Raw genomic sequence first — 54,585 nt, forward strand, 5'->3', positions numbered from 1 at the left:
TCCGGGGTCGCGGCGTGGCGCCCGGCGCGTGAGCGGGTCGTGATGGCCACGACGAACGGCGCGGTCGCGTTCCTCGCGGAAGCGCTCGCCGTCGAGCTCGCGCCGATCCGGGTCAACGCCGTCTCCCCGGGCATCGTCGACTCCGGCGCGTGGGACCGCCTCGGCGACGGGAAGGACGAATTCCTCCGCCGGACCGCGGAAGCGAATCCGGCGCGCCGGGTGGGCCGGCCGGCGGATGTCGCGGCGGCGACCCTGCAGGCGCTGGCGAATCCGTTCGTGACGGGCACGGTGCTGCACGTGGACGGTGGCGGCAGGCTCGCTTAAGAACGCTGGGTGAGCAAGCCTTTACAGCGGCCTGAACCATTCCTATGATCGGCCGTCCGGACGCAGTTGCCCGCGTCCGGTCGGCCCAGGTGGAGGGTTTGATGGCACGCAGGGCTCCGCGCGGCGAAGCGGTCACGGTCGCCGAGTTGCTGGTCCGGTCCGCAGCGGACGGTCGTCACCACGAGCCCCCGCGGCACCGGGAGAAACCGCAGGCGCTGCGGTCCTTGGCCCGGTTGCGGGTGTTGTCCGTGGTCGCCGGCGCGCTGGCGCTGACCGGCGGCGTCGCGACGGCGGTGTCGATGCCGGTCGAGCGCGGCGCGGGAGCGTCGTGGCCACCGGCCGGGCTGGAACCACCGGCGGCCGCGCTGGTGCCGTTCCCGGCGGACGTCGTCGTGCCGCCCGCCGCGCCGGCTCCGAAATCCGTTCCCGCGACTGGTCATCCCGACGAAGTCACGCCGGTCGTGGTCCAGCCGGTTTCGAATTCCGTCAGTGCGCCGGCCCGTCGCGGGAATCTGGCGAAGGCGGTCAAGGTCGTCGGAAAGGTGAAGCCGCAGAAGCTTTTGAAGGCGGCGGCTCCGTCTCCGTCTCCGTCGAAGAAGGCGGCGCCGGTCCGGCACGAGATCCCGGACTTTTCGGCGTGGTGGCGCGGGTGGGCCGAGCACCAGCCGTCGTCCCACGGCCGGCACGACGGGTGCGGCCGCCACCGCCGGTGACGTCAGAGCGGGATTTGGTACTGCATGAAGCCCTTGTCGACCGCGACCTGGTCGTAGAGCCGCCGCGCGGTCGTGTTCGAGGTCTGCGTGTGCCAGTAGACGCGCACGCAGCCTCGCGCCCGAGCCCAGTCGGCGACGGCTTCGATCAGCGCCCGGCCGGCCCCGCGACCACGGGCTTTGTCGTCGGTGAAGAGGTCCTGCAGGTAGCAGACGTCGGCGGAGGTGGTGCTCGGGTGCGTGAAGAAGTGGACGATGCCGACGAGTTCGCCGTCGAGCCGAGCGCCGAGCGCGTGCATCCGTTCGCCGCTTTCGAACTCGCGCCAGGCGCGGTCGACGACTTCGGGTGCGAGCGTCCGGCCGTAGAACGTGTTGTAGCCGGCGAACAGGTTTTCCCAGGCCGGCCGGTCTTCAGCGGTGAGTACCCCAGTGGTGATCATGCCTTCGAGGTTGACACGCCCGGACACAACTGGCCAGTAAGGTGACGAACCCGAATCCGATTCATAGAATCTGCAGCCATCAGCTCCCGATCGCCCAATCCAGCGGAGGTTCCCGATGGCCCGCACGGCAAACCGTGCCAGTGGCAAGCCAGTGACGGTGGGCGAGCTGATGCTCCGCCCGGACGTCCACGGCAGACGCCGGCCCGAGGACCTGGAGGTGCTCGAGCTGGCGTACCGGATGCGCCGCCGGGTGGGCCCGGAGCCGGTGACCGCGCGGACGCCCCGGTCCCGGGCGTTGGCGGTGGTCACGAGCCTTTGGCGGCGTAAGTCGCGGTAGATCGGTCGCGCTGAGCTGCGCTGTTTCTTCGCAGGTCACCCTCGTCGAGGGTGGCCTTTTTCGTGCCCGCTGGCTGCACGCGACTGCGCGATAGGTGCGCTGGCCTTCACGGCGGCGGAGGTCGCCAGGACGGTTCGGCTGCACCGAACGGGCTGCAGAGGATTGGCGGGCTCACCTTGAGCAGGTGGATCCGCGGAAGTATTCGGGAGCCGGCCGGGCGGCGGTGACGGCCGAGGTTCGACGGCTGCCGGCGTTGGCGGGTGGGCATCGAGGATTCATGCCCGGCTTGTGCGGCGCTGCGAGACTGGTGGGGCTCTTCGTGAGTCGGCGATTCGCGGAGGTATTGCGTCGGCGGTGGATTGCGGTGACGGGGCGAGATCTCGCACATGCCTACGGGGCAGTCGGTTTGGCTGAGCTGGCGGCGGTTCCGGTCGGCGGGCAAGCGGCACGGGAAGTCGGTCGTGCTTGGGGTGATTGCGGTGCTCGCTCGCGTTGAGGTGGCTGGTTGTGGTTGAGGTGGTGCTTGCCTGCGGGGGTGGTGTGGGGTGGTCGGTTGTAGTTGAGGTGGCTGCGGGCTTGCTGGCGGATTGTGGCGAGGGTGGCTCTTTTTGGTTGAGGGCGGCAGTACCAGTCGATGGACCGTGTTGGGTCACTGCCTAGGGACGAGGTGGTGGCAGTTTCTGTCGGCTGAAGCAGGCAATCGATTGGGGTGCGGCACGGTTGGTGGGATCTGCCGGTGGCGAGTGAGGACGTGGGTATGGGCCCGTAGCCGTCCGGCTGCGGGCCTGTCCCATGTGTTCGGTTGTGTCACGCTGCGAAGGGCAGCGGTTGGTGCAGGTTGTTGCGCCTGGGTTTTCGTTCCTTGTCCAGGAATGCTGGTGGCAGGAACTCGGGTAGGCCGTCGGCGGCGATGCGGACTTCCCAGCCGGAGCGGTGCAGGAGTCGGTGGTGGTGGGCGCACATCAGGACCAGGTTGTTCAGGTCTGTTGGGCCGCCTTCGGACCAGTGGTGGATGTGGTGGCCCTGGCAATGCCGGGGCGGGCGGTGACAGCCGGGGAACGCACAGCCCCGGTCGCGCAGGTAGAGCGCGCGTCGCAGGCCTGCGGAGATCAGGCGGCGGAGGCGGCCCAGGTTCAACGGCTCACTTTTGTCGCCGAGGACGGCGGGGATGAGCATGGCGTCGCAGGCGTGCAGCCGAGCCTCTGCCGCCGACATGGTGCCGGTGTCGCCGAGGGTGGCCTCGCCGAGACCGGTCTTGAGGTCGTTGAGGTGGACTGCGACCATCACGTGGGCTCGTTCGCCGGCCTGCATCGGCAGGGTCGGAGAGTTGAGGGCCAGGTCGATCGTGTCGGAGAAGGCGTCGCCGTAGCGTTCCTGCGGGGAGCGCAGGTCGGCGCCTTCGCCGGTGGTGGTGCGGCGTTCGGCTAACGCGTCGAGCAGGGCGCTGGCTCGGGTGCCGGTCTCGTCGTCGAAACGGCCGTGCAGCTCCCATACCCCGGTTCTTTTGCGGCGGAGGGACAGTTCACGGCGAGGGACTGCGGGTTCGGTGGTGTCCGGTTCGGGGCCGTCGGGGTCGAGGTGGGCGAGAATGCGGGCCCCCAAGGCCGCGACTTGCTTGTGGCCCGCGTCGGCGGCCAGAGCCAGCAGGTGCTGCTCGGCGTCCTCGCGGTGCTCGGGCGGGATCTGGGTCAGGGCGCCGACGATGGTGTCGATCATGGGGTTGCTCAGGCGGCCTTCCGCGGCAGTAGCAGCAGTCAAGGGAGCGACGGCAGGGGTGGCGTCGAGGTGGTGTCCGGGGTGGAGGGCGCGGGCGCGTTTGACCATCGTCTCGGCCGCGGACTTGGGGATGTCGGCGAGGTGCTCGAGCAGGCGTGCGGTGGAGCGGTAGCCGAAGAGTTCCATCACCCCGCGGGTCTCGATTTCGGCCAGCAGCGCACCGATCTCGGCCTCGGCGGAGCGCACGACGGTGAGCAGGGTGGAGATGCGATCGGCCAGCGCCGTCGCATCCGTTTTCCACACCGCTTCCGTTGCCATACAACAAGGTTAGCCGAACTCGAACGCATGATCACCACACGATCAGGTGGTACCGAGAACTCCGGCAGGGGCACCGTAGCGTGGGGAATCGGCGCTGGTGACCACCATCAGAAGGTGACCACGAGGAGCGCCGATTCCCCACGCCCCGGCGAAGCCGTCAGCTTGAAAGCCGCCCCGAGGGGTAGCGTGCAAGAGACACCCCCAATGCACCATAATGCTCGGAACACCGCCAAACAGCGCATGGGAATGCGCGAAGGAGCACCCGAATGGCCCGGCACGAAAGACTCACCACCCTCCTGGACATGCTGGGCCAGCGAGAAAAGATCGACGTCGAGGACGTAGCAGCCGAACTGGACGTCTCGGCAGCCACGATCCGCCGGGATCTCGACCACTTGGCCGAACAACAACTCCTCACCCGCACCCGCGGCGGCGCGGTGGCGAACGATCTCGCCTACGACCTTCCCCTCCGCTACAAAACCGCCCGCCACGTCCCGGAAAAGCAGCGGATCAGCACCGCGGCGGCCGCGGAGGTCACGAAGGGCATGGTGGTCGGCCTGAACGGTGGAACCACCACCGCCGGCGTCGCCCGGGCGCTGGCCATGCGGGCGGAACTCAACAGCAGTCCCGGGCTCACCGTCGTCACCAACGCCCTCAACATCGCGCACGAGCTCGCCGTGCGGCCGAACGTCAAGATCGTCGTCACCGGTGGCGTTGCGCGGCCGCAGTCGTTCGAACTGAGCGGGCCCCTTGCCACGCGCGTGCTCAGTGAGCTCACCATCGATCTGCTGTTCCTCGGTGTCGACGCCTTCGATGCGAACGCCGGTGCGTTCGCCCACCACGAAGGCGAGGCCAGCATCAACCGGCTCATGGTGGAACGCGCCGAGCGCGTGGTCGCCGTTGCGGACGGGTCCAAGCTGGGGCGACGCGCCTTTGCCCGGATCTGCGAGACCACGCAGGTGCACGCGCTCGTCACCGATACCGACGCCGACCCCGAAGCCGTGCGGGCCTTCGAAGCCGTCGGGGTCGACGTGCGAACCGTCTAACGCGCGAACGCCAGCGCTGCGGCCAGTGCCCGGTGGCCGGCCGCGCTCGGGTGGACGTCGCAGCCGCCCGTCGGGAGCTTGATCAGCAACCCGGCCGCGCACGGGTCGCCGCCCGTGTGCAGGGACGCCAGGAGGAACGCTGTGAAGCCGTCCGCGATCTTGCCGTGGTAGCGGCGGGTCACCTGGGCCAGCGCCGCGTCGAGGGCCTTGACCTGCGCCACCTGCGTCGGGTCGCGGTAGTCGAGGGAGTAGTACGACACCAGCACGACGTCGCCGCGGTACTGGGCGCGCACCGCCGAGAGGATCGACGCGAGGTTGCGGCTCACCTGGTTCAGGGCGGCGGTGAACGAGGCGCCCGTGCAGTGGTCCGGGGTCGTGTCCTGGCACAGGAACATGTCGTTCGCGCCGATCGTCAGCGTCACGAGCCGCGTGTCGCGATGCGACCGCAAGTACTGCACGGCGTAAGCGATCTGGGCGCCCGCATACGAAACGTGCAGGGGATACGCCAAGCGGTAGCCGTTCTCGCAGCCGTTGCTCGGCGCGGTGACCACCAGCAGGCTGCCCGTCGTCTCACCCGGACAGGACGCGTTCGCCAGCCGCAATCCCCGCAGCGCCGCGTATTTCTCCGCGTAGCCGCTGAAGTCGGCCGCGTTCGAGTAGTCCGCGTTGGGCCGGTAACCGAACGCGACGGAATCGCCGAGCGCGAGGTACCCGCCGTGGCGGGACGTCGCTTGCGCCGGCGCCGTCAGGAGTGCACTCGCGGCGATGACCGCCGCGGCCATGACGAAGAATCGACGAAGCATCCTCGGCTCCCTTCCCCGCACCGTTGCGTGGCCGGAACGATTGTCCTCGTTCCGGCCGCGCGACGGAAGCGTCAGAAGCCGACCGTCGACGGCGGCTTCGGCCCGGCCATCCGGGCTTCGGGCGTCCCCGGCTCGACGGCCGCGCAGTGCGTTCCGCGCGCCGGGAGCTTGCCGGTGATCAGGTAGTCGTCGGTCGCCTCGATCACGCACCGGCTGTTCTTGGAGTACGCGCCGTGGCCCCAGCCGTCGTAGGTGAGCAGCGTGCTGCCGCTCTGCCGGGCCGCGGCCCGCGACCACGCGTACGGCGTCGCCGGGTCGTACTTGCTGCTCAGCATCAGCAGCGGCGGTGCGCCGTGGACCTGCAGCGGGTGCTGCGGGTTGCTGGTCCTGTTCGGCCAGCCGATGCAGCCGGTGACCGCCGCCCAGCCCAGGGAGTTGACCTTGACGTCCGGGGCGAGCGCCGCCGCGGTCCGGCGGTACGCCTCGAGCTCGGCGTAGTTGTGCACCGGCAGCTTCCAGTCGTCGCAGAACACGCTCTGGAACACGGTGTTGACCGGGATGTCGTCCTTCAGCCGCACCGACGCGGGGCGCGGGGTGCCGTCCGCCAGCGACTTCAGGACCGTCGCGAGCCTGTCCCAGCTCGGGCCGTAGAAGGAGCCCTGGAACATCCCCGCGAGCGAAAGCGGCGTGATGACTTCGCCGCTCTGCGGATCGTTCAGTTCCCCGCGCGCGGCTTTGTCCTGCAGGTCGCGCGTCAGCTTCGAGACGTCGCGGCCGTGCAACGCGCAGCTCGGCGTCCGGCCGCACCACGCGACGAATTCGCCGAACTCCGCCTGCACCGACTGCGTTTCGCTGTTCAGGAACTCGAACGCGGTGTACTGCGAGTGGTCCATGTTGCTGTCCAGCACGAGCGCGCGGACCTTGTCCGGGAACAGCTCGGCGTACTGCTGTCCCATCAGCGTGCCGTACGAAACCCCGTAGTACGTCAGCTTCTCGTCGCCGAGCGCGGCGCGGATCGCGTCCATGTCCCGCGCGACGCTCTCGGTGTCCCCGAACTGCCCCAGCGGCCCGGAAAGCTTGTTGCAGCTCTCGCCGAGCTTCCGGTTGTAGGCCGCGAGCTGCTCGAACTCGGCTTGGTTGCGCGGAACCTGCGGGTGGTCGGCGATGACCTCGTCGAGCCCGCACTTGATCTGCGTGCTGTCGCCGACGCCGCGCGGGTCGAAGCCGACGGTGTCGAACCGCTTGGTGATCTCCGGCGAGAGCGACCAGCCGGCCTCGACCTCGCCCGCGCCCGGGCCGCCGGGACCGCCCGGGTCCATCAGGATCGACCCGATGCGCGCCTGCGGGTCGGTGGCCTTGCGCCGGGCCAGCGCGATGCTCGCGGTGCCCCGGTCCGGGTGGGCCCAGTCGATCGGCACGGTCACCGTGCCGCAGTCGACGCCCGGCGCGTCACCGCACGGCTTCCAGTCGATCGCCGCGGTGGCCGCCGATGCCGGCGTCGCCGCCAGCAGGCTCCCCAGTACTGCCGCCGCTGTCAGCAGCTTCGCTACCCCCGCCATGCCAGCCCTTCCCCTTACCGACAGTGGTTGTTCGGCTCCAGGAAATCACCATTCGGGGGTTCGCGCCAGGTTCCCAGGTGGATCAGGCCGAGGTGTCCACTGTGGACGCACGTTCCGCGTGCCGGAGCCACGCCGTCGCGGCGGTGCCCAACGCGCACACGGCACCGAGGACACCGAAGGCCCAGCCGAACCCGGTCGCCGGATCGACGGTGAGGCCGCGCGACAGCACGATCACGCACAACGCGCCCCCGGCCGCGCCGCCCACGCGCATGACGATGTTGACCAACGCCGTCGCGTGCCCGAGCTCGCCGGCCCGGACCGACGCGTACGCCGCCGTCGACGCGGGCATGATCGACAGCCCGAGTCCCGCGCCGCGGACCACGAGCAGCGCCTGGATGAGCCACATCGGCGCGTCCGGGCCGAGCCACGGTAGCGGGACGGTGGCCGCGAGCACCACCACCGACCCGGTGAGCGAGACGGTGCCGCCGCCGTAGCGATCGGTCAGCCGGCCGGCGACGAGCACGAACGCCGTCGTGGCCAGGCCCATCGGCGCGAGCAGCACGCCGGCTTCGGCGGGTCCGGCGCCGAGCCGGACCTGGAACCACAGCGGCAGCACCAGGACCGCGCCGAACATCCCGGCGCCGGCGAGCAGGACCGACGCCAGCGCCGAGCCCAGGACGGGCCGGGCGGCCAGGCGCAGGTCCAGCACCGGGTGCCGGACGCGCAATGAGCGCCAGACGAAGACCGCGAGCGCGAGCGCGCCGACGGCCGCGAACAGCGCGTTCTGCTCGGTGAGCGTGTAGACGAGCAGCGGCAGGCCGAGCGTGATCAGGGCCAGGCCGGGCCAGTCCACCGGCGGCGGCTGCCCGCGGTCGCCGCGCGGGACGTACCGCAGCGCCAGGGCGAACGCGACCAGGCCGATCGGCAGGTTGAGCCAGAACAGGACCGGCCACGAGAAGTGCGCGAGCAGGAACCCGCCGACGCTCGGCCCGACGACCGGCGCCAGCCCGACGACCAGGCCGAGCGTGCCCATGGTGCGGCCGAGCCGCTCCGGGCCGACGGCCAGGCCGATCACGGTCTGCCCGGCCGTCACCATGACGCCGGTGGCCATGCCCTGCAGCGCGCGGACGGCGATCAAGGTGACGGCGTCCGGGGCGAGGGCGCAGGCGATCGACGTGAGCAGGAACGCCCCCAGTGCCCAGAGCCAGAGCCTTCCGGCGCCGAGTTTCTTGACGAGCCACGGGGTCAGCGGGAGCGCGGCGGAAAGGCCGAGCAGGAAGGCCGTCGCGACCCACTGGATCTCGATGAGGCTGACCCCCAGGCGCAGCCTCATCGATTCCAGCCCGACCGCGACGATCGACCCGTCCATGTTGCCGAGGAACCCGCCGAGCGCCATGACGCCGGAGGCGATCCAGACGGTGCGGGGGATGGGTGGGGCAGTGGTCATGGTGGCGACGGTAGAAGTTCGAGGAAGGTTGAAGTCAAGGACGACGTCAGCGGTTGCCCCGCGCGTACACCTCGGCGGCGTTCGCCTGCGTGACGAGCTGCGTCGGCAGCATCTGCGTCTTGGCCGGCTTCGCGCAGTCGACGAGGATGCTCTTCGCCGACGCCACCGCTTCGCGGCCTCCCGTCGGGTAGACGAACGTCGCCGCGAGGCGGCCCGCTTCGACCGCCTTGATGCCGCCGGACGGGATCGGCAGCCCGTCGATGCCGATGAACTTCACCTTCTTGTCCAGGCCCGCGGCCTTCGCGGCGAGGTACGCGCCTTCGGCCATCGGGTCGTTCTGGGCGTAGACGGCCTTGATCTCCGGGTGCGCCTTGAAGATCGCGTCCGCCTGCTGCTGCCCCTTCTCACGCAGCCAGTCACCGTCCACAGTGGTCACGATGTCGATGCCGCGGCCCTCGATGCCCTTCGCGAAGCCGTCCTGGCGCTCCTTGGCCGGGGTGGACCCGGCGAGCCCGCGGATCTCGGCGATCTTCCCACCCTGGGGCAGGACCTGGTCCGCCAGGTACTGCCCGGCCTGCCGACCGATGTCGACGTTGTCGGCGCCGATCCACTGCGTGTACGCGTCGCCGTCGACCTTGCGGTCCAGCACCAGCACCGGGATGCCCTTGTCGTAGGCCTTCTTGACGACCGCGGTCAGCGGCGTGGCCTCGTTCGGGCTGATGATCAGCAGGTCGATCCGCTGCGTCAGGAAGTTCTCGACGTCGGCGACCTGCTTCGCGTTGTCCTGCTGGGCGTCGGCGAAGTTCACGGTGAACTGCGAGACTTCTCGGGCCGCGCGGGCGATGTCGTCGTCCATCTGCTTGCGGTAGGGCTCGCTGAGGTTGGCCTGGCTGACGCCGATCGTGTACTTCCCGGCGGCTCCCTTGCAGGCGGCCGCGGACGTCGTCGCGCCCTGCCCCGAGTTCTCGTGCGTGGTGCCGCAGGCGGCCAGGAGCAGGACGAGCGCGGGTAGCGCGAAGTGCTTGCCGGACATCTCTTTTTCCCCTCTACGGTGTCGGACGCAGCCGCTGCAGACCCGCGGCGACCACGATGACCAGGCCCTTGATCAGGAGTTGCACGTTGGGGTCGACGCTGTTGAGCGCCAGGATGTTGTTGAGCACGCCCAGCAGCAGCGCGCCGGCCACGGTGCCGGACACCGAGCCGCGGCCGCCCGAGAGCGCCGTGCCGCCGATCACGACCGCGGCGATCGCGTCGAGCTCGTAGCCGCTGCCGTCGTTGGGGCTGCCCTGGTTCAGCTGGCCGGCGTGGATGATCCCGGCCAGCGCGGCGAGCAGCCCGCTCAGCCCGTAGACCAGCACCTTCACCCGGGTGACGGCGACGCCGGAAAGGCGCGCGGCCTTCTCGTTGCCGCCGATCGCGTAGACGTGTCGCGCGAACGCGCTGGTGCGCAGGAAGACGATGGCGGCGACGGCGACCACGGCGAAGATCACCGCGGGGATGGGCACCAGCCCGTTGAACGTCCGCTCGCCGAGCAGCGAGAACGCGACGGGTGCCTCGCCGGGGCCGTCGCCGTACGCGATCGCGACGCCCTGGCCGCCCGACCAGATCCGCGCCAGCCCGCGCGCGACTTGCAGCCCGGCGAGGGTGACGATGAACGCCTGGATGCCGAACACCGCCGACGCGATCCCTTGCAGCAGGCCGAAAGCCAGCCCGGCGGCGAGCACGATCAGCACCGCCGGGAGCACGCCGAAGCCGTCGTTCACCAGTAGTACCGCCGAACCGACGGCGGCCAGGCCGAGCACCGCGCCGACCGACAGGTCGATCCCGCCGACCAGGATCACGAATGTCATACCCACGGCGATGATGCCGATCTCGGCGATCGCGCGGACGACGTTGAAGAGGTTCTCGCCGCTGAGGAACACCAGGTCGCCGTCGTGGCTCGGCGAGAACACGATCGCCGCGGCCAGCACCAGGACCAGGCCGAAGAGGCTCTGGAAGCGGAACAGCGCGGTCACGACGTCGCGCCGCGGCAGGAACTCGGTGGTGGTCATCGTGTTTCCCCCATCGCCGCGGCGAGCAGCTCGGCTTCGCCGGCGTCGTGCGTGTCCAGTTCGGCGGCGCCGCGGCCGTCGTGCAGGACGACGACCCGGTCGCACAGCCCGACCAGCTCGGCGGGCTCGGACGACGCGAGCAGGACACCGATGCCTCGAGCGGCCGCGGCGGCCAGCAGCTGGTAGATCTCCGCCTTCGCCCCGACGTCGACGCCGCGGGTCGGCTCGTCGAGCAGGAGCAGTTTCGGTTCGGTGAGCAACGCGCGGCCCAGCACGACTTTCTGCTGGTTGCCGCCCGAGAGCGTGCCGACCGGGTCGGCGATGGCCCCCTTCACCTTCAGGTCGCCGAGGACCCTCGCGACGGTGTCGTTCTCGCGCCGCCGGGTCAGGAACCCGGCCGTGGCCAGTCTGTCCACAACGGACAGAGCGGTGTTGGCCCGGACGGAATGGGGGAGCGCGAGGCCGGCGATCCGGCGGTCCTCCGGGACCAGTGCCAACCCGAGCCGGACGGCGTGCCGCGGGCTCCTCGGCCGGATTTCCCGGCCACCGAGGGAGACGCGGCCGTGCCAGCGGCCGGGTGTCCCGGCCCCGAACAGCGTCTCCAGCAGTTCCGTGCGGCCCGAGCCGAGCAGCCCGCCGAGGCCGACGATCTCGCCGGCGTGGACGGTCAGCGTGATCCCGGCGGGTTCCCGGCGGCCGGGCCGGTGTCGCCGCGGACGCAGTGCGAAGTCGTCGAGGCGCAGCAGCTCTTCGCCGGTTTCGCCGTGCTTGACGCGGAAGAACGCCTGGACCGGCCGGCCGATCATCGCTTCGGTGACCCGCTCGACGGTCAGGTCGCGGGCGGTGAACTCGGCGGCGACCCGGCCGTTGCGCAGCACGGTCGCGCGGTCGGCGAGCCGGCCGATCTCCTCGAGCCGGTGGGAGATGTAGACGATGCCGGCGCCCGCGTCGCGCAGCTCGTCGATCACCTTGACCATCCGCTCCACCTCGGCGCCGGTGAGCGCGGACGTCGGCTCGTCCATGACCAGCACACGCGCGTCGAGCGCGAGGGCCTTGGCGATGGCGACGAGCTGCTGTTCGCCGGTGCGCAGCTCGCCGACGGCGCGCTTCGGGTCGAGCGCGATCCCGGTGCGGGCCAGCAATTCGCGCGTCTCGCGGTGCATCCGCTGCCGCGCGACCGCGCCGAGCTTCGTGTGCGGCTCGCGGCCGAGGAAGATGTTGGCGGCGACGGAAAGGCCGGGGACGAGGTCGAGCTCCTGGGGGATCAGCGCGATGCCGCGGCGCTGCGCGTCGGCCGGGCCGCCGAACACGACGGGCTCGCCGTCGACCTCGATCGTGCCGCGGTACCCGGTGATGTCCCCGGAGAGGATGCGCACGAGCGTCGACTTGCCGGCGCCGTTTTCCCCGAGCAGGGCGTGGACTTCGCCGCGGCGGACGGTGAAGTCCACGCCGTCGCAGGCGAGCGCGCCGCCGTAGGCCTTGCTGATGCCGGTGAGCGCGACCAGCGGGGGACCCGCCTCTTCCATGACACCCCTCGCGTCGGCGGAAGATGGGAGTAATCGATTACTCGACGCTAAGGGCGATGTCGGGGTGTGTCAAGCGTCACTTCGGGCGGACTAACGGGCGGAACTGCCCCGGACGATGAGCTGCGCGGCCATCGTCGTGGTGGTCGTCGCGCGGGAACCGTCGCCGATGCGGTCGAGCAGCAGTCGCGCGGCCAGCTGGCCCATCGCGTGGGCCGGCTGGGCGACGACGGTGAGCGCCGGCGAAATCAGCGTCGCCCACGGCGCGTCGTCGAACGACACGATCCCGACGTCGCGGCCGGACCGCAGGCCGAGGTCCGCCAGCGCCTGCAGCACGCCGACGGACATCGTGCTGCTGGACACCAGGAGCGCGTCCGGCGGGTCGGGCCGGGTCAGCAGCTGGGTCGCGGCTTCCCGGCCGCCGGTTTCGCGGAATTCGCAGCGGCGCACCAGTTTCGCCGAGTACTTCCGGCCTGCCGCGCGGAGTCCGTCGCGGTAACCGTCGAGCCGGTCGTCGGCCGTGGTGACGCCCGGCGGGCCGGCGATGCAGCCGATCCGCTCGTAGCCGTTTTCGGCCAGGTGCGCCACGGCTTCCCGGGCCGCGACGCGGGAATCGAGGAGCACGGCGTCGCAGTCCGCCGAGTCGAGGCGCCGGTCGACGGTCACGATCGGCGTCCGGTGCGTGGTCAGCGGCCGGACGTCGCTGTCGCCGGTGGTCGGCGACATGATCACGCCCGCGAGCCGCTCCTGCGCCGCGACCTCGACGTACCGGCGTTCCTTGGCCGTGTTCTCGTCGGAGTTGCACAGCATCACCGAATACCCGGCGGCCTGCGCCGCGTCCTCGACGCCGCGCGCGATCGCCGTGAAGAACGGGTTTTCGACGTCGGAGATGATCAGCGCCAGTACCGCGGTCTCGCGGCGGCGCAAGCTGCGTGCGAGGCCGTTCGGCGTGTAGCCGAGCTCTTCGACGGCCCGGGCGACGCGCTCGGCCAGCACCGGGTCCACAGTGGACTTGCCGTTGAGCGCCCTGGACACGGTCGCGGTCGAGACGCCGGCCAGCGCCGCCACGTCGGAGATGGTCGCCACCGCGTCCTCGCCTCGTTCGTTGACAGTCCCCCCGCCACACCATAGCGTGGTGGTAATCGATTTCCCGAGGGGTGAATCCGTGGCGGGGCTGCTGCTCGGCGTGGACATCGGCACGGCCAGTTCGAAGGGCGTGCTGGTGGACCCCGGCGGCGCGGTGCTCGCCCGGTCCGTCCGCGAGCACGCCGTCTCGACGCCCCGGCCGGGCTGGTTCGAGCACGACGCCGAAGAGGTGTGGTGGGCGGACTTCACCGCGATCGTCGCCGAGCTGGTGCGCGCCGCCGGCGGACGGCCGCTCGCCGGGCTCGGGGTCAGCGGCATCGGGCCGTGCCTGCTCCCGGCTTCCGCCGCGGGCGAGCCGCTGCGGCCGGCGATCCTCTACGGCGTCGACACCCGGGCGGGCGCCGAGATCGCGGAGCTGAACGCCGAACTGGGCGCTTCCGAAATCCTCGCGCGCGGGGGTTCGCCGCTGACGAGCCAGGCGGTCGGGCCGAAGGTGCGCTGGCTGGCGCGGCACGAGCCGGACGTCTACACGCGCACGCGAAAGCTGCTGATGGCGAGCTCCTTCCTGGTGCACCGGCTGACCGGCCGGTACGTCCTGGACCACCACTCGGCGAGCCAGTGCACGCCGATGTACGACCTCGTGGCCGGCCAGTGGGCCGAGGACTGGGCCTCGCTCGTCGCGCCGGGGCTGGCTCTGCCGGAACTGCTGTGGCCGACGGAGGTCGCGGGCGAGGTCACCGCGGCCGCCGCCTCGCTGACCGGGTTGCCCGAGGGGCTGCCGGTGACGGCGGGGACGGTCGACGCGTGGGCCGAGGCCGCGAGCGTCGGCGTCCGGGAGCCGGGCGATGTCATGGTGATGTACGGGACGACGATGTTCCTGATCCAGGTGCTCACCGAACCGCGCCCGCACCCCGGCCTGTGGGGCACGCGTGGGGTGACGCCGGGCAGTTTCACGCTCGCGGCGGGCATGGCGACCTCCGGCGCGGTGACCGACTGGCTGCGCAAACTGACCGGCGGGTCCTATGCGGACTTGGTCGCGGAGGCGGCTTCGGTGCCGGTGGGCAGCCGCGGGTTGCTGGTGTTGCCGTACTTCGCGGGCGAGCGGACGCCGTTGTTCGACCCGGACGCGCGAGGCGTTCTGGCGGGACTCACGACGTCGCACGGCCGGGCCGAGCTCTACCGCGCCGCCCTGGAGGGGATCGCGTACGGCGTGCGGCACAACCTCGAGGCGATGGCGGCCGCGGGCGGCGCGGCGGGACGGCTGGTCGCGGTCGGCGGCGGGACGAAGGGCGGGTTGTGGACGCGGATCGTCTCGGACGTGACCGGGTTGCCGCAGCAGATCCCGGCGGAGACGATCGGGGCTTGCCTCGGTGACGCGCTGCTCGCGGCGGAGGCGGTGGGGATAAAACCGGTGCGCGGCAACCCGATCGCCGCGACGGTGGCGCCGGATCCGGAGAATGCCGCGCGGTACGAGGAGTTTTACCGGCATTACCGGGCGTTGTACGAGGCCACGGCGGCGACGGCGCACTTCTTGGCGGAGCAGCAGCGCGCGGCGACGCCCTGATTTGCCCCTCGGCTCCAGCCGTGTTATGCATGAGTAATGCATGAGTCCCGGCTGGCGAACCTGCTCGGCGCGACGGTCCTCACGCTGTTCGATCGCCTGACCGCCGCGGCGGCGGCCGCGGCCGGGGTCAGTCTCAGCGGGACTGCCGCTCTCGTCGTGCTCGCCGAGTTTCCCGGCCTCGGCGGCACCGATCTCGGGCAGCGGATCGGGCTGAGCCAGCCCGCCACCGCGCGGATGCTGGACCAGCTCGAAGCCCGGGGCCTCGTCGAACGCCAAGGTAAGCGAGGCCGCGGGGTCGCCGTCGTGCTCACCGAAGACGGGCGGGAAGCCGCGAAGCGAGCCCTCGGCGCCCGGCAAGAAGTCCTGGTCCGAGCCCTGCGGTCCGTCGCCGGCCGGGAAGCCCTCGAACCCGTGCTGGAGCAGCTGTTGCGCGGCCTGCACGCGGAAGTGCGCGCGGGCGACCTCATGTGCCGCCTGTGCGACCGCCCCGGCTGCGTCGCCCAGCGCAAGGTCTGCCCCGTGGGAGAAGCCGAACGGAGGTCCTGATGGGGAACGTCCTCGCGCTCGTCTCGGCCCTGTGCTTCGGGGTCACGCACTTCGTCAGCGGGCTGGCGTCCCGGCGGGCGCCCAGGATGACCGTCTCACTGTACGCGCAGGTCGCGGGCACCGTCGTGACCGTCCCGCTCGCCTTCGGCAGCGACCCCGGGGTCGCCGCGCTCGGCTGGGGTGCGTTGCGACGTCGCCGCCGTGGTGCTTCCGGTCCTCTTCGGACTGCTCCTGCTGGGGCAACGGCTTTCGCCCGTTGCGCTCATCGGCGTCTGCTGCGCGATCCCCGCATTGGGCCTGATTTCCCGCAGTACGGGGGAAAAGCGGACGGCTGCCGGTATCCCGGACGCCTTCGTCGCCGGGCTCGGGTTCGCCGTGCAGTTCGTCGCGCTGTCGCGGATCCCCGCCGAAGCGGGGTTCTGGCCGGTGGTCGTCAGCCGCGCGGTGTCCGTGGTGGCCATCGCGGGCCTGGTCACGGCCACGCGGGCGCCGTGGCGGCTGCCCGCCCGGCTGCTCGCGCCCGCCGCGTTCGCCGGCGTGTGCGGCAGCGCCGCGATCGTCCTGTACCTGCTCGCCGCGCAGCACCAGCTGCTCGCGGTCGCCACCGTGCTGGCCGCGCTCTACCCCGCCGTCCCGGTGCTGCTCGCGCTGGTCTTCCTGCGGGAACGGCTCAGCCGCGCGCAGGTGGCCGGCCTGCTCGGGGCCGGCGCGGCGATCGCGCTCGTGTCACTGGGCTGAGCGGCGGCGGTCCGCGACCTGCTCGCGGTAGTGCTCCAACGCCGCCACGGACTGCGTGACCTGCTCGAAGCTCGGCAACGCGTGCACGTTTGCCACCAGCGTCATGTCCTTGCGCGGGATGTCCATGAAGCACACGTCGACGCCGAACTCGGCCGCGTGCTCGGCCACCTGCATCCGCCACGTGGGCAGGTCGTTCTCGTCGCCGAGCCATTCGTGCAGGTAGACACACCACTTGCCGCGGCTGAGCTCGCCCGCGATGGCGTCCTGCCCGACCAGGTACGGCTCGGTCACGCGGTCGTCCATGACCGTCCCCGGGTACACCAAGGCACTGCTTCCCTCCTGTCCGGCGGCGACCCCTACCTCCGGAAAGCGCTATCTCGGCTTCGGCCTCCCCACCACGGCCGAGCAGCGCGAGTCCCGGGAGCCGCTGTCGGCCCGACCGGGACGGCGCCAACATACCGGCGGATTTGGCGCACAGCAACCATTTCGCGCGTGCGCGGCGCACCCGTGACGGCGAGCGTGCACAGCTCGCGTGCGGATGCACGTGCCGATCATCGGTGACCGGCACGTGCCATCTGCACAATGCAAATTGCGCTTCGAGCGCTACCGGGCGAGCGAGGTCCGGAGGAGGTTCGGTGATCCCCCGAAGTAGGCGCCGTCGGTGACGTACACCGCGTCGCCCCGGACGGCGACCGCCGTCGGGTTGGTGAGTCCGTCCGAAGTGGACAAGAGGGTCCGCACCCCGTCGTGGCCGATCGTGACCACGCGGTTCTCCTGGTTGATCGCGGCGACGACCGTGCCGCCGTGGAACGCGAAGTCGTCGACCGGGCCGAGGCCCGACGCGACGACCCGGCCCGGTGCCCCGGTGAGCGGGAACCGGACCAGCGTCCCCCGGTCCAGATTGGACACCCAGACCGCGCCGGCGTGGACCTTGATCCCGTTGGCGCCGAAGCCGGACACCGGTGCGAGCAGCTCACCGGTGGCGAAGGCGGTGACGCGTCCCCGGGAGACCCGCCAGACCGTCGAGCCGAACGAATCGGCGACGAACAGGTCGCCGGTGGCCGGGTCGCGCGCGACGCCGTTCTGGAACCCGGCCGGCGGCAGCGAAGCCACCTTGACCGGGGTGCCGCCGGGCCGGACCCGGTAGAGGCCGGTCGCCGCGGTGCCGGTCGAGACGGCGAAGTACAGGTCGCCACCGGGAGCGCGGACGATGCCGCCGACGAACAGTTTCCGGTGGACGACCGGGACGTCACCGTCGTCCGGCACCGGGACGCGCGCGATGACGCTCACCCGGCCGCCGGGGGTGACCCGGCCGATCTCGCCGGTCCAGGCGAAGGTGAGGTCGGCGGAGCCGTCGGGCTCCAAGGCGATGTTCTCCGGCTGCTGCCCGGTGGCGGCGTCGAGGGGGATGATCCGCGACGCCGCTGTCGCGGGTGTGGCCGGCAGGGCGAAGACGGCGGCCGCGGCCAGCACGGCACCGATCTGCTTGATGCGCAAAGGAAACTCCGTTTTCGTGAAGGGAACGGCGAAAAGAGCCCCAGATCGCCGTGCCTTCGACGGTAGGCCCGGTGCGCCCCCGGCCACCAATAGCTCGGGCTGGGGTGGCCATCGGAAAACCGATCACAGCTCGCGGGCGCACCGCGGTCGCGACGCCCGTGCCGCGGGCCGGCCTAAGCGGCGGGCCCGAACCGGCGGCGGTAAGCGCTCGGGCTCAACCCGGTGTGCCGGCGCAGTTGCAGGCGCAGGTTGGCCGCCGTGCCGAAGCCGCTTGCCGACGCCACCCGGTCCAGGCGCAGCTCGCCGCGTTCGATCAGGCGGCAGGCCAGCGACACCCTCTCCGTCGTCAGCCACGCCAGCGGCGTTGTCCCCAGCTCCGCGCGGAACTTGCGGTGCAGGGTCGCCGGGCTGGCCGCCGCGCGGGTGGCCAAGTCCGCGACCGTCAGGGGCTGGTCCAGGCGCCCCAGTGCCCACGCGAGGACCGGGGCCAGCGACGTCTCCGGGACCGCCGGCACCGGCCGCGCGATGAATTGCTGCTGGCCGCCGTCGCGGTGGCCGGTGAAGACCAGGCGGCGGCTCACCGCGTTGACGACCTCGGCGCCGTGGTCGCGCTGGATGAGGTGCAGGCCCAGGTCGAGGGACGCCGCGCTGCCCGCCGCCGTCAGGACGTTGCCCTCGTCGACGAACAGCACGTCCGGCTCCCAGCGCACCGCGGGGAACCGCGCGGCGAACTCGGCCGCCCACTGCCAGTGCGTGGTCGCCCGCTTGCCGTCGAGCACGCCGGCTTCGGCGAGTGCGAACGCGCCCGTGCAGAAGCTGACCAGCCGGGCCCCGCGCGCGGCGGCCCGGCGGATCGCCGCGATGACCGCCGGGTCCGTCGGCACCCCGGTGTCCGGCCGGGCCGGCGCGATCAGCGTGTCCGCCGTGTCGGCCGCCTCGATCCCGGCGACGCCGGTGAGCGTGAACATGCCGAGGTTCATCCGCACGTCCGGCGTCGCGGCGCAGAGCGTGAAGTCGTACCAGGGCCGGTCCAGCTCCGGGCGCCGCAGCCCGAACAGCTCGGTCGCGACGCCCATTTCGAACGGATTGGACTCCGCCGTCACGATCGCGACGACCCGGTGCGAGAATTCTTGCGGCATGTGCGATTCCTAGCACTCCCGCCGGCGGAACACCAGGTCGAGCATGGCCGCATGAACCCGATCGACCTGAACGAAGTCCTGGCGACCTTCGACGCCGCCTGGAGCCCGCGGATCGTCACCCGCGTCAACGACTACGACATCCGGCTCGCCCGGTTCGACGGCGAGCACGTCTGGCACGTGCACACCGACACCGACGAGTTCTTCCTGGTCCTCGACGGCGAGATCGAGATCGGCGTGCGCGACCCGGGCGAGCGCGTCGTCACCCTCGGACGCGGCCAGGTCTTCGTGGTGCCGAAGGGGACGTTCCACAAGCCGTCGTCGAAGACCGGCGCGAGCGTGCTCCTGGTCGAGCCGGCGGGCACCCTCACGGTCGGCGACGCGCACGACGAAGTGCCCGAGCACGTCGACGTCACCACCGGGCACCTGGTCTAACGTCGGGGAAATGCTGACTGTCGTACCGGTCGACGAGGTGTCCTGGGCGGACCTGGAGGCGATCTTCGGCGACCGCGGGGATCCGGCCCGCTGCCGGTGCCAGTACTTCAAGGACACCGCCGCCGAGTGGCGGGCAGGCACCCCGGCGGACCGCGCAGACCGGTTCCGCGCGCAGACCGCGGACCACGCCACCGGGCTCGTCGCCTTCCTCGACGGCGAGCCCGCCGGCTGGTGCGCGGTCGAGCCGCGCACCGCCTACCGCCGCCTCCGCACCAGCCGGCTGGTCTGGGACGGCCGCGACGAAGACAAGGAAGACGACGGCGTCTGGGCCGTGACGTGCTTCGTCACCCGCAAGGGCTTTCGCCGTCGCGGAGTCAGCGCCGCGCTGGCGAAAGCGGCCGCGGGCTTCGCCCGCGAGCGCGGTGCCCGCGCGGTCGAGGGCTACCCGATCGCCGTCGCGCCGGGGCAGCAGGTCGCCTGGCCCGGCGAACTGTTCGTCGGGACCGTTGGCGTCTTCGCCGACGCCGGCTTCACCGAGGTCAGCCGGCCGACCGCGCGCCGGGTGGTCATGCGGCTGACCTGCTGAGTCCTTCTGGAAAACGCGGTACGCTCGGCCGCATGAAACGGACCTCGTTCGCGCAGTGGCCGTGCTCGATCGCGCGCACCATGGACCTGCTCGGCGACTGGTGGACCCCGCTCGTGCTGCGGGACGCCTTCTACGGCGTCCGCCGCTTCGACGAGTTCCAGCAGGCGCTCGGCATCGCGCGCAACACCCTCGCCGACCGGCTCAAGCGGCTGGTCGAGGAGGGGTTGCTGGAGAAAGTCGCCTACCAGAGCGAGCCGGTGCGCTACGACTACGTCCTCACCGAAAAGGGCCGCGACTTCTACCCCGTCCTGCTCGCCATGACGCGGTGGGGCGACAAGTGGCTCGCCGCCGAAGCCGGCCCGCCGATCACCGTGCACCACCTCGCCTGCGGGCACGACACGCACGCCGAAATCGTCTGCGCGGAGTGCCGGGAGCCGATGACGCCGGACGACACGCGCATGCGCCGCGGCCCCGGGTTCCCGTCGCGGCTGGCGCGGCGCCCGGACGTCGAAGCCCGCTTCGCGCGGCAAGAGTGACGTTGACAGGGTAGGTCTATCTACGCAACTATCGTGGTCAACGGCCGATCGAGGGGAGTGCGACCACGATGGAGTGGACCGGCGCGCGGTACGCGGACAAGCCGACGGCCGAGGTCTCGACCTGGATCGACGCCGCCCCCGAGGACGTCTGGCCGGTCGTTTCGGACATCTCGCTGATGCCCGAGCTGAGCCCGGAGCTCCAGTCCGTCGAGTGGTGCGAAGAAGGCCGCAAGTTCCTGGGCCGGAGCAAGCACGACGCGTTCGGCGAGTGGGAGACGACGTCGTACGTCGTCGAATGCGAGCCCCCGCGCGTGTTCGCCTGGGCCGTCGCGGACCCGGCCGAGCCGAGCGCGATCTGGAAGTTCACCCTCGAGCCCGACAACGGCGGCACGCGGCTGCACCAGTGGATGCAGATGGGCCCGGGGCGCTCCGGGCTGTCGTTCGCCATCGACCGGATGCCCGAGAAGGAGCAGAAGATCGTCTTCGTGCGGCTGCGCGAGTTCGAAGCCGCGATGACCGGCAACCTCGCCGCGATCAAGGAGCGGATCGAGGGCCGATGAAGACCGCGACGACCGTCGAGTTCTCCAAGGACACGCGCACGACGCTGGACTTCGTGCTGGAGGCGGAGAAGCTCGGTCTCGACGTCTGCTGGGTCGCCGAAGCCTGGGGCTCCGACGCGCCGTCCGCGCTCGGCTACCTGGCCGCCCGCACCGACCGGATCCGGCTCGGCTCCGGGATCGTCCAGCTCGGCACGCGCACGCCGGTCGCGATCGCGCAGGCGGCGCTGACGCTGGCCGACCTGTCCGGCGGCCGGTTCGCCCTGGGACTCGGCCCGTCCGGGCCGCAGGTGATCGAGGGCCTGCACGGCGTCCCGTTCGGGAAACCGCTGACCCGCATGCGAGAGACGGTCGAGATCATCCGTCAGGCGTTCGCCGGGGAGAAGATTTCGTTCTCCGGCAAGGCCTTCGAGATCCCGCTGCCCGGCGAGGCCCGGCCGATGCGGCTGTCCACCGCGCCGAACCCGGACATCCCGATCTACCTCGCGACGCTGTCACCGAAGCTCCTCGAACTGACCGGCGAGGTCGCGGACGGCTGGCTCGGCACCAGCTTCGTCCCCGAAGGCGCCGGCGCGTACTTCACCCACCTCGACGCCGGGCTCGCGAAGTCGGGTCGCACGCGCAAGGACATCGACGTCTGCCAGGGTGCCGAAGTCGCCTTCGCCGCCAACGAGGACGAGCTGCGCGTGCTGGTCGGCAGCCGCAAGAAGGAACTGGCCTTCAGCCTCGGCGGGATGGGCTCGGCCACCACGAACTTCTACAACAACGCCTACAGCCGCCAAGGCCGGGCCGACGTCGCCGCCGAGGTCCGCGAGCGCTGGCTGGCCGGCGACCGCGACGGCGCGACCGCGCTCGTCACCGACGAAATGGTGCTCGGCACCACGCTGATCGGCACCGAAGAAATGGTCCGGGAGCGGCTGCGCGTCTGGCGCGACGCCGGGATCGACACCGTCCGGCTGTACCCGGCCGGCGAAACGCTCGACGCGCGTCTCACGACGCTCGGCCGCGCATTGGAGCTGATATGACCGGCGAGTGGCACCGCACCGCGTGCAGCCTCTGCTACCTCAACTGCGGGCTGGAGGTGCAGCTCGACGGGCGGAAGATCACCCGCGTCCGCGGCGACAAGGCGCACCCGCGCTCGGGCGGCTACCTGTGCCAGAAGGCGCAGCGCCTGACCTGGTACGGCGACCACGACGACCGGCTGACGACGCCGTTGCGCCGGCGTCCCGACGGCACCCACGAGCCCATCGACTGGGACACCGCGCTCACCGAGATCGCCGGGAAGCTGCGCGAAATCCGGGACGCCGACACCGAGGCCGGCCGGCCCGGCTCCTTCGCGTACGTCGGCGGCGGCGGGCAGGGCAACCACTCCGGGGGCGCGTACGGCGCGTCGCTGCTGAAGTGGATGAACTCGACGCGCCACTTCAACGCGCTGTCGCAGGAGAAGACCGGCGACTTCTGGGTGAACGGGCAGCTGTACGGCTCGACGCTCGTGCACACCGCCGAGGACGTCGAGCACTGCGACCTGCTGCTCGTGCTCGGCTGCAACCCCTGGCAGGCGCACGGGTTCAGCAACGCCCGGCACGCGCTCAACACGATCAAGAACGATCCCGCGCGCCGGATGATCGTCATCGACCCGCGGCGCACGGAGACGGCGGAGATCGCCGACCTGCACCTGCCGCTGCGCCCCGGTACCGACGCCTACCTGCTGGGCGCGATCCTGGCGCTGCTGATCGAGCGCGGGGGCGTGGATTCCGCATTCCTCGCGGAGCGGACCGAAGGCTTCGACGAGGTCGCGGCGGTGCTCGCGAAGATCCCGGTGGACGAGTGGATCGCGCACGCCGAAGTGTCCCGTGTGGACGTCGAGAAGGCCGTCGACCTGATCCTGGCGGCCCGTGCCATGACCGTGCGCGTCGAGCTGGGCATCCAGCAGGGCCGGCACTCGACGCTCAACAGCTACCTCGAGAAACTGCTGTACCTGGTCACCGGGCACTTCGGCCGGCGCGGGACCAACAACCTGCACTCGTGGCTGCTGCCGCTGTGGGGTTCGGGCGGCGGTAAGCGGTCCGAGGTCACCGGGTTCGAGTACATCGGCGGCCTGCTGCCGGCGAACACCCTGGCCGAGGAGATCCGCACCGACCACCCGAACCGCGTCCGCGCGCTGTGGGTCGAGTCGTCGAACCCGGCCAACACCTACGCGGGCACGCGGGAGGTCGAACGCGCGATCCGCGAGACCGAGCTGTCGGTCGTCGTCGACGTCGCGTACACCGAGACGGCGGCGCTGGCCGACTACGTGCTGCCGGCGGCGTCCCAGCACGAGAAGTGGGAGTTCACGCTCTTCACCTTCGAATGGCCGACGAACTACTTCCAGCTGCGCCCGCCGCTGCTGGACCCGTTGCCCGGCACGCTGGTCGAAGCCGAGATCTACACGCGGCTGTTCGACGCGCTGGGCGTGCTGCCGCCGTCCGACGTCCTCGCGTCGCTGGCCGCCGGGCCGCGTTCGGAGCTGCAGGCGGGGATCGGGGCGCTGGTCCAGGCGATGCCCGAGCGGGCCGCGATCCTGCCGGTACTGCTCTACCGGACGCTGGGCGCGTCGCTGCCCGACGGCGCGGCGTCGATCGCGCCGTTGTGGGCCGGTTGCCACCGCGCGGCGAAGACGATGACTGTGCCGGTGCAGCGGGCTTTGGGCAGCTCCGCTTCCGGTCCGGAACTCGGCGAGGAGCTGTTCGCGCGCGTGCTGGCCGGCCCGACGCCGTTTTCGACGCACGAGCAGGACGAGGTGTGGAGCCTGATGCGCCGGTCGCGCGTCCGGCTGGCGGTACCGGAGCTGCTGGACTGGCTTTCGTCGCTGGACCCGGCTTCGGAACGGCCGGATCCTTCCTTCCCGTATTCGCTGATCAACGGCCAGCGCCGGGCGCACAACGCGAACCAGATCCTGCGCGACCCGCGCTGGCGCCGCACGGATCCGGACGGCGCGCTGCGGGCGCGTCCCGAAGAGCTGGCGTCCATCGGTGCTTCGGCGGGCGACTGGGTGGCGGTCGTGACGCCGGCCGGCCGGGTGGTCGTCCGCGCCGAAGCCGATCCGGCGCTGCGGCCGGGGCAATTGTCGTTGCCGCACGGCTACGGCATGGCGCACCCGGACGCCGACGGCCGGCGCGTGGTCAGCGGCCCGCGCATCAACCTGCTGACCGACGCGCTCGACCGCGATCCGATCGCGGGGACGCCGCACCACAAGGACGTCCCGGCCCGGCTGGAGCCGGCGACGGAGGCGGAGCGCGAGCGGGCGGAGGCCGACAGCGTGCGCGTTCGTGCGACTGTCGCGAGTGGACGATCCGGAGGTTTCCCCGGTTTATAGTGGGACCCCTCAACCGAAGGGTGCCCATGCGCAAGATCGTTTCGAACCTGTTCATCTCGCTCGACGGCGTGGTCGAGGCGCCCGACCAGTGGTCGCTCCGGTACTGGACCGACGAAATCGGCCAGGCGGTCGGCGGTGGGATGGCCGCGGCCGACGCGATGCTGCTCGGGCGCGTCACCTACGAAGGGTTCGCCGAGGCGTGGCCCGGCCGGACCGTCGAGGACGACGAAGGTGCCGAGTTCATGAACAACGTGCGCAAATACGTGCTTTCGTCCACTTTGTCCGAAGTGAGCTGGAACAACTCGACGTTGCTGACCGGCGACCCGGCCACGGCCATCCGCGCGCTGAAGACCGAGCCCGGCGGCGACATCATGACCAGCGGCAGCACGACCGCCGTGCGCTGGCTGCTGTCCGAAGGCTTGGTCGACGAGCTGAACCTGCTGCTGTACCCGATCGTCGTGGGCCGCGGGAAGCGGCTGTTCCCCGAGGAGGGGCCGACGTTCCCGCTGGTGCTGAAGAAGTCGGCGACGTTCGCCAACGGCGTCGTCCAGCTGACCTACGTCCCGGCGTGAAGCCGTTCCGCGTCGAGGTTCCCGAGGCCGACCTCGAAGACCTGCGCGCGCGGTTGCGCCGGACGCGCTGGCCCGAGGCCGGGCCGGACGACTGGAGCCAGGGCACGCCGCCGGCCTACCTGCGTTCTCTGTGCGATTACTGGGCTTCCGGCTACGACTGGCGTGCGCTGGAAGCCCGGGTGAACCGGTTTCCGCAGTACCGCACGGAAATCGACGGCCTGGGTATCCACTTCCTGCACGTGCGGTCGCCCGAGCCGGCCGCGTTGCCGCTGATCCTGACGCACGGCTGGCCCGGGTCGTTCCTCGAGTTCCTCAAGGTGATTCCCCTGCTGACGCCGGAGTTCCACCTGGTGATCCCGTCGCTGCCGGGGTACGGCTTCAGCGACAAGCCGTCGTCGCCGGGCTGGGGGATCGAACGGATCGCCGCCGCTTGGGCCGAACTGATGGCCCGCTTGGGCTACGACCGGTACGGCGCCCAGGGCGGCGACTGGGGCACGTCGATCACGACCGCCCTGGCCCAGCGGGACGCGGCGCACCTGGCGGGCATCCACCTCAACCCGCCGATCGCGGCCCCGGACCCGGCGACGTTCGACGACCTGACTCCCGCCGAGCGGGACGCGCTTTCCGCGTTGGACCACGCGAAGCGCTGGGAGGACGGCTATTCGGTGCTGCAGTCGACCCGGCCGCAGACGCTCGGCTACAGCTTGCTGGATTCCCCGGCGGGGTTGTGCGGCTGGCTGGTGGAGAAGTTCCACGCGTGGTCGGACGGCTTCCCGTTCACCAGCGACGAACTGCTCGACGACGTGACGCTGTATTGGCTCACCGGCACGGCGACGTCGTCGGCGCGGTTGTACTGGGAGAGCATCCGCAAGGTGCAGAAGTGGTTCTCGGAAGCCACGGACGACACGGTCGACGTGCCGGTGGGGTGTTCGATCTTCCCGAAGGAGATGCCCCGGCCGTCGCGTCGGTGGGCGGCCAAGCGGTACACCGACATCCGGCACTGGAACGAGCTCGACCGCGGCGGGCATTTCGCGGCCTACGAGCAGCCGGAGCTGTTCGCCGACGAGGTGCGGACGTTCTTCCGGCTGGTCTGAGCTCAGGTGATCGGGTGCTCCGGCGGCGCGAGGACCCGGTACTCGCAGCTTAGCGGCTCACGTCAGTTGACCTGCCTCGCCTGGCCCTGCCAGAACGGCTCCCGCAGCTTGAACTTCTGGATCTTCCCGGTCGCCGTCCGGGGCAGCTCGCCGAGGAACTCCACCCGCTTCGGGCACTTGTAGCCGGCCAGGTACTCGCGGCAGTGCTTGATCAGCTCTTCGGAAGTCACCGGCTCGGACGTCACCACCAGAGCCGTCACCAGCTCGCCCCACTTCTCGTCCGGGATGCCGATCACCGCGGCCTCGCGGACCGCCGGGTGGGAGTTCAGCGCGTCCTCCACCTCGATCGACGACACGTTCTCGCCGCCCGAGATGATCACGTCCTTCTTGCGGTCGGCGATCGTCAGGTAGCCGTCTTCGAAGGAACCGCCGTCGCCCGTGTGGAACCAGTTGCCTTCCTGCACCCGGGCGGTCTCGTCGGGGTTCTCCCAGTAGCCGTCCAGGTTGTGGTTCGACCGGGCCAGCACCTCGCCGTCCGTGTCGACGGCGATCCGGACGCCCAGCGCCGGCGTTCCCGCGCGGCCGAGCAGGCGGGCCTGCTCGTGCGGGTCGAGGTCGGCCCACTCGCTGCGCATCCGGTTGACCGTCAGCAGCGGGGCCGTCTCGGTCAGGCCGTAGATCTGGATGAACTCCCAGCCCAGCTCGGCCCGCACGCGCTCGATCGTGCGGGTCGGCGGCGGGGCGCCGGCCACCACGATCCGGACGCGGTCGCGGCCCGGGATCTCGCCCTCCCACGTCGCCGCACCGTCGAGTGCCGCCGTGACCACCGCCGGGGCGGCGCACAGGATCGTGACGCCGTGCTCTTCGATGCGCCGCAGGATCTCGGTGCCGTCGACCTTGCGCAGCACGATGTGCCGGCCGCCGAGGCCGGTCACCGCGTACGGCATGCCCCAGCCGTTGCAGTGGAACATCGGCAGGGTGTGCAGCAGGACGTCGTTGTCGCTCAACGTCGTGTGCAGGCCGAACACGGCCGCGTTCAGCCAGATGTTGCGCTGGGTGAGCTGGACGCCCTTCGGCCGCGCCGTCGTGCCGGAGGTGTAGTTGATGGTCGCCGTGGCCGACTCGTCGCCCGCCCACGGTCGCGGCGTCCCCTCGCCGCCCCAGATCGCCTCGTCGTCGCGGCCGAGGACGAAGACGTGCTTGGCCGTCACCTTGTCCAGCAGGTGCTCCAGCTCGGGGTCGACGATCAGCACCTCGGCGCCGGAGTGCTCCACGATGTACTTGACCTCGGCCGGCGCGAGCCGGAAGTTCACCGGCACCAGGACCCGGCCCCAGCCGGACACGCCGAAGAACGACACGAGCAGCCGCGCGGCGTTGTGCGACACCATCGCGACGCGCCCGCCGACCGGCACGCCGAGCGCGTCGAGGTTGGCGGCCTGCGCGCGGGCCCGCCGCGCGACCTCGGCGTAGGTGAGCGAACCCCAGCTCGGCGCGGGCTGGTCCGGCTCGTCGACCACCGCGACGCGGTCCGGGTACACCGTTTCCGCGCGGTCGAGGAAGTCCCGGACACCCAGATCGAAGAACATGCCCCCGATGATGACTCGTCGCAGGTGCTCGCACCAGTCCGATGTGGTTCGCTGGAGCGCGATGGACTTCGACACGGTGGCCGGCGAGCTCTACGGGGGTGACCTCGCGGAGTTCGTCAGCGCGCGCAACGCGGCGGCGAAAGCCGCGAAGGCCGAGGGGGACGCCGAGCTCGCGGCCAAGATCCGGGAGCTGCGGAAGCCGACCACGGCCGCCGCGATCGTCAACCGCCTGGCCCGGGACGACCCCGATGAGCTGCGGGAACTCGCCGAGGTGGGGGACGAGCTGCGCGACGCGCACACCCGGCTGGCCGGCGACGACCTGCGCGCGCTGACCCGCCGCCGCGGGCAGCTCGTGCGGCGGATCGTCCACGGCCTGCCGTCGATGAGCGACACCGTCTCCCGCGAGGTCGAGGCGACCCTGGAAGCCGTCGCGGCCGACCCGGACACCGCGGCGCTCGCCCTGGCCGGGCGGCTGACGTCGGTGGCGCACCAGGACACCGACCAGTGGTTCACCCTCGCCGCGACCGCGTCCCCGCCGTCGAGCGGCAGGCGTCCGGCCCGGATGGTGGAAAAAGCCGAACCGGCCACGTCGAAACGGCCCGAAAAGGACCGTCGGCAGCAGGAAGCGGACCGCAGGGAACGCGAGCGGGTCCGCGCCGAACGCGAGCGCCTGCGCAAGGAAGCCGCCGAGCTGGCCAAGGAACGCGCGGTGGCCGAGCGCGACCTGGTCCGCACCGAACGCGCGGCCGAGCAGGCCACCGCCCGCGTCGAAGACCTGCGGACCCGCCTGGCCGAAGCCGAAGAACGCGCCGAGCGCGCGACGGCGGAGTTCGAAGAGGCCGAGGAGACCTTCGACCGGGCCGACAAGGCCGCCACTGCCGCGCAGAAAGCCGCCGACGCCGCGCGCTGATTCCGTGCTACGGTACGGATGCGCCCCGGATGGGCCTACGCACGGAGGTAGTGGCTACTTCAGCCCCCCTGAATCGACACGTTCTGCTGTCCCAGGCAGAAGTGTGCCCTCCGCGCGCCCGTTCCGTGTCGCTTCACGGCCTCCGGCGATCACTTCCGTCGCCAAAGGAGCACCTTGATCCACCTCACCACCACCGGCGCCCGCACCGGCCGCCCACACCGGGTTCCCCTGGGGGCCTTGGACATCGACGGCCGTCTGGTCGTCGTCGCGTCCGCGATGGGCTCGCCGAAGCACCCCGCCTGGTACCACAACATCCGGCACAATCCTCTTGCGACAGTCGAAACCGAGAGCGAGACGTTCGAGGCGATGGCCGCGCTCCCGCCGGACCGCGACGAGCTGTTCGCCGAGATCGTCGCGCGCGAACCGGGCTTCGCGGCCTACCAGGCGAGGACGACCCGTGTGCTGCCGGTCGTCGAACTGCACCGGCTCGATGCCGTGCGGCGCATGGGGGACTGGCTCGTCGAGGTGCACGACTGGCTGCGCGCCGAGCTGCGGGAACTGCGCGCGGGCGGCTCGAACCGCCTGAGCACGCGGTGTTCCGGCTTCTGCGCCGCCCTCACCCGGCACCACACCGGGGAAGGCGCGGCGATCTTCCCGATGCTCGCCGCGCGCTTCCCGGCCCTCGCGCCCGCGCTGGAGAAACTCGGCGAGGAGCACGTCGTCGTCGCGCGGTTGCAGGAGGAGATCCAGCGGCTCGTCGACGAGGAGACCGATCCGGCCCGCCTGCGCACGGAACTCGACCGGCTCGCGTCCGCTTTGGACGATCACTTCGCCTACGAGGAACGGACGATCGTCACCGCGCTGAACGCCCTCCTGCCCGCGCCCGGCTGATCAGAGCAGCACTTCGGCCAGCCGCCGGTGGTTCTCGGCCTCGACCTCGGCCGACCGGCCGATCACCTGGACGGCGACGTGGTCGGCGCCGGCGTCCACATGGGACCGCAGCCCCTTCGCGACCTCTTCGGGCGTCCCGTGCAGCGCGAGGTCGTCGATCAGCCGGTCGCTGCCGCCGCCCGCGACGTCGGCGTCGGTGTACCCGTGGCGCAGCAGGTTGCGCACGTAGTTGCGCAGCCCGAGGTAGGGCTCGCGGATGAAGGCGCGGCCGACTTCGCGGGCCTCCTCGGGGTCGCCGAGGACGACTTTCTGCTCCGGGGCCAGGATCTTGCCCGCGCCGAGGACCGACCGGGCGTGCCGCGTGTGCGCGACCGGCACCAGGTACGGGTGCGCGCCCGCGGCGCGGTCCCGAGCCAGTTCCAGGACCCGGTCGCCGAGCGCGGCGAGCACGCGGGCTTCGGGCGGCACGCCGGCCGCGTCGAGCCGGTCGAGGAAGCCGACGAGCGTCGCGTACGGGCTGTGGTAGCCGGTGACGGACTCGGGGTGGCCGACGCCGATCCCCAGCAGCAAGCGCTTTCCGTACCGGTCGGCGAGCCGGTGGTACGACTCGGCCAGCGCCTCCGGCTCGTCGGCCCAGACGTTCACGATCGCCGTCGCCACGGTGATCCGCTCGGTCGAGGCCAGGATGTCTTCGACGAAGGCGAGGTCGCTGATCGAGGCCCGCCCGGTGCCGAGCCAGGCCGTGCCGTAGCCGAGCGCGTCCGCCGCGACGGCGTGCTGCTTGCGCGTCACGTCGTCGCGGTGCGGGGACAGGAAGACGCCGTAGGTGCCAAGGTTCACTACACTTGTCATACGATGGAATGTAGCAAATGTAGCGCGGTCAGTTCGAGAGGCGGTGCAGCCACTCCCGCAGCATCTGCCGCTCGGTCGGGGTCAAGGCGTCGACGTCGTCCGCGAGCCGGGTCGACAAAGCGACCGCGAGCGCGCCGACGGACGAGCCCTCGGCCGGTCGTTCGGCGAGCAGCCCGGCCAGCACCGACTCCCGGACGTGCGCGGACATCGCCAGGTCACGGGTCTCTTCGGGCTGCGCGATCAGGCTGAGCGTGACCCCGCTGTTGGCCGCCGCGAACTGCCGCGCGGCCTCCGTGGCCTCGACGCGCAGCCGGCCGTCGCGCGCCAAGGGCGTGAACAGCTCCAGCAGCATCGCTTCGGCGCTCGAGGTGAGGTTGCACGGCACGCCGGGTTCGATCTGGCCGTAGAGCAGCACGTAGAACTGCGGGTTCTCCAGACCGTATTCGACGTGCCGGTCCCAGCCCGCGCGGATCCGGTCGACCGGATCGCCGCCCGGCGCCGGGGCCTGCACGTACTGCGTGAACCCGTAGTTGACGACGGCGTCGAGCAGGCCCTGCTTGCTGCCGAAGTGGTGGTACAGCGTGGGGGCCTGGACGCCGGCGCGGTCGCAGATCGCCCGCGTCGACACCGCGCCGCCGTGCGCCTCGTGCAGGAGCTGCCCGGCTGCCAGCAGCAGGCGGTCGCGGGTGCTGGTGGCGTTGCTCGATCGTCCGGCCATGTAGCAATTGTAGCGCCGGTCTGTAGCGTCAGGCCCGGAGCCGCAGCTGCACCCGGCGCAGGCCGGCGAAGGCGTTCAGCACCGCCGGATCGGTCGTGGCCGCGTCCGGGCGCACCGACCGGTAGCCGTCCAGCAGCGCCTCGCGCAGCTCGGCGCGCTGCGGCAGGTGCTTGAGCTCGTCGAGCGCGACGGCGAGGTCGTAGGCGTAGTGCCCGTACCCGCAGTCGTCGAAGTCGATGGCCCGGACGCGCCCGCGGTGGAACAGGTAGTTCACCTGGCGCAGGTCGCCGTGCACCAGGCCGAAGACGTCGGCGCCGCAGCCCAGCGCGGCCCGCACCGCACGGACCCGCTCGACGGCGCCGCGGACGCGTTCGTCGCCGCCGGCCAGCGTCACCGCCCGGTCGAGCACCGCGTCGGAGAAACCGTCCACCTGAGACCGGCCGAAGTCGGTGAGGTCGTCGACGCGCCCGCGGTCGAGGCCGTTCATCCGGGCGCCGTGCAGGTGCAGCCGCGCGGTGAACTCGCCCACCGCGTACAGCTGCGGCGCGCTGAGCCGCTCGTCGACGAACCGGCCGTCGACCCAGTGGCAGAGCACGCAGGTCCGCGGCTCCGGCACGGCCGGGTCGGCGACCACGGTGACCAGGTCCCGCGCCCGCGTCGGCACGGGCCGCGGCACGACGAGGTCGGTTTCCCTGCGCAGCATGGAAAGCCACGCCATCTCGGCCCGCACCTGCGCGGCGCCCGGGCCGTCCGCGCGCTGCACCCGCAGCACGTACCGGTGGCCGTCGGCACCGTCGACGCGGAACGTCGTGTTGAGCCCGCGGCCCAGCGGCGTCAGCCGGGCGACCGGCACGTCGTAGTCGGTCAACGCGGCTTCGGCGAGCCGGCGCAGGCGCCGGGTGCGGCCCGAGCGGTCCAGCTCGGCGAACGGCCGGTCGTTCGCCGTCGAGCCGGCCATGGCCCAGGTGCTCAGCTGATCGACCGTTCCGGCTCGCGGGAGTGCGCGACGAGCTCGATCGTCGGCGTGTGGCGCCCGCCGCCACCCAGCCGCTCGACCCCGCGCAGACCCTCGACCAGCCGCTCGACCTCGGTGTCCGGCCGCACCCCGAAGCGCATGAACTGGCTGGTCATGCCGATCTTGTTGCCGCACTGGCGCACCAGCAGGTGGTGCTCGGCGAGCAGGTAGTCGCACAGCTCGGCGCCGTCGACCGAGCCGGGCAGCTTGACGAGCAGGAAGTTCGCCTGCGACGGGAACACCGTCAATTCCTGGAACTGGTTCAGCTGTGAGTTCATCATGAACCGGTCCAGGGCGAGCTTCTTGAGGCTGTCCTCGTACTCCGCGCGGTGCTCGGCGAGCATGAAGATCACGGTCTCGGCGAGCGAGTTCAGGTTCCACTTCGGCAGCGCGCCGGACAGCTTGCGCGTCAACGCCGGGTTCGACACCTGGTAGCCGAAGCGGATCCCGTGCAGCCCGAAGTTCTTGCCGAGGCTCTTCAGCACGATGACGTTCGGCCGCACGACGGCTTCGGCGGCCACCGACGGGCTCATCTCGGCTTCGACGAAGTCGATGAACGACTCGTCGATCACGACGAGGTCGAGGTCTTCCAGGGCGTCCATGAACCGGACGACCTCGCGGCGCGGCAGGTAACCGCCGTCGGGGTTGTTCGGGTTGCACAGCACCGCGACCCGGGAGCCGCGGCGCTTGATGAAGTCGACGTACTCGTCGACGCGGAGCTCGAAGTTGTCGGATTCCTTGAGCAGGAACATGTCGACCCGCTTGCCGGTCTCCAGTGGCTGGTCGGTCCAGCGGCCGAACGTCGGGATCGGCACCGCGACGCTGGCGTCGACCAGCAGCCGGTCGATCCAGGTGATCAGCTCGGTCGAGCCGTTGGCGAGTGAGATCGTCGACGGGTTGAGCCGCAGCACGTGCGCCAGCTGCGCGGTGATCGCGCCCGCGTCGCTCGGGTAGAACTTGAGGATCGTGCGGAGGTTGCGCTCGAGCTCGCCGAACATCTCGTCGGTCGGGAAGTAAGGGTTGCAGGGGATGCAGAAGTCCGCGAGGTCGTCCGCGTGCTGGCCCATCGCGCGCGCCACGGAGAAGAATGACGGGCTGTGCGCCGCACTCTGCTGGAAAAGGCCTCTGGTGGTCATGCCGTGCCGCACGCGTGGTCTCCGTCCGCCGCTTTACCGGCCCCTTGCCTTCCCGATGGGGATACGTGTGAATCGGACGGGCGGTTCAATGCCGGACAGCGCGTAGATTCCGGTACCGGCCAGCGCGGCCGCGGCGAGCACGGACAGGGCGAGCACCGGCAGCGGCGCGGCGAACGGTGAGACGCCGGTGAAGGACTCGACGCCGATGACCGCCGTGAGCACGGCGTCGGCGGCGACCGCGATCTTCACGACCAGCAGCCGGTGCGCCTCGGGCCAGCGCGTGAAACGCAGGACCCAGGCCAGCGCGGGCAGGACGAGGATCGCGTGCATCGCGACCGCGTGCAGCGGCTTGAGCGAGCCGGCGGTCGTGTACGCGGCCTGCGGGTCGCCGCCGCGTGCCGCGACGACGCCGCGGCCGATCATCACGGCGCCGGTGGCCAGCGCGACCAGCAGCACGACCAGGCCGGCGCGGACGGCCAGGCGCAGGCTCGCCGCGTCCGGGCCGGGCTCGACCAGGGCCGCGGCGGTGAACCCGATGACGGTCAGGACGAGCACGCCGCCGCCCAGGGCGAGCGTCATCGACACGGCGGTGTCGAACGAAGTCTCGAAATTGAAGTGCGACGGCACCCCGCGCCAGGCCTGCATGCTGACCAGCACGACCTCGGCGACGCTCGCGGTGGTGAACGCGCCGAGCAGGACCGTCCGCAGCCGCGGCCGGACGGTGAGGAAGGACGTCGCCCAGGCGACCGACGCGAGCGTCAGCCCGAACGAGAGGCCGAACGTGACGGCCTTGCGCATCGACAGCGGGCCCAGCCACGAGCCGCCGGAGGCGATGAGCACGATCGCGTGGACGAAGCCGCTCACGAACAGCGCCGCGCCGACGGCGTAGGCGATCTTTTCGGCGCGCCTGCCGTCGTGCCGGATCCGGGTCAGTGCGTTCATGAAGGGCAGTGTCGCTCCCGGGAGCGGGTCACCGCGTCGGCCCGGTGGCGGCACCGCGGCGTACGACGACGGGCGTACGGCAATGGTGAAGAATATCGAAAAGCGCCGGTAAAGGAATTGCGGTGTTCTTGACCGAATGGGGAGAAAAGAAGTGCGGTGCGACACTCGCCAGGCGGATGCGGCCCGGCCGGAAGAGTTCTACCATCGAATCATGTACATCGCCCTGCTGACCTACACGGCACCCGAGACAGAAGTCGACTACGCGCTGCCGGACCATTCGGAATGGTTGCGCAAACAATTCACGAAGGGGGTCTTCCTCGTTTCCGGAAAGGGGAACGGCGCGGCCGACCAGGTGATCCTCACGCGGTCGGTGCTGCGCGGCAAGCTCGACGCGGTGCTCGCCAGCGACCCGTTCGTCGTCCAGCGGCTGGCCCGCTACGAAGTCATCGAATTCACCGCCACGCGCACCGCGCAGGAGCTGCTGGCGATCAACGAGGCCATCGCCTCCTGAGGAGTTCCGCCACGGACGGGTGGCCCGGCGACGAGGCCCCGCCACCTGCCGGCGAAAAGTGCTTTCCCGCTGGCTCGCTTATGATCGCGAGGCACGGACGTCCAGCAGGGAGAGCGCGATGAACACCCCCGACCTCGTTTTCCGGGGCCGCCGGTTGAGCAGGGACCGCGCGCTGGTGCTGGCCGCGATCCAGGTGCTCCCGGAGCCCGACGCGGCGCGGGAGGCGGTCGTGAGCGCCGTCGAGGAGGGCGCCGACCTCGTGGGTTTCGCCGGATCCGGCGTCGAACCCCTGATCTCGTGGGCACGGGACAAGTTCCCCGGCCTGTTCCTGGCGGTCGACACCGCGGACGCGTCGGTGGCCGCGGATGCCTGCGCGGCCGGCGCGGATCTCATCCTCGCGCGGACCGACCTCACCGACGTCGCGGCGCGGTTCGGCGCCGGTTACGCCGGCTCTTCGCCGGCCGAGCTGCCCGGGTTCGTCCTGGACGTCGGCGTGCTGCGGTCGGCGCCGTCGCTGCCGGCGGACGTCCCGGTGCTGGTGGAAGTGGCCGGCGACGGGACCCCGGCCGGCCTGGCGCTGGCGGCGCTCGCGGCGTCGGCGGGCGCGGCGATCATCCGGACCCGGCACGTGCGCGCGACCCGGCACGTCGCCGAGATGGCGGCGAGCATCGCGGGCACCCGCCCGCCGGCGAAGGCGGTCCGATGGGAGTGATCCGGCAGATCTGGCCGGTCGAGCGCGGCCTCGACGACCACGACCTGGAGCAGCTGTACCGGTACCCGGCCGACCCGCGCTGGGTCGCGGTCAACTTCGTGTCCAGCGCGGACGGCGCGATCACGGTCGAGGGCAAGTCGGCGAGCCTGTCGACCCCGGCCGACCGGATCGTCTACCGGCTCGGCAACGACCTCGCCGACGTCGTGCTGGTGGGCGCGGGCACGGCGATGGCGGAAGGCTTCGAGGGCCTGCGCCCCGACGAGCGGACGGCCGACCGCCGCCGCCGGTTCGGCCTGGCGCCGATCGCCCCGGTCGCGGTGGTGACGACCGGGCGGTCGCTGCCCGCGGACGCCCCGGTGATCACCAAGGCGGCGGTCCCGACACTGGTGTTCACGTCCGAGGCAGCGCCGGCGTCGCTGCGTGACGCGTGGACCGCGAACGGCGCCCGGGTGTTCGTCGCGGGCTCGACGGGCGTTTCGGCCGCGCGGGTCGTCGAGACGTTGGTGGCCGAGGGACTGGGCCGCATCGACTGCGAGGGCGGACCCCGGCTGTTCGGTTCGCTGATCGAAGCCGGTGTCGTCGACGAGTTCCGCCTGACCGTGGCCCCGTTTCTGGTCGCGGGCACGTCGAGCCGGGCGGCGGTCGGCGCGGCGATCGACCCGGCGTCGCTCGAGCTGGCTTCGGTGCTGACGGACGGCGCCAGCGTGCTGCTGAGGTACCTCAGCCCGCGGTAGGCAGCTGGTCGCGCCGGCGGGTCAGGGACGCGGTCTCGGCCGTGTTGCCCGCCAGCTCGATGGCCTTGTCGTAGGCCGCGCGCGCCTCCGGACCACGGCCCAGCCGGCGCAGCAGGTCGGCGCGGGTGGCGTGGAACGGGTGGTAGCCGGCCAGCTGGGGCTCGAGCTGGTCGACCGCCGCCAGCGCCACCTGCGGGCCGTCGAGCTCGGCGACCGCGATGGCCCGGTTGAGCGCGACGATCGGTGAAGCGTCGATGCGGACGAGCTGGTCGTACAGGGCGAGGACCTGCGACCAGTCGGTGTCGCGCATGTCGGGGGCCGAGGTGTGCACGGCGTTGATCGCGGCCAGGATCTGGTAGCGGCCCGGCGCCACCCGAGCGGCGAGGCGCTCGCGCACCAGCCGGTGGCCTTCCGCGATCAGTTCCCTGTCCCAGGACCCGCGGTCCTGCTCGTCGAGCGCGACCAGCTCGCCGCCGGCCGAGACACGGGCGGGGCGGCGGGCTTCGGTGAGGAGCATCAGCGCGAGCAGCCCGGTCACCTCGCCGTCGTCCGGCAGCAGGGCGTGGATCAGGCGGGTGAGCCGGATCGCCTCGGCGGTCAGGTCGTGGCGCACCGGGTCCGTGTCCGAGCCGGTCGCCAGGTAGCCCTCGTTGAACACGAGGAAGAGGACGGTCAGGACGCCGGAGACGCGAGCCGGGAGATCCCCGGCGGACGGCACGCGGTAGGGGATGCGGGCCGCCTTGATCTTGGCCTTCGCGCGGGTGATCCGCTGCCCCATGGTGCTCTCGGCGACCAGGAAGGCGCGGGAGATCTCGGGCACGGTCAGGCCGCCGACCAGGCGCAGCGTCAACGCCACGCGGGCCTCCACCGCCAGGGCCGGGTGGCAGCAGGTGAAGACGAGCCGGAGCCGGTCGTCGTCGATGGCGCCGAGGGGTTCGGGCGGGTCGTCGTCGTACACCAGCCCCGCCTCCTTCTGCTTGTCGTCGCGCTTGCTCTCGCGCCGGATCCGGTCGATGGCCTTGCGCTGGGCGGTGGTGGTCAGCCAGGCGCCCGGGTTCGGGGGCACGCCGTCGGCGGGCCACCGCTCGACGGCGACCGCGAACGCCTCGGCGGCCGCCTCCTCGGCGATGTCGAGGTCACCGAAGCGCCTGGTCAGGGCGGCGACCACCCGGGCCCACTCCTCGTGGTGCGCCCGGGTGATCGCCTGCTCGACGTCGCTCACCGGAAGGGCCGCACTTCGATCTTGCGGTCGCAGACCTTCGACGCCTCGGTGGCGAGCTCGAGCGCGACGTCCAGGTCGGGGGCCTCCCACACCCACACGCCGGCGAGGTACTCCTTGGACTCGAGGAAGGGCCCGTCGGTGACCACCGTCTGCTCGCCGCGGTTGTCGACGACGGTGGCCGCGTCGGTGTCCGCGAGCCCGCCGGCGAAGACCCAGTAGCCGTCGGCGATCAGCCGGTCGTTGAACTCGCTGATCAGGGGCTGCCGGTCCGTGCTGCCGGGGTTGCTCTTGTCGTCGATCACGGAAACCAGGTAGCGCATGTTCGTTCTCCTGTTCAGGCCGCGTACTGGGGGCGGCCGGCCGGCCGGTGGACCTGGATCGTCACGCCGTTGGCGTCGACCCGCGAGTCAACCAGGTCGAGCGCGAGGTCCGGGCCGGTTTCCGGGAACAGCCGCGTGCCCTGGCCGACGACCACCGGGATCACGATCAGGGTCATTTCGTCGACCAGGTCGTTCGCCAGCAGCCACCGGACCAGGGTGCCACTCCCGTGCACCTGCAGTTCGCCGCCGGGCGCGGCCTTCAGCTCCCGGACGGCCGCCGCGAGGTCCGCTCCGAGCACGGTGGAGTTCTCCCAGCTGGGTGCGCTGAGCGTGGTCGAGGCGACGTACTTGGGGGCGGCGTTCAGGGCCGCGCCGATGGGGTGGGCCTTCTGCGGTCCCCAGGCGGCGGCGAACAGCTCGTAGGTGCGTCGGCCGAACAGGAACGCGTCGGCGTCCTGGTAGGTCCGGGTGATGAAGGCGCGGGTCTCGTCGTCGCCCTTCCCCAGGGCCCAGCCGCCGCGTTCGAACCCGTTCCGGCGGTCCTCGTCCGAGGCACCGCCGTTGCCCTGCACGACTCCGTCGAGGGTCAGCTGGGTCATGGTGGTCAGCTTCATCGGGGCTCCTTGTCTTCGGCGCCGCCTCCGTTCGGGGCGGCCTCACCCCTGCTACGAACGCCCCGGCCCGGATCCGACAGGCTCTTCGAAGAAATTTCTCCGGCCGGTGCAGACTGCCGGAGTGGACATGGGAGAAGCCGGCGCACGGCTGGTCAGCCGATTCGGTCCCGCGGCCGAGGGGTGGCTCGCGGAGGTCCCCGCCCTCGCCGCGCGGCTGGCCTCACGATGGGGTCTCGTGCTCGGCGAACCGTTCGAGAGCGGCGCGTCCTCCATCGTCATGCGGTGCCGGTGGCCGGACGGAACGCCGGCGGTGCTCAAGCTCAGCCCAGATCGCGCGCTGGTGACCAAGGAGGGTGAAATGCTGCGCGTGTTCGCGTCGTCGGGCCGGGTGCCGGCCGTGTTGGCCGCGGACGCCGAGGCCGGCGCCATGGTGCTGGAAGAGGTCCGGCCCGGCACCGAGGCCGGAGACCTCCCCCGCACGTCGTTGCCGCGGCAGTGGGGTGAGCTGCTCGCCGCGTTGCACGCCGTGGCCCCGCCCGCGGGCTGGCCGTGGCACCTCCGCGGTCGATGTGACGAAGCCTTCGCCCGCATCGGCCGGCGGCTGTCCGAACCGGCCATCGGCGCCCGGATCGGCCAAGGCACGTGGCAGCGGGCGCGGCGGCGCTGCGACGACTTGCTGGACACCCAGTCCAGGGTCGTGCTGGTGCACGGCGATCTGCACCTCGGCAACGTCCTCGACGGCGGCCCGGCGCGGGGCCTGGTCGCGATCGACCCGAAGGCGTGCCTCGGCGATCCGTGCTTCGACGCCGTCGACTACGTGGTGGCCGGCGCCGGGCACGAGGGCGTCGAGACTCGTTGTCAAACGGTCGCAACCGCGTGCGGGCTCGACGGGGACCGGCTCTACACGTGGAGCCAGGTGATCGCCCCGATGTTCGCCATCGCCTACCTCACCTACGGCGGTTCCGAGCAGGCGATCGACGAACTGCTCACCCTGCCTCGCTGATCCCGCGCTTCTTGGCGGTGAAACGCGCTTTCTTCTGCCGGTTCCCGCACGTGTTCATGTCACACCACCGCCGGGTGCGGCTTTGGCTGGTGTCGAAGAAAGCGGCCTGACAGGTCGGCGAGGCGCACAGAGCCAGTTTTCCGTCGCGTTCGCCCGCGATGATGCTGATCGCGTCGGCGGCGATCACGCCGAGGGCGTCTTCCACGGCGGACGGCGAACTGAGCTGCCAGCGCCGTTCGCCCTCGGGCGTCAGGACAGCCGCGGCCCGGCCTTCCTTGCTGCGGTCGTTGATGACCTGGACCGCGGCCGCGGGGAGAGCGTCTTGGGTCGCGGCCGCGGTCGCGGCGGCGTGCACAGCTTCCCTCAGCTCCCAAGCGAGTTCGAGCTGGGCGGTGGTGCAGGACGCCACGGCGAGACCGCTCACCGCCAGCCAGTCGACGAGCCGGTCCGGCGTCGGAATGCGCTCCACGGAGTCGCCGCGACGCTCCGACAGAGTCCCCGTGAAGCTGGTTGCCAGCACGGTGCCGAGACGGAAACCAGGGACCTCGGCGCGCATGGAACCAGCTTAGCAGGTTGCTCTCGGGCGGCGAGGCGTGTTAGAACCGTCTTAGCCGGTTCCGAGATGGCCAGGAGGTCTCATGCCCGACGTGCACGCGTTCGAAGCCCACGCGACCGACGCCGACCTCGACGACCTGCGCGCGCGGCTGGCCGCGGCGCGGCTGCCGGAAGCCGAGACGGTGCGGCGTCGATGGGAACAGGGCGTTCCCCTCGCCGACCTCGTCGAGCTCGTGGACTACTGGCGCACCGGGTACGACTGGCGGTCGTTCGAAGCGCGCCTCGACCGGATCGGGCAGTACCGCACGACCATCGACGGCCTGGGAATCCACTTCCTGCACCGCCGATCCGCGCGCGCGGACGCCACGCCGCTGCTCCTGACGCACGGTTGGCCGGGCAGCGTCGCCGAGTTCGTCGACGTGCTGGACGAGCTGGCGAATCCGGAAGACGCGGACGCGCCGGCGTTCCACGTCGTGGCGCCGTCGTTGCCGGGTTTCGGCTACAGCGACAAGCCGGCCACCACCGGGTGGGGCACCGAAAAGATCGCGGCCGCGTGGGTCGAACTGATGGACCGGCTCGGCTACCCCGAGTTCGTGGCCCACGGCGGCGACTGGGGAGGCGTGATCACCACGATCCTCGGCGGCCGCTTCCCGGAGCACGTCCTCGGGATCCACACCACGACCGCGCAAGCGCCACCCGGGCTGTCCACGGACGGCCTGACCGCGTCCGAGCGCAAGTGGACGGAGGAAACCCGCGAGTTCTGGCTCCACCGCGCGGCATACGCGAAGCAGCAGGCCACCCGGCCGCAGACAATCGGCTACTCGCTCGTCGACTCACCGGTCGGGCTGCTCGCCTGGATCCTCGACAAGTTCGCCGAGTGGACGGACACTTCGGACAGTCCTTTCGAGACGATCTCCCGGGACCGCATCCTCGACGACGTCACGCTGTACTGGCTGACGCGCACCGGCGCGTCGGCGGCCCGCATCTACTACGAGAGCCACAACTCGCTCGACCCCGAGCTCAAGGTCGACGTCCCGTCGGCGATCAGTGTTTATCCGCAGGACATCGAGAAGTGCCCGCGTCCCTGGGCGCAGGAGCGGTTCCGGCGGATCGTCCACTGGACGGAGCCGGAAACCGGGGGACACTTCCCGTCGCTGGAGGTTCCGGCGTATTTCGTCAAGGATCTGCGAGAAGGCCTCTCGGCCGTGCTGGCCGAGGCCCGTCACCCCACCATGGCCCGGTAGCTGCCGGGTGTGCGGCCCATGGTGCGGGTGAACGTTTCGACGAACGCGCTCGGCGTGGCCCAGCCGCAGCGGTGCGCGGTCTGGGTGACGCCGGCGCCTTCGGCCAGCTGGATCATCGCGTGGAACACGCGGGTCGTGGTGCGCCACTGCGGGTAGGTGGTCCCGAACTCGAGGCGGAACAGCCGGGCCAGCGTGCGCTCGCTGGTGCCGGTGTGCCGGGCCAGCCACGCCGTCGTGCGGGGCCGGCTGAGGTCGTCGGTGACGAGCCGGCACGCGTGGGCCAGCCGGGGGTCGCGGGCCTCGGGCAGCGTCAGCGGCTGGTCGTGGGCGCGGCGCAGCCGATCGCGGAGGACGGCGTGGAGCCGGGAAGCCTCGGCTGCCTCCAGGCCGGGATCGGTGCTCGCGAGCAGCAGTTCGCGCAGCAGCGCGCTGACCGCGACAACGGCCGGGGCACTGCCGTCCAACGGCGTGTCGTCGACGGGGAACATGAGGGTGAGGACCTCGGAGGCGCCGTAGACGCGGTGCTCGTGCCAGGTGCCGGCGGGGATCCAGACGGCGCGATCGGCGCAGGCCACCCACGCGCCGCGGCCGGTCCGGACCGCGAGCACGCCCCGGATGACGGACACGAGCTGGTGTTCGTCGTGGCGGTGCCGCTCGATGACGTGCCCGGCCGCGTGCCGGTGGCGGTTTTCTGACACAAGTCGACAGATTATCGGAAGTGCCGCCCCGGTGGCTGCTGCGAACGTGAGCGCATGACGACCAGCCGCCTCCGCCGCGTCGCGATGGACACGCGACCGCTGGCGGACCCCGTGTTCCGCCGGACGTTCGCCGGCCAAGGCGCCGCGGTGGTCGGGACGGTGGTGACCGAAGTCGCCGTGCCGGTGCAGATCTACGACCTTTCGCACTCGTCGTTCGACGTCGGTCTGGCGGGATTGGCCGGGCTCGTCCCGATCCTGGTGTTCGGGCTCTACGGCGGCGCGGTCGCCGACGCCGTGGACCGGCGCCGCCTGTACCTGGCCTCGTCGGCGCTCACGTGGGCGGTCACGCTGGCGTTGCTCGCCCAGGCGGTGGCCGGGCTCGGGTCGGTGCCGCTGATCCTGGCGCTCGTCGCGGTGCAGTCGGGCGGCTTCGCGGTGTCGTCCGCCGTCCGCGGCGCGATCGTCCCGGCGCTCGTCCCGCCCGGCCTGGTGCCCGCGGCCAACTCGCTCACCTACACCGCGTCGACGGTCGGGCAGGTGCTGGGTCCCCTCGTCGCGGGCGTACTCCTCGTTCTCCCCAACGGGTTTTGCTACGCCTACGGCGCCGACGCGGTGTTGTTCACGGCGGCGCTCTACGCCACGTTCCGGCTCCCGCCGTTGCCCGCGGCGGACCCCCTCGGCCGCCCCGGCCTGCGTTCGGTCCTCGACGGGTTGCGCTTCCTGGCCGGCCGCCGGGTCCTGCTGATGTCGTTCCTGGTCGACGTTTTCGCGATGGTGCTGGCCATGCCGACGGCGCTGTTCCCCGAGGCGGCCGAGACGAAGTGGCACGGCGGCGTGGGTCTGCTGTACGCGTCGATCGCGATCGGCTCGGTGTTGGCGGGAGTGTCGAGCGGCTGGATCGGCCGGGTGCGCCGCCAAGGCGTCGCCCTCACTTCGGCGGTGGCGATCTGGGCGTCAGCGGTCGCGTTGGCCGGCGTCGCCCCGAGTTTGTGGGTGGCGGTGGCGTTGCTGATCATCGCGGGCGCGGCCGACTTGGTCAGCGCGGTGTACCGCCAGACGATCCTGCAGACGGCGGTCCCCGACCGGATGCGCGGGCGGCTGCAGGGGGTGTACACGGTCGTCGTGACCGGCGGCCCCCGGCTCGGTGACCTTCGCGCCGGGATCATGGCTTCGGCGTTGCCGCTGGCGGTGGCTTGGTCGGGGACCGCGCTGGTGTGCGTGGTGATCGTGGTGGGCGGGGCGGTGTCGGTGCGGTCCTTTTGGCGCTACACCCCTGGGCGGCAAGATCTGGGAAAGTAGTGTCAACTATGTCTGGGGGGACGATGACGCGAACGACCTTGCCCGTACTCGCCGGCGCGGATCTGGGGACGGAGTTCCGCGCACTGGTCGACGCGATCGCCGTGGCGGTGCCGCTGCCGAACGGCCGGATCCGGGTGTTGCTCGACGATCTGCCGGACTCCTCCGCGCGCCTGGACCTGGTGCGGTTGGCCGTGATCGTGGCGTTGGAGCGGAACGCCGAGAGCGTCGGAATACTCCCGGTCACTGCGTGCTATTGGAACCGGATCGGCACGGAGTGGCTGATCTCGCGGTCCGAGCCGGCGCGCGGGTTCGTTTTCTACAACGGCGAGGAGCAGCCGCCGGAACGCACGGTGACCGTGGCCGACGGCGACGACGGGTTCGTGCGCGTAGCGGTGAACGGCGTGCGGATCGAGGTTTTTCCGCCGTCCGAGGAGGAGTGCCGTCGGCTGCTGGAATCCGAGGTGCGGGGCACCACGCTGCGGTTCCCGATCTTCCCCAGTTCGGGCCCCTCGATGCTCGCGCGCGGCGACGGACCGCGCGAACTGGTGCTGTGGCGGTGCGGCATACCGGCGGCCAAGTTCCGGCTGCCGGGCCCGGTGCTCGCCGCGATCCACGTGTCCGCCTCGGCCACCGAACAGCTGATCACCTTGATCGAGGTCGAACAGGAACTGGTCGTGCACATCGAAGGCGACCGGAAATCCGACTTGAGCAAGCTCCGTACGCCGATCGAATTCAGCGTCGCCGACGAGGCCGCACACGACCTGTCGCCGCTTTACCTCGACCTGGACGAGCCGTGGAGGTTCGGCGTCTACTTCCGCCGCGCGGGCGCGTGGTGGAACCTGCACTGGGAAAGCGGGCGAACCTGCCTCCACCGGTCGAACGCGGTCGTTCACCAGCCCGGCTCATCGCCCTCTCACACGAGACGCGACGGTGCGGGCGAGGTGCTGTTCGGGCCGGACTGGTGGTTCGCCACCGCCCAGGGACCCACCCGGAGAGCGTGGCGGCACGACCGGCAGGACGCGTTCATCGCCGTCCCGCCGGACGAGGAGGTGCTGGGCTTGACGAAGATCGGCGACCAGCCGGCGCTGTTGACCCGCAAAGGTGCCGCCGTCCGAGCGCGGGCACCGGAGGAGGTGCGCACGGTCGTCGAATTCGCCGGACCGGTCGTGCGTCACCACGAGCTGCCCTGGATAGCGGTGCAGCGCTCGGCACGCTTGATCGAGGTCCTGGACATCGCGACCGGAACGGTCCTCCACCGCGTCGGAACCGAGGATCAGACCACCGACGGACCAGGACGGCCGCACCTCGACTGAATTCCGCCCGCTCGTGCCGAGATCAGGGTGGTTGCCGGGTGAGCGGATAGAGTGGTCGTGTGGAGTTCGTGGTTACTGAGGACGAGGTGTGGCTGTCCGCGTTCGGGGTTCTCCCGCAGGTCGAGGAGGCGACGGGCGACGACGAAGTGAGGGAAGTGCGACTCCCAGTCTCCGCGACCGAGGAACTCCACATCACCTGGGACACGACCGACCGGAGCGTACGCGTTCGATACAAGCGGGCATCCGACGTCATCGTGGATGTCTTCCGTGAACAGGCGACCCTCCTTACTATCGAAGACCACGAGGCTGGCCCCGTCGTCGCTTTGGAATATCAGGCAGAAGGTTGCCACGGCCGAACACGCGTGCAGGCCCAACCGATCTTCACCCTGCAGGACACATTCTTACGAACGTGACTGTCGCTTCCTCGCGCGTTCACGATCCGGAACCATCGGCGAACACGCCCGTTTGCCGCTGAACGCGCCGCCGCGATCGCACGCACATGCCGCAAGGCGCCTGTTCGCTCGCCCGCTCGTTCATGCCGATGTGAGTGAGTCCCGGTGTCGGGTCACCGGGACTCACTCACCTCACTGGTGTCAGCGGTCCATCAGAGCGAAAACACCCCAGCCGAGGTACTCGCGCTGGTATCGCGCATGGAGTACCGGAGCGGACGTGAGTTCCGAGCGCATCTGCTCGGCCAGCTCGTCGCCGGGATTCGCGTCCAGCCAGCGGCGGGTGTTGAGCCACTGGGCCGCGACGTAGCGGTCCCAGCTGTCCTGGTCGGCCAGGACCATCTCCACGACGTCACAACCCAGCTCCCCGAACTGTTCCAGCAGTTCCGGGAGGAGGCGGAAGTCGTCCGCGCTGGTGGCGTGACAGCCTTCGACGGTGGCCTGGTCCAGGGGTTCCCGGCGCCAGAACGGTTCGCCGATCAGCATCGTGCCGCCGGGGCGCAGGCTGCGTCGGAGCAGGTCCACGGTGCCGGCGACGCCACCGCCGATCCAGCTCGCGCCGACACACGCACCGATGTCGACCGGGTCGCCGGCAACGTGGTTCGACGCGTCACCATGGATGAAGGCGACCTGCCCGGCGACGTCCAGTTCGGTCGCCCGGGCCCGGGCCTTGGCCAGGAACGCGGTGCTGATGTCGACGCCGGTTCCGGTGATGCGGTGATCGCGGGCCCAGGTGCACAGCAGCTCGCCCGAACCACAGGCCAGGTCGAGCATCCGGGTGCCGGGCGCCGGGTTCAGCGCCTCGCCCAGGACGGCCAGTTTCCTGCTGGTGAGCGGGTTGTGGATGCGGTGGCCACTTTCGCGGATGGTGAAGCTACGGGGTAGATCCACTTCGGTGATTCCTTACGTCCAAAGGGTAGTGCACGGTGGTCAGCGCTGAGTCGGCCGTGGACGGCCGGACTACCCGGACAAACATCGAATGCACCTCTTCGGACGGAAGGTAGAGCGGTTCGACGGAAGACTAGGGGGCCCGCACGGGCCGGTCCACCGGTTATCGCGTCGACCCCGAACGCGCTCTCCTGCCGCTGGTCCGGGTACCCACTACGCCGATCGGCTGGTTTCAGGCGAGCAGTGTGCGTCGCGATGTCCGACGAGCGACCTTGCTTGGCCGGGTTTCCGCGGACTGGAGATGTCGTGAGTCGAAGACGGATGCTGCTCGCCCTGGTCATCGCCTTGCTCGCGGGGCTGGTTCTCGCGCCGACGGCCAGAGCGGGGACGGACGACTATCCGGCGCAGTGGCGCAACGCCGCCCAGGACTCGGCGGTCGACTCGTGGGGTTACTACAACCGTGAGTGCACCAGCTTCGTCGCGTGGCGGCTGCACGCGCGCAACGGATTCGAGATGCCGAGGGCGATCGGCAATGCCGGCAGCTGGGGCTCCTGGTTCTCCGCGCACGGGTACGCGGTGAACGGCACTCCCGGGGTCGGGGCGATCGCCGAGTCGTCCGGGCACGTCGCCTGGGTCGAGGCGGTGAACGGCGACGGCACGGTCACGATCGAAGAGTACAACGGCACTTACAACGAGCGCCGGGTCGCGGCGTCGACGTTCCACTACATCCACGCCCGTGACATCGCGACGAGCACACCACCGCCTGGCGCGGTCCCGTACCCGGGTGTGGGCAGTGCCACCTTCAAAGGTGGGGCAACTCTTTCGGTGGGACAGGAGTTGCACGCCAACGAATATCTCATGTCCGCGAACGGGCAGACTGTCCTCGTGATGCAGACCGATGGAAACCTGGTTCTCTACCGGGCCACCGCCACTGCGCTCTGGAACACCGGAACCGGCGGTCATCCCGGTGCCTATGCCGTCGTGCAAACCGACGGCAACGTCGTGGTCTACTCGGCGGGCAACGTGCCGCTGTGGTGGACCGGAACGACCGGTGTCACTGCGCTCACCGTGCAGACCGACGGCAACTTGGCGGGTTACCCGTCCGGCGGTCCGGCGGAGTGGCAAGCGGGCACGGGCGGTCAGGCGCCCCTGACGTACCTGAATGCGGACGACCTGGCGGCAGGCGATCAGATTCATCCGGATCAGTACATCAGATCAGCTGATGGCAGGTATTTTCTCACAGCCCAAACCGACGGGAACATCGTGCTGTACAGCCCGGGATACCACGTACTGTGGTCAACGGGGACCGGTGGTCATCCCGGAGGGGCTTATATCGCGGTGCAGGCGGACGGCAATGTCGTGGTGTATTCGGCAGCCGGTGCACCCTTGTGGTGGACCGGCACGAACAGCACGATCACCCTCTGGCTGCAGAACGATGGGAATCTGGTAGGCCGGAATCCCGCCGGTGCTCCGACGTGGTCAAGCGGAACCGGTGGCCAGATTTGACTGTGCTGCGCCGGCGATTCGGTGTAGATCAGCCGCGTGATCTCGCTCAGAACAGCGTCGCGGGCTCGACCGGCTCCGGCTCGGGCAAGGCACCGAGGCCGGGCACCAGCGCCCGCACCTCGGTGTGGAACCGGCGGGCCAACGCCGGTGCGTCGACGTTGTCCGGCGTGTGCACGAAAACCGTCGGCGACCGCCCCTCGCGCAGCCAATCGGCGACCGCCTCGACCCACGGCCGCCACCCCTTGACCGTCTCCTCGACCGAGTCCCGGCCCAGATAGCGGACGATCGGCTGGTCGGTCAGGGCCCGGGTCCGCCGCGGCAGCCGGGGTTTCTTGGCCCACGCGTCCTGCTCGGCTTCGCTGGTCGGTGGGCTCTGGAAGAAGACCGTCGTGTCGAACGGCACCCACTCGGCGTCCGCGTCCGCGAGCGACCGCTCCAGCAGAGACGCCGAGCCGGCGAAGAAGTCCGGGTGGCGCACCTCCACCGCACGACGGCGATCGGCCGGCAGGCGGCGCAGAAACCGGCGCAGAGCGTCGACGTCGGACGGGCCGAACGAGCCCGGCAACTGAGTCCACAAGACCGCCCGGTCGCCCAACGGCTCGATCGCGTCGAGGAACGCGCGCATCTCGGTCTCGACGCCGGCGAACCGGCGCTCGTGCGTGACGAGCTTGGGCACCTTGACCACGAACCGGAAATCGGGGCCGGTCTGTTCCGCCCAAGTTTCGACGGTGGCGCGGGACGGGGTGGCGTAGAAGGTGGTGTTGCCCTCGACCGCGTTGCACCAGCCCGCGTACGCCCGCAGGCGCTCCTTCGCGGGCAGTGACGGAGGCAGGAACCGCCCCGGCCACGCCTTGTGGGTCCACATCGCGCAGCCGACGTGAAGAACGGAAGCTCCCATCACAGCAACCGGCGGAAGTGCTGGGCCATCTCGAGTTCTCGCGCCTCTTCCGTGGTCACCCAAGCGAAGTCGTCGTGCTCCTCCGGGTTGAGCACGACGTCTCCCGCGCCGTCCTCCTCCACCGTGTACACGAAACCGTGGATCTCCATCGCGCGGCCCGCCACGTCCGGCCAGGCGGTGCGGGACAGCTCGCCCGTCACCTGGACCTTCAGCCCCGTCTCCTCGACGACCTCCCGGATCGCCGCCGCTTCGAAGTCCTCGTCCGGCTCGACCGTCCCGCCGGGCAGCTCCCACCGTCCCGACAGGAACACGCCCGGCGCGCGCCGGAGGAACAGCACCCGGTCGCCGCGGGCTATCCAGCAGTACGCCAGGTACTTCGTCTCCGTCATGCCGGCGATTCTCGCTCAGTTGGTCTTCGACGTCGGCAGGTGGGCGCCGAGGTACCCGACGTACACCGTGCCCGTGCGGTCGGTGTCGTCGAGGAAGTGCAGGCGCGGCGCCGGTGCCTTGAAGCGCTCCAGCGCGATGTGGGCGCCGAAGTAGTCGCGGCCCGCCGGGTTCGTCCGCGGGTCGACGCGGAACGTGCGCGCCTGGCGGAGCCGCTCGTTCGTGGTCACCGTGTCCGACTCCGCCAGGGCGATGATGTTGGCGCTGATCAGCGAACCCGGCTGGCCGGTGCGGGCGAACGCGAGCACGTCCGACAGCTCGGGCCCGGGGTCCTGGCCCGCGTCGAGCAACGTCGTGCGCGCGCACGCGTACGCGTCGAGGGTGCGCAGCGCGTCCCACGCCTTCCGGCGCCACGCCGTGGCTTTCGGGTGGTGGTCGAGGATCGCGGCGGGCGCCGGCTCGGCCGTGATCGCCAGGTGCTTGAGCGTCGCCGTCGCCGCGCTGATCAGCTCCGCGAAGCTCGGGAACTCCTCGGGTGGCCGCTCGGCGGCGGCGACCTCGTCGTCGGCGTCGTGGAAGCGGGCCAGCGTGCCCGCCAGCAGCCCGTTCACGCGCCTGAGCTCGTCGCGCTCGGCCTCCGTCTCCTCGAACGCGCGCGCGTAGTCGTCCACCACCCCCTGCAGCTGCCCGAGCTGCGTCCGCAGGCATCCGACGTCGACCGCGGACAGCTCGTCGAGCCGACGGCGGAGCGCCTTCGCCTCGCCCGCGTGCCGGTTCCGCTCTTCGGCGTCGGCCTTCGCCTTCTTGCGCAGGATCGTGATCACGCCCCGCGCCTCGGCCAGCTCGCGCTCGGCGCGGTCCAGCTTCTCCGTCAGCTCGGCGTCCGGTTCCCGTTCCGGCGCGTCGAACGGATCCGCGGCGTACCAGGCCTGCACGCTCGGCACCTCGGCCCATTCCGCGGGCAGCGGCGTCCGGCCACGCGTCTGCAGCAGCCGCGTGATCGCGCCCTGCAGCGCCTCGCCGGAGACCGGGCTGGCCGTCTCGACGTAGTCCGGGAGCTGGTCGCACAGCGGCGCGTACAGCCGCGCGCCCTGCGGCACCTCGTAGCCGAGCGGCACGTGCTGGTTGAGCGTGCGGCGGAAGCGGTCGTCGACGTCGAACACGTTGACCAGACCGGGCCAGCCGTCGACCGGGACCGTCGGCGGTTCGGTGAGCACCAGCACCGCCGACGTCCGCCAGTCCGCCACCAGCGCCTCGCCCAGCAGTTCCGCGACGCGGTCGCATTCTTTGCGAGACCATCCGCGCATCGCGAGAACCGGGGCTTCGATCGGGATTTCGTCGCTCCCGCTCGCGCCGAGCTCCTCCAGCCCGATCCGCTGCGCGGGCGCTTCGTGGCAGCTGCGCCACGGCCGCGTGCAGGCGGCGGCCAGCAGCCACGCGACGCGGTCTTCGCCGGCGTGGTAGCACAGGGAAAGCAATACCTGAACGGAGTAGCGGCCTCGACCGTCCGTCCAGCCGAACTTGAGGTCGCAGCGGCGTGATCCGCCGTCGTCGGACGAGCCGAGGTCGGCGACCGTGTAGTCGTCGTGCTGCCGCTGGCGGGTGATGAGCCTGCTGCGCAACGCGTCCAGGGGGCGTTTCCCCTCGGTGGGGACCAGTCCGTGGTGCCAGATCCGGTGCACCCCCACAGGACTCAACTCCGTTCGCCGGAAACAGGACCTCAGCCGAACATAGCGGATCCTGTGACCGGACGAACGCGGGGCGTCACGTCATTCACGCGTCCAGAGGCAGAAGGGGTGCCCGGCCGGGTCGAAGCAGACGCGGACGTCGGCCTGGGGCTGGAAGTCCGAGAGGACGGCGCCCGCGGCGGTCGCGGTGGCCGTCGCCGCGGCGAGGTCGTCGACCTCGATGTCGAGGTGCAGCTGCATCTGCTGGGCGCCGCCGGCGGGCGGCCACACGGGGGCGATGTGGTCGCGCTCGAGCTGGAAGGAGAGCCCGGCGCTGCCGTCTTCGGGGCGCAGCGTCACCCACTCCGGCTCGTCGGTCTTGATCGGCCAGCCGAGCAGCTTCGAGTAGAACGCGGCGAGCGCGCGCGGGTCGGGTGCGCCGAGCACGGTGGAGGTGAGTTTCATGGTCCGGTGTTACCCGCAGGCCCGGGACTTCTACCGGGCGCGGGCGGTCTGGGTGTCGAAGTAGTCCAAGCCGGCGTCAGCCCGGACGCCTCGGCGTTGCGCGGAATACCGCGGAGCCGCGCGGGTTGATCCCAGGGCACAGGCTGAAGATCACTGAGGGAGCCGCCATGTCGTCCGAGCACATCCAAGGGACCGTCGCCGACGGGTTCGAGTCCGTCCGCGAGGAGTTCGCCGCCGTCGCGATCGACCAGGGCGGTGACTACGCCGCCCAGCTCGTCGCGCACGTCCACGGCGAGCGCGTCGTCGACCTGTGGACCGGTCCCGAACTCACCGCCGACTCGCTGACCGGCGTCTTCTCCTCGACCAAGGGCGCGGCGCACCTGGTGGTCGCGCTGCTCGTCCAAGACGGCGTGCTCGACCTCGACCAGCGCGTCTCCCACTACTGGCCGGAGTTCGGCGCGGCGGGCAAGGCCGCGATCACGCTGCGGGAGCTGCTCGCGCACCGCGCCGGCGTCGTGGGCGCGGACGAGGGCTTCACGGCCGAGGAGCTCGCCGACGACCGCGTGATCGCCGAGCGGCTCGCCCCGCAGCGGCCGTACTGGCGGCCGGGCACGGCGTTCGGCTACCACGCGCTCGTCATCGGCGCGCTGACCGGCGAGGTCGTCCGCCGCGTGACCGGCCGCAGCATCCAGGAGCACTACGAGGAGCGCGTCCGGAAGCCGTTCGAGCTGGACTTCTACCTCGGGCTGCCGGAGGAGCTGGAGCCCCGGTTCCTGACGACGCAGCCGATGCTGCCGACCCCGGAACAGCTGGCCGAGCTGGAGGCCCGCGCGACGGGCGCGGACAGCATCACGGGCATCGCGTTCAACCGCAACCACCCGAAGGCGCCGGAGCTCTGGGACCTCCCGAACATCGAGGTGGTCCGCCGCCTGAGCCCGGCTTCGGTGGGCGGCGTGGCCTCCGCGCGCGGTCTGGCGGGCATGTACGTGGCGGCGACCGAACTGCTGAACGTCGAGACGGCGGCGGAGTTCGCGCAGATCCACTCGGTGGGGGACGACCTGTCGACCCGCAACCACAACGCTTTCGGCCTGGGGTTCGCGGTCGTGTCGGACGACTACCCGGTGCTGGGGCAGGCGGCGTTCGGGCACAGCGGCGCCGCGGGGTCCCAGGCGTTCGCCGATCCTCGGAGCGGGCTGGCCTACGGGTACAACCGCCGCCGGTTCGCGTTCCCGGGCGGGGCGGCGCCGGAGAACGTGCGGCTCGTCAGCGCGGTTCACCAGGCGGTGACGGCAAAGCGCGGCTGACTGTCTACAAAGGACCATGCCGACGGCTTCGGTCGGGGTTGGCCGAAACCGGTCAACCCCGACCGAAACCGGCCCACCCGCCGGACCCGGACGAGGTCGTACTCCGCACCCGGACCAACACGCAAGCCCGGACGGCCCGGTCCCCGCTCCGCCACCCGGCCGGATGCACGTCCCCAGTGGACGTCGTTACAGAGTTCACTCGTTAGGACGTTCCCAGCCGGACGTTTCGCCTGATCACGGACGCCGGACTGACTTTACGTAGCGAAAACCCTCCCGATCACTGCTCCGTTGTGCAACTATTGGGCCGTTCGCGGGGAGAGGGCCCCGCGAGGGGGACTCACCGTCACGGCCAGCGTCCCCATGCAGATCCCCAGGGGAGAGGAGATCGACCATGTCGACGCCCACGGACACCAAGCCCGAAGAAACCCCGGAACCGGTCGAGAAGGCCGGCCCGGTGGTCCCGGAACCCGACGAGCACGGCTGGGTCCACATCGACCACCCGCCGCTCAAGGACGGCCCGATCATGACGCCGAACTGCGGGAACCCGTGCTACCAGGTCGTCAAGCCCTGACCGTCACCGATTCGTGATCGCCCGCCTGCCGATCTTCGCCTGGCAGGCGGGCTTCTTTCTGCGACTTGCTGTGATGTCATAGGAGTGTGCCTGTGACGAACCTGGACCCGACCGAAGTCATCGAGACGGTCCGTGCTCTTCAGCGCCAAGCTGCCGAAGGGTCTTGCCTGAAGCACTACCGGGAGGGGGTCCGGCTCCTCCGCCGCGGAATGACGATGCTGGACTCGATCCACCCCGTCGCCCCGCCGCACCGCACCGACTGGCTGGTCACGCGGATCCGGCTGGCCAGCCTCATGGCCGCGCTTTCCTCCGAGATCAGCGGTGACCTCGCGGCCGGTCTCGCGGGGCTCGACGACGTGCGGCTCCTCATCAACGCGGTGCCGGACGACGTCCTCCAAGCCGAGCTGAACGGCGTGCTCAACCACAACTACGCGGCCCGCCTGATGAGCGTGGGCCGCAACGAGGAGAGCCTGGTCTCGTTCGACATCTCCGTCGAACACCAGGAGTACCGGCTGGCGAACGGCCCGGCGCCCGAGACGAGGATGGGCGCTTTCGTCCAGACCCTCTCCTCGAGGGCGTGGGTCCAGATCCGCCTCGGCAACGTGCGCCAAGCCCAGGAGGACCTCAACCGGTCGCTCGAGCTCGCCGAGAAGTACGAGCTCCGCACGGTCGCCGCCGACATGCGGAGCACCATGGGCATGCTCGCACTGCGCACCGGTGACGTCCCCGAGGCACTCCGGCTGTACGAAATGGCCGAACGCAGCTATCGCGCGCTGGAGCTGGACGTTCCCGCGGGGCTGCGGTTCGAGCAGGCGGAAGCGCTGCTGGCGGCCGGGCTCGCCGAAGAGGCGGGGGCGCACCTGGACGAGGTGCTGCCCAAGCTGCTCGCCGAGCAGAGCATCACCCGCGAGGTGGCGCGTGCGGAGCAGTACCGCGCCTCCGCGGCGCTGATGACCGACGAGATCGAGCTGGCGCGCCAGATGGCGGACTCCGCGCGCCGCAAGATGCTGCGGGTCGGCTGCCAGACCTGCATCGCCAACGCCACGCTGACCGGCCTGCACGCCGACGCGCGGGACGCGCTGCGCTCCGGGACCGTCCCCGGCGCGCTGCCGACGCGGGCGCTCCGGCTCGCGGACAAGATGCCGACCCCCCAGCTGGCCGACCAGGCCGCCACGGCACGCATGCTCGCCGTCCGCCTCGACATCCGGCGCGGCAACCTCAAACGTGCCGCCGAGACCCTCCAGAAGGTCCCCCGGCCCGGGCAGCTCACCCCCATCGACTACCGGATGCTGCGCCGCCTCTGCCGGGCCGAGCTGGCCGTCGCGCAGGGGAGCCGGGCCAAAGCGCTTACCGAAATCCGGTCGGGCCTCACCGAGCTCGACGCCGTCCGCGACCGGATGGGCGGGCTCGACCTCGTCTCCGGGACCGCCCTGCACGGCCAGGAACTCGCCGATCTCGCCGTCAAGCTCGTGCTCGAACGCAACGACGCCCGGCGCCTCTTCGTCTGGCTCGAACGGACTCGCGCGCAGACCTACCGGTACGAACCGCTCTCCGCCGGGACCGATCCCGAGCTCGCCGCGCGCGTCGCCGAAGTGCGGGGGCTCGGGCAGGCCATCCAGGAGGCCCAGCACGACGGCCACCCCATCGCCGGCCTGCGCGCCAAGTACAACGAACGCCTGCGCGAGGCCCAGCGGCTCGGCTGGCACACCGGGCGCTGGGGCCGGCCGCGGCCGGTGGCCGGGCTCGACGAGGTCTTCGACCGGCTCGGTGACCGGGCCATGGTCAGCTTCGCCGCTTCCGGGGACGAGCTCGTGGCCGTCGTCGTGGCCGGGGGCGAGTGCCGGCTCGTGCGGCTCGGGTCCGCCGGGGCCGCCGCCGAGTCCGCGCGCGTGCTCAACGTCGACCTCGACGCCCTCGCGCCCGACAACCTGCCCGAACGGCTGGCCGAGGTCGTCATGGCGTCGGCGCGCAAGCAGGCCGACAAGCTCGACGCCCAGCTCATCCAGCCCCTCGCCGGCACGATCGGCGACCGCGAGCTGGTCATCGTCCCGACCGGGCCGCTCTACGCCGTGCCGTGGGGCGTCCTGCCCGGGCTGCGGGGGCGCCCGACCGTCGTCGCGCCGTCGGCGACCGCCTGGCTCGCCGCCGAGCTGACGAAGTCGCCGCGCGCCCGCAAGATCGTGCTCGTGCGCGGCCCCGGCC

Annotated in this window: 57 protein-coding genes (2 of these 57 running past the window's edge); 29 read left to right on the forward strand and 28 right to left on the reverse strand. The window is 71.1% G+C overall.

The annotated features are described in order from the left end of the window. Both ACERZO_RS09870 and ACERZO_RS09875 read left to right on the forward strand, forming a co-directional pair. On the forward strand, nt 1–324 hold the final stretch of the coding sequence (locus tag ACERZO_RS09870) for an SDR family oxidoreductase (protein WP_372664223.1). The gene continues 372 nt to the left of window position 1, outside the view; the window shows 324 of its 696 coding nt (coding positions 373–696); its start codon lies off the left edge, out of view; its stop codon occupies nt 322–324. A gap of 101 nt (nt 325–425) precedes the next feature. Continuing rightward, nucleotides 426–1,037 (forward strand): hypothetical protein, encoded by a 612-nt coding sequence (locus ACERZO_RS09875; RefSeq protein WP_372664224.1) that lies wholly within the window; start codon nt 426–428, stop codon nt 1,035–1,037. Between the two features lie 2 nt (nt 1,038–1,039). Here ACERZO_RS09875 and ACERZO_RS09880 read toward each other — a convergent pair whose 3' ends face one another. Next, nucleotides 1,040–1,474, reverse strand: coding sequence for a GNAT family N-acetyltransferase (locus ACERZO_RS09880; RefSeq protein ID WP_372664225.1), 435 nt, complete (start codon nt 1,472–1,474; stop codon nt 1,040–1,042). Nucleotides 1,475–1,589: 115 nt separating this feature from the next. Here ACERZO_RS09880 and ACERZO_RS09885 point away from each other — a divergent pair, with 115 nt between their 5' ends. After that, nucleotides 1,590–1,811 (forward strand): hypothetical protein, encoded by a 222-nt coding sequence (locus ACERZO_RS09885; protein ID WP_372664226.1) that lies wholly within the window; start codon nt 1,590–1,592, stop codon nt 1,809–1,811. 807 nt (nt 1,812–2,618) lie between these two features. On the opposite strand, the gene ACERZO_RS09890 is transcribed toward ACERZO_RS09885, so the two are convergent. After that, nucleotides 2,619–3,845 (reverse strand): HNH endonuclease signature motif containing protein, encoded by a 1,227-nt coding sequence (locus tag ACERZO_RS09890; protein WP_372664227.1) that lies wholly within the window; start codon nt 3,843–3,845, stop codon nt 2,619–2,621. A 266-nt stretch (nt 3,846–4,111) separates the two neighbouring features. Between ACERZO_RS09890 and ACERZO_RS09895 the strand changes: the two genes are divergently transcribed. Continuing rightward, a complete protein-coding gene (locus ACERZO_RS09895; RefSeq protein WP_372664228.1) occupies nt 4,112–4,888 on the forward strand; it encodes a DeoR/GlpR family DNA-binding transcription regulator in 777 nt (258 codons plus the stop codon). Here ACERZO_RS09895 and ACERZO_RS09900 read toward each other — a convergent pair. From ACERZO_RS09900 to ACERZO_RS09930, 7 genes are all read right to left on the reverse strand, one after another. Then, complete coding sequence (locus ACERZO_RS09900; protein ID WP_372664229.1) at nt 4,885–5,691, reverse strand: SGNH/GDSL hydrolase family protein; 807 nt, start codon at nt 5,689–5,691, stop codon at nt 4,885–4,887. The genes ACERZO_RS09895 and ACERZO_RS09900 overlap by 4 nt on opposite strands. Before the next feature lie 71 nt (nt 5,692–5,762). Further along, nucleotides 5,763–7,250 (reverse strand): alpha/beta hydrolase, encoded by a 1,488-nt coding sequence (locus ACERZO_RS09905; RefSeq protein ID WP_372664230.1) that lies wholly within the window; start codon nt 7,248–7,250, stop codon nt 5,763–5,765. 82 nt (nt 7,251–7,332) lie between these two features. Next, entirely contained in the window at nt 7,333–8,697 is a 1,365-nt protein-coding gene (locus tag ACERZO_RS09910) for an MDR family MFS transporter (protein ID WP_372664231.1), read from the reverse strand. A 46-nt stretch (nt 8,698–8,743) separates the two neighbouring features. Then, nucleotides 8,744–9,730, reverse strand: coding sequence for a substrate-binding domain-containing protein (locus ACERZO_RS09915; RefSeq protein ID WP_372664232.1), 987 nt, complete (start codon nt 9,728–9,730; stop codon nt 8,744–8,746). A gap of 13 nt (nt 9,731–9,743) precedes the next feature. Then, entirely contained in the window at nt 9,744–10,748 is a 1,005-nt protein-coding gene (locus tag ACERZO_RS09920) for an ABC transporter permease (protein WP_372664233.1), read from the reverse strand. Further along, a complete protein-coding gene (locus tag ACERZO_RS09925) occupies nt 10,745–12,274 on the reverse strand; it encodes a sugar ABC transporter ATP-binding protein (RefSeq protein ID WP_372664234.1) in 1,530 nt (509 codons plus the stop codon). Before ACERZO_RS09925 ends, ACERZO_RS09920 begins: the two co-directional genes overlap by 4 nt. A 90-nt stretch (nt 12,275–12,364) precedes the next feature. Further along, nucleotides 12,365–13,357: a LacI family DNA-binding transcriptional regulator gene (locus ACERZO_RS09930; protein WP_372664235.1), complete on the reverse strand. Its 993-nt coding sequence runs from the start codon at nt 13,355–13,357 to the stop codon at nt 12,365–12,367. A gap of 49 nt (nt 13,358–13,406) precedes the next feature. Between ACERZO_RS09930 and ACERZO_RS09935 the strand changes: the two genes are divergently transcribed. The 3 genes from ACERZO_RS09935 (at nt 13,407) to ACERZO_RS09945 (ending at nt 16,205) form a co-directional block, all read left to right on the forward strand. Continuing rightward, complete coding sequence (locus ACERZO_RS09935) at nt 13,407–14,921, forward strand: FGGY-family carbohydrate kinase (protein WP_372664236.1); 1,515 nt, start codon at nt 13,407–13,409, stop codon at nt 14,919–14,921. Between the two features lie 36 nt (nt 14,922–14,957). Further along, nucleotides 14,958–15,467 (forward strand): MarR family winged helix-turn-helix transcriptional regulator, encoded by a 510-nt coding sequence (locus ACERZO_RS09940; RefSeq protein WP_372664237.1) that lies wholly within the window; start codon nt 14,958–14,960, stop codon nt 15,465–15,467. 201 nt (nt 15,468–15,668) lie between these two features. After that, on the forward strand, nt 15,669–16,205 hold the full coding sequence (locus ACERZO_RS09945) for an EamA family transporter (RefSeq protein WP_372664238.1): 537 nt from the start codon (nt 15,669–15,671) through the stop codon (nt 16,203–16,205). On the opposite strand, the gene ACERZO_RS09950 is transcribed toward ACERZO_RS09945, so the two are convergent. The 3 genes from ACERZO_RS09950 to ACERZO_RS09960 all read right to left on the reverse strand — a co-directional run bounded on the left by ACERZO_RS09950 (nt 16,194) and on the right by ACERZO_RS09960 (nt 18,841). After that, nucleotides 16,194–16,508, reverse strand: coding sequence for a hypothetical protein (locus tag ACERZO_RS09950; RefSeq protein WP_372664239.1), 315 nt, complete (start codon nt 16,506–16,508; stop codon nt 16,194–16,196). The genes ACERZO_RS09945 and ACERZO_RS09950 overlap by 12 nt on opposite strands. A gap of 300 nt (nt 16,509–16,808) precedes the next feature. Beyond that, nucleotides 16,809–17,702, reverse strand: coding sequence for a hypothetical protein (locus tag ACERZO_RS09955; RefSeq protein ID WP_372664240.1), 894 nt, complete (start codon nt 17,700–17,702; stop codon nt 16,809–16,811). Nucleotides 17,703–17,875: 173 nt separating this feature from the next. Then, nucleotides 17,876–18,841, reverse strand: coding sequence for a helix-turn-helix domain-containing protein (locus tag ACERZO_RS09960; RefSeq protein ID WP_372664241.1), 966 nt, complete (start codon nt 18,839–18,841; stop codon nt 17,876–17,878). Between the two features lie 51 nt (nt 18,842–18,892). Between ACERZO_RS09960 and ACERZO_RS09965 the strand changes: the two genes are divergently transcribed. The 8 genes from ACERZO_RS09965 (at nt 18,893) to ACERZO_RS10000 (ending at nt 25,973) form a co-directional block, all read left to right on the forward strand. Continuing rightward, on the forward strand, nt 18,893–19,273 hold the full coding sequence (locus ACERZO_RS09965; protein WP_372664242.1) for a cupin domain-containing protein: 381 nt from the start codon (nt 18,893–18,895) through the stop codon (nt 19,271–19,273). A gap of 10 nt (nt 19,274–19,283) precedes the next feature. Continuing rightward, a complete protein-coding gene (locus ACERZO_RS09970; RefSeq protein ID WP_372664243.1) occupies nt 19,284–19,859 on the forward strand; it encodes a GNAT family N-acetyltransferase in 576 nt (191 codons plus the stop codon). Between the two features lie 32 nt (nt 19,860–19,891). After that, entirely contained in the window at nt 19,892–20,395 is a 504-nt protein-coding gene (locus tag ACERZO_RS09975) for a winged helix-turn-helix transcriptional regulator (protein WP_372664244.1), read from the forward strand. Between the two features lie 68 nt (nt 20,396–20,463). Then, a complete protein-coding gene (locus tag ACERZO_RS09980) occupies nt 20,464–20,955 on the forward strand; it encodes an SRPBCC family protein (RefSeq protein ID WP_372664245.1) in 492 nt (163 codons plus the stop codon). After that, a complete protein-coding gene (locus ACERZO_RS09985; RefSeq protein WP_372664246.1) occupies nt 20,952–21,977 on the forward strand; it encodes an LLM class flavin-dependent oxidoreductase in 1,026 nt (341 codons plus the stop codon). Before ACERZO_RS09980 ends, ACERZO_RS09985 begins: the two co-directional genes overlap by 4 nt. Beyond that, the gene (locus ACERZO_RS09990; RefSeq protein WP_372664247.1) at nt 21,974–24,307 is read left to right on the forward strand and encodes a molybdopterin-dependent oxidoreductase; all 2,334 of its coding nucleotides are present in this window, start codon (nt 21,974–21,976) and stop codon (nt 24,305–24,307) included. Before ACERZO_RS09985 ends, ACERZO_RS09990 begins: the two co-directional genes overlap by 4 nt. 26 nt (nt 24,308–24,333) lie before the next feature. Further along, on the forward strand, nt 24,334–24,879 hold the full coding sequence (locus ACERZO_RS09995; protein WP_372664248.1) for a dihydrofolate reductase family protein: 546 nt from the start codon (nt 24,334–24,336) through the stop codon (nt 24,877–24,879). After that, a complete protein-coding gene (locus ACERZO_RS10000; RefSeq protein ID WP_372664249.1) occupies nt 24,876–25,973 on the forward strand; it encodes an epoxide hydrolase family protein in 1,098 nt (365 codons plus the stop codon). The genes ACERZO_RS09995 and ACERZO_RS10000 overlap by 4 nt, the downstream gene beginning before the upstream one ends. A gap of 62 nt (nt 25,974–26,035) precedes the next feature. On the opposite strand, the gene ACERZO_RS10005 is transcribed toward ACERZO_RS10000, so the two are convergent. After that, nucleotides 26,036–27,559, reverse strand: a complete 1,524-nt coding sequence (locus ACERZO_RS10005) for an AMP-binding protein (protein ID WP_372664250.1) — start codon at nt 27,557–27,559, stop codon at nt 26,036–26,038. 61 nt (nt 27,560–27,620) lie between these two features. On the opposite strand from ACERZO_RS10005, the gene ACERZO_RS10010 reads away from it, so the two are divergent. Beyond that, nucleotides 27,621–28,469 (forward strand): hypothetical protein, encoded by an 849-nt coding sequence (locus ACERZO_RS10010; RefSeq protein ID WP_372664251.1) that lies wholly within the window; start codon nt 27,621–27,623, stop codon nt 28,467–28,469. Nucleotides 28,470–28,643: 174 nt separating this feature from the next. Further along, on the forward strand, nt 28,644–29,360 hold the full coding sequence (locus tag ACERZO_RS10015) for a nitroreductase/quinone reductase family protein (RefSeq protein WP_372664252.1): 717 nt from the start codon (nt 28,644–28,646) through the stop codon (nt 29,358–29,360). On the opposite strand, the gene ACERZO_RS10020 is transcribed toward ACERZO_RS10015, so the two are convergent. From ACERZO_RS10020 to ACERZO_RS10040, 5 genes are read right to left on the reverse strand one after another with little or no spacing between them, the layout of a single operon-like run. Beyond that, a complete protein-coding gene (locus ACERZO_RS10020; protein WP_372664253.1) occupies nt 29,361–30,212 on the reverse strand; it encodes a TIGR03620 family F420-dependent LLM class oxidoreductase in 852 nt (283 codons plus the stop codon). It abuts the gene before it with no gap. Between the two features lie 28 nt (nt 30,213–30,240). Beyond that, on the reverse strand, nt 30,241–30,930 hold the full coding sequence (locus tag ACERZO_RS10025; protein ID WP_372664254.1) for a TetR/AcrR family transcriptional regulator: 690 nt from the start codon (nt 30,928–30,930) through the stop codon (nt 30,241–30,243). Nucleotides 30,931–30,958: 28 nt separating this feature from the next. Next, complete coding sequence (locus ACERZO_RS10030) at nt 30,959–31,888, reverse strand: phosphotransferase enzyme family protein (RefSeq protein WP_372664255.1); 930 nt, start codon at nt 31,886–31,888, stop codon at nt 30,959–30,961. Between the two features lie 11 nt (nt 31,889–31,899). Further along, nucleotides 31,900–33,081 carry a pyridoxal phosphate-dependent aminotransferase gene (locus tag ACERZO_RS10035; protein WP_372664256.1) on the reverse strand — a complete coding sequence of 394 codons (1,182 nt, stop codon included), beginning with the start codon at nt 33,079–33,081 and terminating at the stop codon, nt 31,900–31,902. A gap of 33 nt (nt 33,082–33,114) precedes the next feature. After that, nucleotides 33,115–34,023, reverse strand: coding sequence for a hypothetical protein (locus ACERZO_RS10040; protein WP_372664257.1), 909 nt, complete (start codon nt 34,021–34,023; stop codon nt 33,115–33,117). A 211-nt stretch (nt 34,024–34,234) separates the two neighbouring features. On the opposite strand from ACERZO_RS10040, the gene ACERZO_RS10045 reads away from it, so the two are divergent. From ACERZO_RS10045 to ACERZO_RS10055, 3 genes are all read left to right on the forward strand, one after another. After that, on the forward strand, nt 34,235–34,534 hold the full coding sequence (locus ACERZO_RS10045; protein WP_372664258.1) for a YciI family protein: 300 nt from the start codon (nt 34,235–34,237) through the stop codon (nt 34,532–34,534). Nucleotides 34,535–34,652: 118 nt separating this feature from the next. After that, nucleotides 34,653–35,246: a dihydropteroate synthase gene (locus ACERZO_RS10050; RefSeq protein WP_372664259.1), complete on the forward strand. Its 594-nt coding sequence runs from the start codon at nt 34,653–34,655 to the stop codon at nt 35,244–35,246. Further along, nucleotides 35,243–35,980, forward strand: coding sequence for a dihydrofolate reductase family protein (locus ACERZO_RS10055; protein ID WP_372664603.1), 738 nt, complete (start codon nt 35,243–35,245; stop codon nt 35,978–35,980). The genes ACERZO_RS10050 and ACERZO_RS10055 overlap by 4 nt, the downstream gene beginning before the upstream one ends. Here ACERZO_RS10055 and ACERZO_RS10060 read toward each other — a convergent pair. Genes ACERZO_RS10060 through ACERZO_RS10070 form a run of 3 tightly spaced genes read right to left on the reverse strand, consistent with a single transcriptional unit; the run spans nt 35,967 to nt 38,136 of the window. Then, nucleotides 35,967–37,202: an RNA polymerase sigma factor gene (locus ACERZO_RS10060; protein WP_372664260.1), complete on the reverse strand. Its 1,236-nt coding sequence runs from the start codon at nt 37,200–37,202 to the stop codon at nt 35,967–35,969. The genes ACERZO_RS10055 and ACERZO_RS10060 overlap by 14 nt on opposite strands. After that, the gene (locus ACERZO_RS10065; RefSeq protein WP_372664261.1) at nt 37,199–37,522 is read right to left on the reverse strand and encodes a YciI family protein; all 324 of its coding nucleotides are present in this window, start codon (nt 37,520–37,522) and stop codon (nt 37,199–37,201) included. The genes ACERZO_RS10060 and ACERZO_RS10065 overlap by 4 nt, the downstream gene beginning before the upstream one ends. Before the next feature lie 14 nt (nt 37,523–37,536). Further along, a complete protein-coding gene (locus ACERZO_RS10070; protein ID WP_372664262.1) occupies nt 37,537–38,136 on the reverse strand; it encodes a dihydrofolate reductase family protein in 600 nt (199 codons plus the stop codon). Between the two features lie 127 nt (nt 38,137–38,263). On the opposite strand from ACERZO_RS10070, the gene ACERZO_RS10075 reads away from it, so the two are divergent. After that, on the forward strand, nt 38,264–39,139 hold the full coding sequence (locus ACERZO_RS10075) for an aminoglycoside phosphotransferase family protein (RefSeq protein ID WP_372664604.1): 876 nt from the start codon (nt 38,264–38,266) through the stop codon (nt 39,137–39,139). Here ACERZO_RS10075 and ACERZO_RS10080 read toward each other — a convergent pair. After that, nucleotides 39,123–39,695, reverse strand: a complete 573-nt coding sequence (locus tag ACERZO_RS10080) for a CGNR zinc finger domain-containing protein (RefSeq protein WP_372664263.1) — start codon at nt 39,693–39,695, stop codon at nt 39,123–39,125. The genes ACERZO_RS10075 and ACERZO_RS10080 overlap by 17 nt on opposite strands. A gap of 82 nt (nt 39,696–39,777) precedes the next feature. On the opposite strand from ACERZO_RS10080, the gene ACERZO_RS10085 reads away from it, so the two are divergent. Further along, nucleotides 39,778–40,938, forward strand: coding sequence for an epoxide hydrolase family protein (locus ACERZO_RS10085; RefSeq protein WP_372664264.1), 1,161 nt, complete (start codon nt 39,778–39,780; stop codon nt 40,936–40,938). Here the strand turns inward: ACERZO_RS10085 and ACERZO_RS10090 are convergent. Further along, a complete protein-coding gene (locus ACERZO_RS10090; RefSeq protein ID WP_372664265.1) occupies nt 40,917–41,636 on the reverse strand; it encodes an AraC family transcriptional regulator in 720 nt (239 codons plus the stop codon). The two genes, ACERZO_RS10085 and ACERZO_RS10090, sit on opposite strands and share 22 nt — an antisense overlap. 54 nt (nt 41,637–41,690) lie before the next feature. On the opposite strand from ACERZO_RS10090, the gene ACERZO_RS10095 reads away from it, so the two are divergent. The 3 genes from ACERZO_RS10095 to ACERZO_RS10105 are packed head-to-tail and all read left to right on the forward strand — an operon-like array spanning nt 41,691 to nt 44,661. Next, nucleotides 41,691–42,935: an MFS transporter gene (locus tag ACERZO_RS10095; RefSeq protein WP_372664266.1), complete on the forward strand. Its 1,245-nt coding sequence runs from the start codon at nt 41,691–41,693 to the stop codon at nt 42,933–42,935. Between the two features lie 23 nt (nt 42,936–42,958). Beyond that, entirely contained in the window at nt 42,959–44,248 is a 1,290-nt protein-coding gene (locus tag ACERZO_RS10100; protein ID WP_372664267.1) for a hypothetical protein, read from the forward strand. A gap of 59 nt (nt 44,249–44,307) precedes the next feature. Next, the gene (locus tag ACERZO_RS10105; protein ID WP_372664268.1) at nt 44,308–44,661 is read left to right on the forward strand and encodes a hypothetical protein; all 354 of its coding nucleotides are present in this window, start codon (nt 44,308–44,310) and stop codon (nt 44,659–44,661) included. A gap of 180 nt (nt 44,662–44,841) precedes the next feature. On the opposite strand, the gene ACERZO_RS10110 is transcribed toward ACERZO_RS10105, so the two are convergent. Next, entirely contained in the window at nt 44,842–45,588 is a 747-nt protein-coding gene (locus ACERZO_RS10110; protein WP_372664269.1) for an SAM-dependent methyltransferase, read from the reverse strand. A gap of 318 nt (nt 45,589–45,906) precedes the next feature. On the opposite strand from ACERZO_RS10110, the gene ACERZO_RS10115 reads away from it, so the two are divergent. Continuing rightward, a complete protein-coding gene (locus ACERZO_RS10115) occupies nt 45,907–47,091 on the forward strand; it encodes a CHAP domain-containing protein (RefSeq protein ID WP_372664270.1) in 1,185 nt (394 codons plus the stop codon). A gap of 46 nt (nt 47,092–47,137) precedes the next feature. On the opposite strand, the gene ACERZO_RS10120 is transcribed toward ACERZO_RS10115, so the two are convergent. From ACERZO_RS10120 to ACERZO_RS10135, 4 genes are all read right to left on the reverse strand, one after another. Beyond that, nucleotides 47,138–47,956, reverse strand: coding sequence for a DUF72 domain-containing protein (locus tag ACERZO_RS10120; protein WP_372664605.1), 819 nt, complete (start codon nt 47,954–47,956; stop codon nt 47,138–47,140). A gap of 32 nt (nt 47,957–47,988) precedes the next feature. Further along, nucleotides 47,989–48,378, reverse strand: a complete 390-nt coding sequence (locus ACERZO_RS10125) for an NUDIX domain-containing protein (protein WP_372664271.1) — start codon at nt 48,376–48,378, stop codon at nt 47,989–47,991. A 15-nt stretch (nt 48,379–48,393) separates the two neighbouring features. Further along, complete coding sequence (locus ACERZO_RS10130) at nt 48,394–50,064, reverse strand: hypothetical protein (protein ID WP_372664272.1); 1,671 nt, start codon at nt 50,062–50,064, stop codon at nt 48,394–48,396. A gap of 81 nt (nt 50,065–50,145) precedes the next feature. Continuing rightward, a complete protein-coding gene (locus ACERZO_RS10135; protein WP_372664273.1) occupies nt 50,146–50,508 on the reverse strand; it encodes a VOC family protein in 363 nt (120 codons plus the stop codon). Between the two features lie 167 nt (nt 50,509–50,675). Between ACERZO_RS10135 and ACERZO_RS10140 the strand changes: the two genes are divergently transcribed. The 3 genes from ACERZO_RS10140 to ACERZO_RS10150 form a co-directional block, all read left to right on the forward strand. After that, nucleotides 50,676–51,812 carry a serine hydrolase domain-containing protein gene (locus ACERZO_RS10140; RefSeq protein ID WP_372664274.1) on the forward strand — a complete coding sequence of 379 codons (1,137 nt, stop codon included), beginning with the start codon at nt 50,676–50,678 and terminating at the stop codon, nt 51,810–51,812. A gap of 391 nt (nt 51,813–52,203) precedes the next feature. Next, nucleotides 52,204–52,383 carry a hypothetical protein gene (locus ACERZO_RS10145; protein ID WP_372664275.1) on the forward strand — a complete coding sequence of 60 codons (180 nt, stop codon included), beginning with the start codon at nt 52,204–52,206 and terminating at the stop codon, nt 52,381–52,383. A gap of 209 nt (nt 52,384–52,592) precedes the next feature. Continuing rightward, nucleotides 52,593–54,585 carry the 5' portion of a CHAT domain-containing protein gene (locus ACERZO_RS10150; protein ID WP_372664606.1) on the forward strand. The gene runs 500 nt beyond the window's last position, so only the first 1,993 of its 2,493 coding nucleotides appear in the window; the start codon lies at nt 52,593–52,595; the stop codon falls past the right edge of the window.

Source organism: Amycolatopsis kentuckyensis, assembly GCF_041679295.1.
Lineage (GTDB): Bacteria > Actinomycetota > Actinomycetes > Mycobacteriales > Pseudonocardiaceae > Amycolatopsis > Amycolatopsis kentuckyensis_A.

Bases quoted from the DNA above. Each gene is read 5' to 3' on its own strand.
- ACERZO_RS09875 (WP_372664224.1), top strand. From the start codon at position 426: ATGGCACGCAGGGCTCCGCGCGGCGAAGCGGTCACGGTCGCCGAGTTG.
- ACERZO_RS09880 (WP_372664225.1), bottom strand. From the start codon at position 1,474: ATGATCACCACTGGGGTACTCACCGCTGAAGACCGGCCGGCCTGGGAA.
- ACERZO_RS09885 (WP_372664226.1), top strand. From the start codon at position 1,590: ATGGCCCGCACGGCAAACCGTGCCAGTGGCAAGCCAGTGACGGTGGGC.
- ACERZO_RS09890 (WP_372664227.1), bottom strand. From the start codon at position 3,845: ATGGCAACGGAAGCGGTGTGGAAAACGGATGCGACGGCGCTGGCCGAT.
- ACERZO_RS09895 (WP_372664228.1), top strand. From the start codon at position 4,112: ATGGCCCGGCACGAAAGACTCACCACCCTCCTGGACATGCTGGGCCAG.
- ACERZO_RS09900 (WP_372664229.1), bottom strand. From the start codon at position 5,691: ATGCTTCGTCGATTCTTCGTCATGGCCGCGGCGGTCATCGCCGCGAGT.
- ACERZO_RS09905 (WP_372664230.1), bottom strand. From the start codon at position 7,250: ATGGCGGGGGTAGCGAAGCTGCTGACAGCGGCGGCAGTACTGGGGAGC.
- ACERZO_RS09910 (WP_372664231.1), bottom strand. From the start codon at position 8,697: ATGACCACTGCCCCACCCATCCCCCGCACCGTCTGGATCGCCTCCGGC.
- ACERZO_RS09915 (WP_372664232.1), bottom strand. From the start codon at position 9,730: ATGTCCGGCAAGCACTTCGCGCTACCCGCGCTCGTCCTGCTCCTGGCC.
- ACERZO_RS09920 (WP_372664233.1), bottom strand. From the start codon at position 10,748: ATGACCACCACCGAGTTCCTGCCGCGGCGCGACGTCGTGACCGCGCTG.
- ACERZO_RS09925 (WP_372664234.1), bottom strand. From the start codon at position 12,274: ATGGAAGAGGCGGGTCCCCCGCTGGTCGCGCTCACCGGCATCAGCAAG.
- ACERZO_RS09940 (WP_372664237.1), top strand. From the start codon at position 14,958: ATGCATGAGTCCCGGCTGGCGAACCTGCTCGGCGCGACGGTCCTCACG.
- ACERZO_RS09950 (WP_372664239.1), bottom strand. From the start codon at position 16,508: ATGGACGACCGCGTGACCGAGCCGTACCTGGTCGGGCAGGACGCCATC.
- ACERZO_RS09960 (WP_372664241.1), bottom strand. From the start codon at position 18,841: ATGCCGCAAGAATTCTCGCACCGGGTCGTCGCGATCGTGACGGCGGAG.
- ACERZO_RS09965 (WP_372664242.1), top strand. From the start codon at position 18,893: ATGAACCCGATCGACCTGAACGAAGTCCTGGCGACCTTCGACGCCGCC.
- ACERZO_RS09970 (WP_372664243.1), top strand. From the start codon at position 19,284: ATGCTGACTGTCGTACCGGTCGACGAGGTGTCCTGGGCGGACCTGGAG.
- ACERZO_RS09975 (WP_372664244.1), top strand. From the start codon at position 19,892: ATGAAACGGACCTCGTTCGCGCAGTGGCCGTGCTCGATCGCGCGCACC.
- ACERZO_RS09980 (WP_372664245.1), top strand. From the start codon at position 20,464: ATGGAGTGGACCGGCGCGCGGTACGCGGACAAGCCGACGGCCGAGGTC.
- ACERZO_RS09985 (WP_372664246.1), top strand. From the start codon at position 20,952: ATGAAGACCGCGACGACCGTCGAGTTCTCCAAGGACACGCGCACGACG.
- ACERZO_RS09990 (WP_372664247.1), top strand. From the start codon at position 21,974: ATGACCGGCGAGTGGCACCGCACCGCGTGCAGCCTCTGCTACCTCAAC.
- ACERZO_RS09995 (WP_372664248.1), top strand. From the start codon at position 24,334: ATGCGCAAGATCGTTTCGAACCTGTTCATCTCGCTCGACGGCGTGGTC.
- ACERZO_RS10005 (WP_372664250.1), bottom strand. From the start codon at position 27,559: ATGTTCTTCGATCTGGGTGTCCGGGACTTCCTCGACCGCGCGGAAACG.
- ACERZO_RS10010 (WP_372664251.1), top strand. From the start codon at position 27,621: ATGGACTTCGACACGGTGGCCGGCGAGCTCTACGGGGGTGACCTCGCG.
- ACERZO_RS10020 (WP_372664253.1), bottom strand. From the start codon at position 30,212: ATGACAAGTGTAGTGAACCTTGGCACCTACGGCGTCTTCCTGTCCCCG.
- ACERZO_RS10025 (WP_372664254.1), bottom strand. From the start codon at position 30,930: ATGGCCGGACGATCGAGCAACGCCACCAGCACCCGCGACCGCCTGCTG.
- ACERZO_RS10030 (WP_372664255.1), bottom strand. From the start codon at position 31,888: ATGGCCGGCTCGACGGCGAACGACCGGCCGTTCGCCGAGCTGGACCGC.
- ACERZO_RS10035 (WP_372664256.1), bottom strand. From the start codon at position 33,081: ATGACCACCAGAGGCCTTTTCCAGCAGAGTGCGGCGCACAGCCCGTCA.
- ACERZO_RS10040 (WP_372664257.1), bottom strand. From the start codon at position 34,023: ATGAACGCACTGACCCGGATCCGGCACGACGGCAGGCGCGCCGAAAAG.
- ACERZO_RS10045 (WP_372664258.1), top strand. From the start codon at position 34,235: ATGTACATCGCCCTGCTGACCTACACGGCACCCGAGACAGAAGTCGAC.
- ACERZO_RS10050 (WP_372664259.1), top strand. From the start codon at position 34,653: ATGAACACCCCCGACCTCGTTTTCCGGGGCCGCCGGTTGAGCAGGGAC.
- ACERZO_RS10065 (WP_372664261.1), bottom strand. From the start codon at position 37,522: ATGCGCTACCTGGTTTCCGTGATCGACGACAAGAGCAACCCCGGCAGC.
- ACERZO_RS10070 (WP_372664262.1), bottom strand. From the start codon at position 38,136: ATGAAGCTGACCACCATGACCCAGCTGACCCTCGACGGAGTCGTGCAG.
- ACERZO_RS10075 (WP_372664604.1), top strand. From the start codon at position 38,264: ATGGGAGAAGCCGGCGCACGGCTGGTCAGCCGATTCGGTCCCGCGGCC.
- ACERZO_RS10080 (WP_372664263.1), bottom strand. From the start codon at position 39,695: ATGCGCGCCGAGGTCCCTGGTTTCCGTCTCGGCACCGTGCTGGCAACC.
- ACERZO_RS10085 (WP_372664264.1), top strand. From the start codon at position 39,778: ATGCCCGACGTGCACGCGTTCGAAGCCCACGCGACCGACGCCGACCTC.
- ACERZO_RS10095 (WP_372664266.1), top strand. From the start codon at position 41,691: ATGACGACCAGCCGCCTCCGCCGCGTCGCGATGGACACGCGACCGCTG.
- ACERZO_RS10100 (WP_372664267.1), top strand. From the start codon at position 42,959: ATGACGCGAACGACCTTGCCCGTACTCGCCGGCGCGGATCTGGGGACG.
- ACERZO_RS10115 (WP_372664270.1), top strand. From the start codon at position 45,907: ATGCTGCTCGCCCTGGTCATCGCCTTGCTCGCGGGGCTGGTTCTCGCG.
- ACERZO_RS10120 (WP_372664605.1), bottom strand. From the start codon at position 47,956: ATGTGGACCCACAAGGCGTGGCCGGGGCGGTTCCTGCCTCCGTCACTG.
- ACERZO_RS10125 (WP_372664271.1), bottom strand. From the start codon at position 48,378: ATGACGGAGACGAAGTACCTGGCGTACTGCTGGATAGCCCGCGGCGAC.
- ACERZO_RS10135 (WP_372664273.1), bottom strand. From the start codon at position 50,508: ATGAAACTCACCTCCACCGTGCTCGGCGCACCCGACCCGCGCGCGCTC.
- ACERZO_RS10140 (WP_372664274.1), top strand. From the start codon at position 50,676: ATGTCGTCCGAGCACATCCAAGGGACCGTCGCCGACGGGTTCGAGTCC.
- ACERZO_RS10145 (WP_372664275.1), top strand. From the start codon at position 52,204: ATGTCGACGCCCACGGACACCAAGCCCGAAGAAACCCCGGAACCGGTC.